We start from the raw sequence: 56,465 nt of genomic DNA on the forward strand, positions 1-56,465 counted from the left end.
TATGCGTCTGCCATCACTGTCGGGGATGTTTGTAAATGTTTGTGCAGCATAAATTGATCCCGAAGTATAATAATATTTGCCAGCCTCAGGAGTGAATCTCTTTCCGTCAAAAGAGCCTAGCATATATGTTCCCGAAGCTCCATACATCACCCATTTGGTATTGTTTTTGTTCCCGTCTATCGGTAGCTCAAATAGTTCTGGGCATTCCCAAAATCCTGTAACGTGGCTCTCATAATTCCAATCTTTCAGATTTTTAGACGTGTATATTGAGTGCCCGTCTCTTTCATTCAGTACCATTACCCAATGTTTTGACGGAGCATACCAAAAAACTTTCGGGTCACGTGTATCTTTGCTATTCCATTTGTCTTTTGAGTCTATAAGCGGGTTTTTGTCATACTTTGTCCATGTACGCCCTTTGTCGAGACTGTAAGCCATGCATTGTACTTGCTTTTCAGAGCTATCTGCTGTATAAAAGGCTATCATCGCAGGATTGTCTTTCTTGTTATATCCCGCTGTATTATCATAATCAATGATTGTTGAACCGGAGAACATTGTGCCCAAATGATCGGGATACAGCGCTTCGGGCAATTGTTGCCAATGTATCAGGTCTTTGCTTACGGCATGTCCCCAGTGCATGTTTTCCCATTCACGTTCGTAAGGATTATGTTGATAGAAAAGATGGTATTCACCATCGTAGTATATCAATCCATTGGGATCGTTTATCCATCCTCGTTGAGTAGTGAAGTGAAATTGCGGACGGTTTTTTTCTTTATATAGGTTTTCATGCCCTTCTATTCTGTCATCCTGATAGATTTTGCTTAATCCTGATGGATCACCTTCATAGCTGATGTTTATAGTCTTGCCCTTATAGTCTGTCATATCGCAAAATACCCAGTAATCGGGATTGGCAGATAGGCGTATTACAAATGATCTGTCCTCTTTTCCGTCTACACCAAAACTCATCCTTTTTCTTTCTGCTTTCTGCGAAACAGGCAGGTTCAAGTATTGCTTCGTTATCTTTATCGGAATATTTCCGGCAGATAAAGAAAAACAAAATAGAAGTGAAACATGTAGGAATAATAAATTTTTAATGGGCATTTTCATGGTATATCCGATCGTTTATGTTTTCTTCTTTTTTACCAAAATAGTTTCAGTGAGAAGTTCTTGCAGCCTTTCGGGTGATATATTCGTTTGTATTTTCCCTTCGCTTACAAAGGATATTTTACCCCTTTCTTCTGATATTACAATCGCTTTGGCGTCCGTTTCTTGGGATATGCCGAGGGCTGCCCGGTGTCTTAATCCGAGAGATTTGGGTATCTCTTGATTCTGCGAAATAGGAAGGATACATCCGGCTGCTTTAATTTTGTTTCCTGATATAATTAAAGCTCCGTCGTGTAAAGGCGTGTTTTTAAAGAATATATTTTCTATCAGACGGGTACTGATCTCGGCATCTAAGACTTCGCCTGTTTCTTCATATTGTCCTAATTTAATCTCTTGTTCGATAACAATAAGTGCCCCTGTATATGTTTTGGCCATATTCATACATGCTAAAACCAGAGAGGTAATAACAGGCTCAGAGAGGCCTCCACGTTCTTTTGAACTGAAGAACCGTGCAAAGAAACGGAAAGTGCGATTGGAGCCGAGCGTCATCAAAAAACGTCGGATTTCATCTTGGAAGATAATGATGAGTACGATGAGTCCAATATCGACAAATTTGTCGAGGATAGCACCCATAAGGCGCATTTCCAGAACTTTAGATACAAGTATCCATAAGATCATAAAAGCCAATACACCATTGAATATGGCTCCTGTGCCCGATTTGGAGACAATCCTATATAATTGGTACATTACTGTAGCTACCAATAGTATATCAATTATATCTTTTATTCCAAAGTTTTCGAGCATATATGCGATACTATATTACTAAAATTCAAAGATAAGTTATTTCTTCGATAGATAATTCAGAAAAGACATCAGTCTTCTTAAAAAATCTTTTATTCCAACATCAGATTCATAACAGGTTGATGGTCTTCAAAGAATCGTTGCTGTTTTTCGTCAAGCTCATGAACCTTGTAGCCAAACAAGAGCCTGCACAGCAATCGTACGTCTGTTTCTATAACAAAAGAGTCTTCCGATTCTAATATCAACTCTACATTTCCACAGTCTATTGAATATATTTGAGGAGTATCTTCCTGCGAACAATCCGTTACTTTTATTCTGAATTTCTTAGATAGATTGTCTTTTGCATATAGGTCTAAAAGAGTCCATGCGTCTATCACACGTGCCATGCCCGGTAGATCCCTTTTTTCGGGGTATCCGTCCAGTTTGTACTCCTTGGCTATAGCTTCAAAGTCATTTCTGTTTTTTTGCACACAAAAGTCTCTGAATCTGAATAATTGATCGAACGTTTGATAAGCCATATCGATATTGTCGGAATATGTATCTAGTATTTCTTTGATAGGAATAATATCTTCTCCCTTATCAAATACTTGTTCATATTCGTATTTCTTATAAAAGTCATACAGCCATTCTTCTGCAGGAATCAGTATTGCAAGAGGGATATTTCTTTCGGCAAGTATCCTATGCGCTTCATGAAGCAGCTGTGCCATGTAGCCTTTTTTTCTGTGTTCGGGCAATGTGCATAGTCCTGCCATGTATGCAAAAGGGATTTCCTGCCGGTAGAAGTTTATTGTATACGGCAACATTTGAAGGCTTGCAACCGCTTCTCCTTCTTCAAAATATATCAGTGTATTCTCATGCTTGTATTTGTATGTGAAAAGGATATCGAGAAACTCGTCCGTATCCTCGAAGCATATTTTCCACATACTACGTACTAATTCTGCTGTTTGCTCATTGGCGAATTGTATCATGAGAACGATAATATAATGTTACACAAATGGAATAAGAATTCCTTCTTCTAATAATATATCAGGGTAATATGACATTTTTGCTTTACGAAGATTTGCTATACCCATGTCTTCCTCTCTGTTGATATATTTGTATTCAGATGCTTCGTGCTCTATAAACTGTTGGTTGATAATTGTATATGCGCCGTTTACTCCACTGAAGGCTTTTTCTACATGCACAACGAAAGTATCAGCCGTAAGTTGCTCTCCTATTGTGAATGCCACAATCTTTCCATTAACACGGATCGCACCTCCACGAAGTTGCAGATATTCGAAGTTTTCGAGCATAATTTTGGTTGCGATATAATCGTATCGTTGAGAGAAATCCGCTTTTGAGGTGTTCACTTCTTCCCATTCGTCGAGCATATATGCACACTCTTCCAGCTCTTTTTTTGAGGTTAGAGGAAAATATTCCCAGTCGGGGTTGTCTGCCTTAAATCGGTTAATGTGATTGCGCTTGCTTTGTAGCTTTTTGCCCGGAAGGTTAATTAACTTCTCAGACAAATAGATATACTCATCATTGTTGCGATCGGGCAGGTATCTGAACTCTCCCGGAATTTCGTTGCGTATTTTTTCCCACATTTCAGACGAGATGCCTTTCATCTGGAATGGTATTTTGTTTACTCTCGCATCTTCTTCTATTAATTTGAATGCATCTATAAGTGGCATTTTTCCGATGGGCATCATATAGTATGTCTGTCCGTCGGAATCCTGGAACCGAAGAAATATTGTACGGTGTTCTATTGCGTACACCGTTTTGAATTTTGCATTCCATGCGTAAAGGTTTGTAAAACAAAAGTCGCAGGCACGGTATTCGTTTCCTGCAAAAGCGGCATCTATTACTTTTTTATCAGAAAATGTAATCTGCTTAAAGTTGATCATAAATTAGGAACGTATTAAAAATCCTATAAACAAAACTACTATAAATATTGTTTAGAAACACAAGTCCGGATTATTTATATTATATAACATTTGTTTATAAAATAAAATATCACGAAATTTGTGACTTATAAAGAATCATTCTATATAAGAAAACTATCGAAAGATGTCTAAAACGAAGAAAGTGCTGGCTGTAGCCGAAACTTCATATATTATTCGTAAAGGTCTGGTTTATGTTTTATCTCAGCTAAATAGCGTCGGTAAAGTTGTAGAATTGAGAGAAATGGAAGATATAAATTATCAGATAAATATACTCAAACCGGATGCTGTTCTTATCAACCCCATGTTGCTGGGGCATACATCAAGGCATGATATCCGGCAGCAGCTCAATTTGGATAAACATACAGCAATAATAGCTTTGGTTTATAATCTTATTGATGAGCAGTTTTATCGTTCCTATGACGCCGTTATACGTATAAATGATTCGGAATCGAAAATTGAAGAAACTTTACTTAAATGTCTTGAGAAGGAAACGGGAGGACAGTCAGACACCGAGGAGTTGAGTGATAGAGAGAAAGAAATTTTGATAAGTGTTGTAAAGGGCATGAGTAATAAAGAAATAGCCGATCATCATAGCATCTCTATTCATACGGCTATTACGCACCGCAGAAATATTACACGCAAATTGAAAGTTCATAGTATTTCTGGATTGACTATATATGCAATAATTAATAAATTAGTGGATATTTCGGAAATAAAATATCAAGACGAATAAACTTGTACACAATGCAGAATGTAACAATCATATTTAATAAGAAAATGAAAATGTCGGAGCTTATAGATGCCGACTACCACTTATTATTATTGCTCAATCGGTTAAATATTTCGCTTGGGTTCGGCGAAAAAAGTGTTGAGGCTGTTTGTAAAGAAAATGATTTTGATACAGATTGTTTCCTATTCCTTGCAAACTATCAATCAAATAAATGTATAACCAATATACAAGAGGTGTTCAGTAAATTGCCTCTTGCTCCGTTTCTTAGATACCTTAAAAATTCACACAGTTACTTTCTGGAAAGAAGGCTTCCGAATATTCGCCGTAAGCTTGAATTGGTTTTCCCCGAAACAGACAAAGCATTACAAACCGTTGTTCTTGATTTCTTCGACAATTATACCAAAGAAGTATTGGAGCATATGAGGTATGAGGATGATGTTGTTTTTCCTTATGTCTACTCTTTGATTGATAAAGATGCCAATAAACAATACTCTATCAATATATTTGAAGAACGGCATAATGATATTGAGGGAAAAATAAATGACCTGAAACAGATATTGTTAAAGTACGTTCCGGGCACGACAGATCAGATGCTGATGGTAAATGTTCTTACCGAATTGTATATGTCCGAAGAGGAGCTCGAAGCGCATACCTTTATAGAAGACAATCTGGTTATTCCACGTGTAAAAGAAATAGAGAAAGAGCGCAAAAAGAAGTAATTACTCTTTCTTAAACCAACTACCCAAATCTTTTAAGTTGAATACTTTCTTCAATTTGAAGAAGGCATACAGCATGGAGGCGCATAATGTGATCCCTCCCAAATATTTGTATTGCGGTATATACATCACAATAAGAAATGTAATGCAAATCAGCATTAGATTCATCAATATCATTGAAATGATTGTATTAGTCCATTTGAAATCTGAGAGCTTACGTCCGATAATGAATACAAGAGGCAGATACACAATATAGGCAGCCAAATATGCGATTCCTGTTGTATCTAATCCATACAGCGGGTAGAGTATATAGGCGGAGAGAAGATATATACTATAATATGCGGCTTCAGATATAAAAAACACAAATCCTCTATTCTTTACCAACATAATAAAGGCTATCGGCCAACTTAGTACTTTCAAAAATGAACCTGCTACTTGCCAGCATAAGAGTGTATTCGCCCCCGAAAACTTTCCGGAATAGAGAACTGAGAGAGCGAGGTCGGAGAATAGCATCATGCCTATAACAATAGGAGAGGCAATAATCAGTACGATATAGCTCTGTTCATTTATGAGTGCTTTCATTTTATCCTTTTCGCTCGCTATTGCCGAAAGACGAGGATAAAAGTCTGATCCCATTGATCTGAGTATGAGTGCAAGATATACATTTGTTATTGTCCATGCCGATTGAAATAGTCCGGCCGCTTCAATATCATCGGTTCGTGTGATGTATGCTCTGATGAGAAACATACTCACAGTACTTACAAGTCCTGCCGATACAATATAAATTCCAAGTTTTAGAGAGTTTAATCCTTCGTGGAAAGCTTCTTTATTTGAGATGTTAGCTTTCTCTATACTTTGTTTCTTGTAATAAAATTCAACACAGAGAAAAGATATTCCTCCCGATACGATAAAAGCAGGGATAATACCTTCCAGCCCGAAGATAAAATATATAGGAATGGTGATAATTAAGCCTATTAAGCTACCCCATACAGCGGATTTTGCCATCTCGGGAATTTTGCGCATCCCCTGTAATATGGTCGATTTGCCTGTTGTAAGTATTGCAAGAAATACGCAAATAGCCAAGCCAGCAATTGGTAGAGTATATTTGTTGCTGTCGAATGCCCAAAGACTAATCGGATAGCATAAGATGAGGCAAATGACAGAGCCTATGATTGCCGACCATTTGAACCAAATATTAAGGCGTGATATTACTCTATTGAGGGCTGTCAGGTCTTTTTGGGCTTCGGTTTCGGCTATGTCTTTTACTCCCGCAGTATCTAGTCCGAGGCTTAACCCTGATCGCATCATATCTATGATAGACTGGTAGATACCGATAATACCTATCCCCGTGGGTCCTAGCAATATGGCAATAATCTTGGTTCGGATGATACCAATGAGAATAATCAATGCCTGAGATCCGCCAAAAATGGTGGTAGACTTTATTATCTGTTGATATGAAGATTTCTTGCTCAATGTTATACTTTAAGGTTTGGTCTTTATTTCAAAGCTGTTTTTAATTGTCTCAAAGCTTTTGTTCAGACTATCTTCCGTGTCGCTTTGTATTATGATTAGATAGCTCATATTTCCTGCTTTAAGAGCGAATGTGTTTCCATAAGATTTTTTAGAATCTCTAACGATCGTAAATTCAGAAGATAATGCATCATATTTGCCAAATTTGGATGGAATAATTTTCTCTGCTGAGTATTCAAACTTTGTTCTGTCTACATTTCTTTGATGCGTTTTTATTACTTCCTTTAAGTCTGTACTTTTTTCTGTAAATGTTATGAATATAATGTTATTTCCTTCTTTTCCTTTTATGGAATATGATTCTCCGGGTAATTCGTTTGTTTCTACAGTCCAGCTATGTGGATATTCGAAAAGTACCCCTTCATAAAAAAGTTTTTTTTCAGCATTGCCGCTAATGCATGAAAGAAAACAAGTAATTAACCCTATGTTTAGCGCAAGAAAGAGAGCGGATCTGTTCATGTTACTTTTGATGAATGATTATGCAAATCTATTATTTTTTTACTGTTTTGCGCTAAATATCAATGTCAAACGAAGATAAAATGCATCGATACTGTATTGTGGTTCTTAAATAATGTTCGGATTTCTGAATATTAAATATTAGTTGCATAGACAACATGTATTTGATAATCAATAAGATAATGTTCATTTTTAACATGGTTTCTTTTGAAACTAATAGATTCCTTATATCTTTGTGCCCAATTTTAATTAATTATATCAAATGAATATGAAGAAGACATTGGCTATTGCTGTTTTAGCCCTGTGTAGTACCTCGCATGTCTTTGCAGGAGGTATTCTTACCAATACGAATCAGAGTGCGCATTTTATCAGAATGGTTGCTCGTGACGCATCTGTGCAAATAGACGCCGCTTATACAAATCCTGCGGGGCTTGTAAAACTTAACGATGGTTTCCATTTTTCTTTTTCCAATCAGAGTGCTTTTCAGACAAGAACGATAACTTCCACTTTTGCTCCATTTGCAGGGTTTGGTGGCGATGCTACAAAAAGTTTTAAGGGAACAGCTTCAGCTCCGATCATTCCTAGTATTCAGGCTGCATACAAAAAAGGTAAATGGGTGCTTTCCGGAAATATTGCAGTGACAGGCGGTGGCGGTAAAGCTACATTTAATGATGGGTTGCCTTCTTTTGAATCAACTATATCAATGTTGCCCGGTTTGCTTGCTGCGAGCGGAATTACCACAAATAACTATTCGGTAGATGCATATATGCGTGGTTCATCATTTATATATGGTGCTCAGATCGGAGGAAGTTATGCTATTAATAATATGTTTTCGGTATATGGCGGTTTTCGTCTTAATATAGTAAATAACAGGTACGAGGGACATTTGAGGAATATATCTTTTAACCCTCAACACCCCATGTTAAATCCTACAGGAGGCATGATGTCTGCTCAGACCTTTTTTAATGACGCTGCTTCGTTGGCGAAGGGAACTGCTGCAAATCTGAATCCTTTTATCGAAAGTGGAGCCGGTGCATATACTGTGGGACAACTGATTACTGCAGGAAAGCTGTCACAAGCGATGGCCGACCAACTAAGGGCAGGATTGAATATTGGCAATGCCGAGCAGTTTAATCAAATGCAGATACAGCAGGTTCAGGCCGGATATGTAGTTGCAGGCCAGGCGTATGAAAGTAATGCAAAAGCTGTAGCTGACAAAAATCTTGATTCATCACAATCCGGATGGGGTATATCTCCTATTCTTGGATTCAATTTCAGTTATAATAATCTGAATGTCGGTATGAAATACGAGTTTCGTACAGCTCTCAACGTAGAGAATAAAACCAAAGTTGATGATACAGGCTTGTTTAAAGATGGAGTAAATACTCCTCACGATATTCCTGCTCTATTCACAGTAGGGGCTTCTTATCAGATTACACCGAAGCTATTGGCAAGTGTTGGTTATCACCACTTTTTCGACTCAGATGCTAAAATGGCAGACGATAAACAAAAGCATATAAACGGAGGTACAAATGAATATTTATTTGGAGCCGAGTATAAAATAGACGACATGTTCTTGGTAAGTGCCGGAGGGCAAATCACCCGCTATGGCGTAAAAGATGAGTATCAGAGAGATTTAAGTTTCTCTATCAATTCATATTCTATAGGTTTAGGTGGTGCTGTAAATGTTGCCAAAAACGTTCTTATAAATGTAGGTTACTTCTGGACAACATATTCAGACTGGACAAAAGATAATCCAAAATATGTTGCAATACCGAATACCAACCCTCAGGCTTATCTTGCTGGGAAAGACGTATTCTCACGTACCAACAAGGTATTTGCTGCGGGAGTGGACTTTTCATTCTAACAGAAGCGTTTTATAAAAACTACGGAATTTTAGTGGCAAGATGGAATGTTCAAGTTCCATCTTGCTTTTTTTGTTCAATTTTCTTTTCAAATATTTGTGTAATTAGCTGATTATGTCTACATTTGCAACCCGAATAATGCATGAAAAGGGCTTGTTCTGATGGCAATGTGTTGATTGTCATTCGAATAGTGTTCGTTTCTTGTGTTATTTGCTAATTAAATGTATAATTAAAAACTGAATTTAAAAAGTTCTAAAGATTAAAACAACATGCCTACAATTCAACAATTAGTAAGAAAAGGACGGGCGGTTTTGGTTGAAAAGAGTAAGTCTCGTGCATTGGATGCATGTCCTCAACGTAGAGGTGTTTGTATCCGTGTATATACAACAACTCCTAAGAAACCTAACTCAGCGATGCGTAAGGTAGCACGTGTGCGTTTAACAAATTCAAAAGAGGTGAATGCTTATATACCTGGAGAAGGTCACAATTTGCAGGAGCACTCAATTGTACTTGTTAGAGGTGGTCGTGTGAAAGACCTTCCGGGTGTTCGTTACCACATTGTACGTGGAACATTGGATACTGCAGGAGTAAATGGTCGTACACAACGCCGCTCTAAATACGGAGCAAAACGTCCTAAACCGGGAGCACCAGCGGCAGCTGCAGCTAAGGGTAAGAAAAAATAATTACCTGAGGCAATCCCTTTAACCGAGATTTTTAATTAAGTATTAAAACGGTTTAAGTTTATTGGATAGGCTATATATAGGTTGAGTAAATAGTTCGGCGGAACTTTTGAAGGCATCTAAAATTGGCAACCAAAAACAAAAACAAAATTTTTCAGTAAAAAAATGAGAAAAGCAAAACCAAAGAAAAGACAGATCCTACCGGATCCTGTTTTCGGTGATGTAAAGGTTACAAAGTTTGTTAACCACTTAATGTATGATGGTAAAAAATCTACTGCATTCGATATCTTCTATACTGCATTGGAGATCGTGAAGAAGAAATTACCAAACGATGAAAAAACTGCTCTCGAGATATGGAAAGCAGCTCTAGATAATGTAACTCCTCAAGTAGAAGTGAAGTCACGCCGTGTAGGTGGTGCAACATTTCAGGTTCCTACCGAAATTCGCCCAGACCGCAAAGAATCTATCTGTATGAAAAATCTTATCCTTTATGCTCGCAAGAGAGGTGGTAAGACTATGGCAGACAAATTAGGCGCAGAAATCTCAGATGCATACAACAATCAAGGAGGCGCATTCAAAAGAAAAGAAGATATGCATAGAATGGCTGAAGCTAACCGTGCATTCGCTCATTTCAGATTCTAACAAAAAGGAAGAGTTAAAAAACAATGGCAAAGGTTAATGACAGTTTAAAGAATACAAGAAATATAGGCATCATGGCGCACATCGATGCCGGTAAAACCACTACTTCTGAACGTATCCTGTTCTATACCGGTCTTACACATAAGATTGGAGAGGTACATGATGGCGCTGCCACTATGGACTGGATGGAGCAAGAGCAAGAAAGGGGTATTACTATTACATCTGCCGCTACCACAGCAAGCTGGAAGTATGACAATGAAATGTTTAAGATCAACTTGATCGATACTCCCGGACACGTTGACTTTACAGTAGAGGTAGAGCGTTCACTCCGTATTCTTGATGGGGCAATTGCTGCTTACGATGCAGTAAGTGGTGTTGAACCTCAGTCGGAAACAGTATGGCGTCAGGCTGACAAATACGATGTTCCTCGTATGTGTTATGTAAATAAAATGGACCGTTCGGGAGCAGATTTCTTTGAAGTGGTACGCCAAATAAAAGAAATGTTGAATGGTAACCCATGTCCGGTTCAGATTCCAATTGGAGCAGAAGAACACTTCAGAGGAATCATCGACCTTATCAAAATGAAGGCGATGTACTGGCATGATGAAACAATGGGTGCAGACTATGAGTTGGACGAAATTCCTTCCGAATATCTAGCTGAAGCTCAAGAGTGGAGAGAAAAAATGCTTGAAAAAGCTGCAGAATGTGATGAAACGTTGATGGAGAAATTCTTTGATGATCCGTCTTCAATCACAGAAGAAGAAATTATCGCAGCATTACGCATCGGTACTCTTTCTATGCAGATCAATCCAATGTTGTGTGGTTCTTCTTTCAAGAACAAAGGAGTTCAACCGTTATTGGATGCTGTATGTAAATTCTTGCCTAGCCCAATAGATACTGTAGCTATCGAAGGAACAGATCCAAGAACAGGTGCTACTATCGTTCGCCACCCAAGCCCAAGTGAGCCGATGGCTGCTTTGGCATTCAAAATCGCAACAGACCCATTCGTAGGACGTTTGTGTTTCTTCCGTGTTTACTCGGGAGAATTAGCAGCCGGATCGTATGTTTATAACAGCCGCTCTGAAAAGAAAGAACGTATCTCACGTTTGTTCCAGATGCACTCTAACAAGCAAAATCCGAAAGACGTAATTGGTTGTGGAGATATAGGTGCAGGGGTAGGATTTAAAGATATTCGTACAGGTGATACACTATGTGACGAAAACAATCCGATCGTACTTGAATCTATGGACTTCCCAGAACCGGTTATTGGTATCGCTGTTGAGCCGATCACACAGAAAGATGTGGATAAATTGGCTACAGGATTAGGTAAGCTTGCTGAAGAAGATCCAACATTCCGTGTTCATACCGATCAGGATTCAGGTCAGACTATTATCGAAGGTATGGGTGAGCTTCACCTTGAAATTATCATCGACCGTCTGAAACGTGAGTTTAAGGTTGAATGTAATCAAGGTCGTCCTCAAGTATCATATAAAGAAGCAATTACTCAAACTGTTGATCTTCGTGAGGTTTACAAAAAACAAACCGGGGGTCGTGGTAAGTTTGCCGATATTATTGTTAAAGTTGGTCCAACAGATCCTGGATTTGAAGGAGAACTTCAATTTATCGATGAGGTGAAAGGTGGTAACGTTCCTAAGGAATTTATCCCTTCAGTTCAGAAAGGATTTGCTGCTGCAATGAAAAATGGTGTCCTTGCAGGATATGCGCTAGATAAACTAAAAGTTGTTCTTATTGATGGTTCTTACCATACAGTGGACTCTGACCAGTTGTCATTCGAACTTTGTGCTAAGCTTGCTTTCAGAAATGCATGTGAGAAAGCCGGACCTACATTGCAAGAACCTATCATGAAACTGGAAGTAGTAACTCCGGAAGAAAGCATGGGTGATGTGATTTCTGACCTTAACAAACGTCGTGGTCAGGTAGAAGGTATGGAGTCTAGTCGTTCAGGTGCACGTATCGTGAAAGCTAAAGTGCCTTTGGCAGAAATGTTTGGATATGTGACTTCTTTGAGAACAATCACTTCGGGTAGAGCAACGTCAGCAATGACATTCTCTCATTATGAAGAAGTTTCGCCATCTATCGCACGTCAGGTATTAACTGAGGTTAAAGGTCGCGTTGATTTGATCAAATAACAAAAGAGACTGCAATTAGTAAATGACTCTTAATTGCAGTCTTTAATATTTTTATATAGAATTTATTTTAATAATTAACTAAAAACAAACGATGAGTCAGAAAATTAGAATTAAACTGAAATCGTACGATTACACATTGGTAGACAAGTCTGCTGAGAAAATCGTGAAAACAGTGAAAGCAACTGGTGCAGTAGTAAGCGGTCCAATTCCGTTACCAACTCACAAACGTATTTTTACTGTAAACCGTTCAACTTTCGTAAACAAGAAATCTCGTGAGCAGTTCGAACTATCTTCTTATAAAAGATTGATCGATATCTACAGCTCAACAGCAAAAACTGTAGATGCACTCATGAAGCTGGAATTGCCAAGTGGTGTAGAAGTAGAAATCAAAGTTTGATGAAAATTTATATTAGTTTAAATAAATAATTTAGAGAAATGCCAGGATTATTAGGAAAGAAAATCGGAATGACATCCGTATTCAGTGCCGAGGGAAAAAATATTCCATGCACTGTTGTCGAAGTGGGTCCTTGTGTTGTTACTCAGGTTAAAACATCTGAAAAAGATGGTTACGAGGCTGTACAGGTAGGCTTTGTTGAAAAGAAAGACAAACATACCAGCAAGCCCGAAATCGGACATTTCAAGAAAGCCGGGGTTGCACCTCAAAGACACTTGGCCGAGTTCAAGTATGAAGAGAAATACAATCTAGGAGACGTTATTACAGTAGACGGAATGTTCTCAATGGACGACCCTTTTATTGACGTAACTGGAGTGTCGAAAGGTAAAGGTTTCCAAGGGGTTGTTAAACGCCATGGTTTCCGTGGGGTAGGAGAAGCTACTCTAGGACAACATAACCGTCTTCGTGCTCCGGGTTCTATCGGAGCTTGTTCGTACCCTGCAAAGGTGTTTAAAGGAACAAGAATGGGTGGTCAGATGGGTAACAAACAAGTTACTGTTCAAAACCTTGTGATTATTAAAATAATTCCGGAACATAATCTTTTGTTAATAAAAGGTTCAGTACCGGGAAGTAAAGGTTCAATCGTTAGAATAGAAAGATAATGGAACTGAGTGTATTAGATAAAAACGGTAAAGAAACCGGTAAAAAAGTAGCGTTGAACGATGCTATTTATGCAATTGAGCCTAACGATCATGTTCTTTGGTTGGACGTGAAGCTATATCTTGCGAATCAACGTCAAGGTACTCACAAGACTAAAGAAAGAAGTGAGATGTCGGGAAGTACACGTAAGTTGATCCGTCAGAAAGGTGGAGGTGGTGCTCGCCGTGGTGATATCAATTCACCTGTATTGGTTGGTGGAGCACGTGTATTTGGTCCAAAACCAAGAGACTATGGCTTCAAATTGAACAAAAAAGTAAGAGTACTTGCTCGTAAATCTGCCCTTGCTGCTAAAGCAAAAGAAAATCAAATATTGGTAGTTGAAGACTTGTCTTTCGACTCTCCAAAAACTAAGGATTTTGTAGCATTGGCTAAAAATTTGCAAGTGGCTGATAAAAAGATACTTCTAGTTTTGCCAGACCAAAATAAAAATGTATATTTGTCGGCTCGTAATTTAGAAAGAGTAAAAGTTGTAAAAGCTTCTGATTTAAATACTTACTCAATACTTAACTGTACAAGTCTAGTATTGGCTGAGTCTTCGGTTGCTATTATAGATAATCTTTTATTAAAAGCATAAGGAGAGAATACTATGGGAATTTTGATAAAACCAATTTTAACAGAAAAGCAAACCGCGATTTCAGAAAAGTTTCCGAATCGTTACGGTTTTCGTGTTGCTCCAGGTGCAAACAAAGTGGAGATTAAGAACGCAGTAGAAGAGCTTTATGGCGTAACAGTTAAGTCTGTAAATACAATTAACTACTCCGGAAAGCTAAAAAGCCGTTACACAAAAGCTGGTGTGATAAAAGGTAAAACTCCTGCATTCAAGAAAGCAATAATCACCCTGAAAGAAGGTGAAAGTATAGACTTTTTTAGTAATATCTAAATAAAAAATGGCAGTACGTAAATTAAAGCCCACAACACCGGGGCAGAGACACAAAATTATTGGTACATTCGAAGAAATCACTGCAAGTGTACCAGAAAAATCCCTTGTAGTCGGTAAAAAAGCGTCTGGTGGCCGTAACAATACCGGTAAGATGACTATGCGTTATCTCGGCGGCGGTCATAAGAGAAAATTCAGGCTCATAGACTTCAAGAGAACGAAAGACGGAATTCCAGCCACTGTAAAAACAATCGAATATGATCCGAACCGTTCGGCTCGTATCGCTTTGTTGTATTATGTAGACGGAGCTAAAACTTATATCTTAGCGCCAGAAGGTTTGGAAGTAGGTCAAACAGTGGTATCCGGAGCTGATGCTGCTCCTGAGGTTGGTAATGCATTGCCTTTGGCAAAAATTCCAATCGGTACAGTTGTTCATAATATCGAACTTCGTCCTGGTCAGGGAGCTAAAATGGTTCGTTCGGCAGGTGCTTTTGCACAGTTAACTTCTCGCGAAGGAAACTACGCAATCATAAGAATGCCTTCAGGCGAAACACGTAAGATCCTTGCAACATGCAAAGCTACTATCGGTAGCGTAGGAAACTCAGATCACGGACTAGAGAAATCAGGTAAAGCCGGTCGTTCTCGTTGGCTTGGCCGCCGTCCTCACAACCGAGGTGTAGTAATGAATCCTGTCGATCACCCAATGGGTGGTGGTGAAGGTCGTGCTTCAGGAGGTCACCCACGTTCACGTAAAGGATTGTACGCTAAGGGTCTCAAAACTAGAGCTCCTAAGAAACATTCTTCTAAGTACATAATCGAAAGAAGAAAAAAATAATAACCTGATTAATCAATAAAAAATTATGAGTCGTTCGTTAAAAAAAGGCCCGTATATTAATGTTAAGCTTGAGAAAAAAGTCTTGGCCATGAATGAGTCAGGTAAGAAAGCTGTGGTTAAGACATGGGCAAGAGCTTCAATGATATCTCCCGACTTTGTAGGTCATACTATTGCTGTTCACAACGGAAATAAATTTATTCCTGTATATGTGACAGAAAACATGGTAGGACACAAGTTAGGAGAATTCTCTCTTACACGTACATTCCGTGGACACGGAGGTAATAAGAAAAAATAATTGGAGCAGAAGCCAGTAAATTAATAAAAAGTAAACATTAAAATGGGTAAAAGAAAACATATAGTAGCTGAAGCAAGAAAAGAAGCTAAAAAGACTATTGCTTTCGCCAAGCTGAATGATGTTCCTACTTCTCCACGCAAAATGCGCCTTGTTGTCGACATGATACGTGGAATGGAAGCATTTAGGGCTCTTGGTGTATTGAAATACTCAAATAAAGAAGCTGCTGCAAGAATAGAAAAATTGTTACGCTCTGCTATCGCCAACTGGGAAGCAAAAAATGAGCGTAAAGCAGAAAGTGGAGAGTTGTATGTATCATTGGTAAACGTAGATGGTGGAGCCATGCTGAAAAGAATGCGTCCAGCTCCGCAGGGAAGAGGTTACAGAATACGTAAACGTTCAAATCATGTGACCCTTCACGTAGATACACTTAATAAAGAAAATCAAAATTAATTAGCAGATGGGACAAAAAGTTAATCCAATAGCAAATCGTTTAGGTATCATCCGTGGATGGGATTCTAATTGGTATGGAGGCAAAAGATATGGAAATACTTTGTTGGAAGACAGCAAAATCCGTAAATATCTGAATGCCCGTCTGGCTAAAGCTAGTGTATCTCGCATCGTTATCGAAAGAACTTTGAAACTTGTAACTATCACAGTTTGTACAGCTCGTCCGGGTATCATCATCGGTAAAGGCGGACAAGAAGTAGATAAGCTGAAAGAAGAGTTGAAGAAGATTACAGATAAAGATATCCAAATCAACATTTTTGAAATCAAAAAACCAGAGTTGGACGCAGTTATCGTTGCCAACAATGTAGCCCGTCAGGTAGAAGGTAAAATCGCTTACCGTCGTGCTATAAAAATGGCAATTGCTTCAACAATGAGAATGGGTGCAGAAGGTATCAAAATTCAAATATCAGGTCGTCTGAATGGTGCAGAAATGGCTCGTTCCGAAATGTACAAAGAAGGACGTACACCACTTCATACATTCCGTGCCGATATTGATTATGCACATGCCGAAGCCCTAACAAAAGTTGGTTTGATTGGTATTAAAGTATGGATTTGCCGTGGAGAAGTTTACGGTAAGAAAGACCTTGCTCCTTCATTCACAGCAGCCAAAGATGGTGGACACTCTGGTAACAGAGGTGGAGACAACCGTCGCAACGACAGAGGTGACCAAGGAAAAGGTTTCAAGAGAAATAAGAGAAAGTAATTAAAAAACGTTTGAAGTAAAATGTTACAACCGAAGAAAACAAAATTCAGAAGACAGCAAAAAGGTCGTATGAAAGGTAATGCTCAGAGAGGGCATGAACTGGCTTTCGGTTCGTTTGGCATCAAAACCCTGGAGAACAAATGGATCACAGGGCGCCAGATAGAAGCGGCCCGTATTGCAGTAACTCGTTACATGCAGCGTCAAGGACAAGTTTGGGTTAGAATTTTCCCTGACAAACCAATCACTAAGAAACCTGCCGAAGTCCGCATGGGTAAAGGTAAGGGATCTCCTGAAGGGTTCGTTGCACCGGTTACACCTGGTAGAATACTATTCGAAATCGAAGGAGTATCTTATGATGTGGCAAAAGAAGCATTGCGCCTTGCAGCACAAAAGCTTCCTGTGACTACTAAATTTATAGTTCGCAGAGATTATGACTTAACTCAAAACGCTTAAGAAGTATGAAAATTGCAGAAGTAAGAGAACTTTCGGACAAAGAATTGAAAGAAAGATTAGATGCTGAAAAAATAGCATTAAACCAATTGGTGTTAAACCACAGTGTATCTCCATTGGATGCTCCGACTAAGATTAAAGAAAAGCGTCGCGATATCGCACGTTTCTTAACAGAGATCCGCCACAGAGAACTAAAAAATAAATAAGAGCTGATGGAAACGAGAAATTTAAGAAAAGAAAGATTCGGGGTCGTTTTCAGCAACAAGATGGACAAAACCATCACAGTAGCTGTAAAATGGAAAGAAAAACACCCTATTTATGGAAAATTCGTTAACAAAACGAAGAAATATCATGCTCACGACGAAAAGAACGAGTGTAACATCGGCGACACAGTACGCATTATGGAAACTCGTCCGTTGAGTAAAACTAAAAGATGGAGATTAATCGAAATAATCGAAAGGGCTAAATAATTATGATACAACAAGAATCAAGACTAGTAGTTACTGATAACAGTGGAGCTAGAGAATGCTTATGTATCCGCGTATTAGGCGGTACAAGAAGACGTTATGCGTCTGTAGGGGATGTGATTGTGGTTGCTATCAAGAATGTAATCCCTTCGAGTGATATTAAGAAAGGTGCTGTAACAAAAGCTATCATCGTGCGTACTAAAAAAGAAATCCGCCGTGTAGACGGTTCTTATATCCGTTTCGATGACAATGCTTGTGTATTGCTAAACGCAGCAGGTGAAATCAGAGGAAGCCGTATTTTCGGACCAGTTGCCCGTGAACTTCGCGCAACTAATATGAAAATCGTTTCGTTGGCACCAGAGGTACTATAATCCATAAAACTAAAAAAGCAATGAGTAAATTACATATCAAAAAAGGCGATATAGTTTATGTGAATACTGGTGTCGATAAAGGAAAAACCGGTCGTGTGTTGAGAGTCTTTGTAGAAAAACAACGCGCTATCGTAGAAGGCCTTAACATGGTATCGAAACATACTAAGCCTAATGCTAAAAGTCCTCAAGGAGGAATTGAAAAGAAAGAAGCTGCTATCCATATCTCTAACCTGAACGTAGTAGACCCTAAAACAGGAAAACCTACACGTGTGGGCCGTAAAGAAGTAGATGGTAAGCTAGTACGTTACGCTAAAAAATCAGGGGAGGAAATTAAATAATGAGCAATACAACAACTCTTAAGACTGAATATAAAGACCGTATTGTTGCTTCTTTGATGACAGAATTCGGTTATAAGTCAACAATGCAGGTGCCTGTGTTGAAGAAAATAGTTATCAACCAAGGTCTTGGTCTTGCAGTTGCAGATAAGAAAATTATCGAAACAGCAGTTAACGAAATCTCAACCATCACAGGTCAAAAAGCTGTTGCGACATACTCTAAAAAGGATATCTCTAACTTTAAGTTGCGTCGTAAGATGCCGATTGGCGTAATGGTAACATTGCGTAACGAAAAGATGTATGAATTCCTTGAAAGACTTGTACGTGTAGCACTTCCTCGTATTCGTGACTTTAAAGGTATCGAAAGTAAGCTTGACGGACGTGGAAACTATACACTAGGTATCGAAGAGCAAATTATCTTCCCGGAAATTAATATCGACAACATTAGCCGTATTTTGGGAATGAATATTACCTTTGTAACTTCTGCAAAAACAGATGAAGAAGGTTATGCTTTACTTAGAGAGTTCGGATTACCATTTAAAAACGCAAAAAAAGAATTGATATAAGATGGCAAAAGAATCAATGAAAGCTCGCGAGGTAAAAAGAGCTAAACTGGTTGCTAAATTTGCAGCTAAAAGAGCGCAGTTGAAAGCCGATGGCGATTACGAAGCGCTACAAGCTCTACCTAAGAATGCTTCACCTGTACGTCTGCACAATCGTTGCAGCCTTACAGGTCGTCCAAAAGGGTATATTCGCCAGTTTGGAATTTCCCGTATCCAATTTAGGGAAATGGCTTCTAAGGGGTTAATACCGGGAGTTAAAAAAGCAAGTTGGTAAGAAATTATTTTAGTATAGAATTAAATATTGTTCCGGTTGCGGAATTAATTTAAATCAATTTAAACATGACAGATCCAATAGCAGATTATTTGACGCGTGTTAGAAACGCTATCATGGCTGGACACAGAGTTGTAGAAATTCCGGCGTCAAATTTGAAGAGAGAAATTACAAAAATTCTCATGGAAAAGGGCTACATCCTTAATTATAAGTTTGTAGACGAGGGTCCTCAAGGTTCAATTAAGATTGCCTTGAAGTATGATCCGGTAAATAAAGTAAACGCGATTAAGAAATTAATCCGCGTATCGTCTCCAGGTCTACGTAAATACGTAGGGTATAAAGAAATGCCTCGTGTCCTTAACGGACTCGGTATAGCTGTAGTATCTACCTCTAAAGGAGTGATGACAGACAAGGAAGCTCGCGAACTGAAAGTTGGTGGCGAAGTAATGTGTTATGTTTATTAATTAAGAGGGAGGATAGAAAGTTATGTCAAGAATAGGAAAATTACCCGTAAATCTTCCGGCCGGAGTAACAGTTACTGTTGGCAAGGATAACGTAATTACAGTAAAAGGACCTAAAGGGGAACTATCGCAAGAAATTAATTCTGATATCAAAGTCTCTGTTGAAGACGGATTGTTGTCTGTGACACGTCCTTCTGATGATAGAATTCATCGTGCGTTACATGGTCTTTACAGATCATTGATTAACAACATGGTTATTGGCGTTTCTGAAGGATATCGCAAAGAGTTGGAATTAGTAGGGGTTGGTTATCGTGCATCAAATGCAGATCAGCTTTTGGAATTATCTTTAGGATTTACACACAACATCCACATGATGTTGCCTCCTGAAGTGAAACTGGAAACTAAATCGGAGAGAAACAAAAACCCTCTAATTATACTAGAATCTTGTGATAAACAGCTGATTGGTCAGATTTGTGCAAAAATCCGCTCATTCCGTAAACCGGAACCTTACAAAGGTAAAGGTATACGCTTTGTTGGTGAGGTTATCCGTCGCAAGTCAGGTAAGGCCGCAGGTAAATAATTCATAAACTGTAGTAATCATGGTAACAAAGACAGAAAGAAGAAATAAAATAAAGATGCGTGTACGTGGCAAGATCCACGGAACAAGTGAACGTCCACGCCTGACTGTATTCAGAAGCAACAAGCAAATTTATGCGCAAGTTATCGACGATTTGACAGGTAAAACTTTGGCGGCAGCATCTTCTCTGAAAATATCAGAGAAAGCTCCTAAAAAAGAAATAGCTGCTAAAGTTGGTGAACTTATCGCTAAAAGTGCTCAGGAAGCTGGTATTACAACTGTGGTATTCGACCGTAACGGTTACCTGTATCATGGTAGAATTAAAGAATTGGCAGATGCTGCCCGTAACGGTGGACTTAAATTTTAATAGAAATGGCAGGAGTTAACAATAGAGTAAAATCGACAAACGACATCGAGCTAAAAGATAGACTAGTAGCTATCAACCGTGTTACTAAAGTAACAAAGGGAGGTCGTACATTCAGCTTTGCCGCTATCGTAGTTGTTGGTAATGAAGATGGTATCGTAGGCTGGGGCCTAGGTAAAGCGGGTGAAGTAACTACAGCCATTGCTAAAGGAGTTGAAGCTGCAAAGAAAAACCTTATCAAAGTTCCAATTCTTAAAGGAACAGTTCCTCACGAGCAAATCGCTCGTTTCGGTGGATCTGAAGTTATGCTTCGTCCTGCTGCTCCCGGTACAGGGGTTAAGGCAGGGGGTGCGATGCGTGCCGTACTTGAGAGTGTAGGAGTAACAGATGTATTGGCTAAGTCGAAAGGTTCGTCTAACCCTCACAACCTTGTGAAGGCTACTATCGAAGCTTTGGGCGAATTGAGAGATGCTTACACTGTAGCTCAGAATAGAGGTATTTCTATGGAAAAAGTGTTTAAAGGTTAATTTGCAAAGAAAAAACTATTATGGCAAAAATTAAAATTAAACAAGTAAAGAGCAGAATCAAATGTCCTAAAGACCAAAAGATGACATTAGACGCTTTGGGTCTTAGAAAGTTGAATCGTGTTGTAGAGCATGAAGACACACCGTCTATCAGAGGTATGATCAACAAGGTGAGCCATCTGGTTTCTGTTGTCGAGTAATTTAGTTTAGTAAGATAAAAAAATATAAAATATGAGTTTATCAAATATGAGACCTGCTGAAGGATCAACTAAAACCGGAAAGAGAATCGGACGTGGTACCGGATCTGGTTTAGGTGGTACTTCCACAAGAGGTCATAAAGGAGCTAAGTCCAGATCAGGTTATTCCAGAAAGTTTGGATTCGAAGGAGGTCAGATGCCGATTCAACGTCGTTTGCCTAAATTCGGTTTCAAAAACATTAACCGTGTTGAATACAAAGCTATCAACCTGGATGTTTTACAACGTTTAGCTGATGCTAAGAAACTTACTAAGATCGATGTTCAAACATTGATCGAAGCCGGTTTCCTATCAGGTAATCAATTAGTAAAGATACTTGGAAACGGAGCCCTTACAGCTAAAGTTGATGTAGAAGCACATGCCTTCTCTAAGTCAGCAGAAGCAGCTATTGAGGCTATAGGTGGAACAGTAACAAAACTGAAGTAAGATGGGATTGGTAAAAACACTGGAAAATATATGGAAGATTGAGGACCTTAGAAAAAGGCTCCTCATCACCTTCTTTTTCGTAGTGATCTATCGCTTCGGAGTTCACATCATCCTTCCCGGAGTAGATCCTCAGCAGCTTGCAAACTTGCATTCGATGACTGCCGGAGGTTTGCTCGGAATATTGGATATGTTCTCGGGAGGTGCATTTGCCAATGCGTCGATCTTTGCATTAGGTATCATGCCTTATATCTCGGCATCAATCGTTATCCAATTGTTGGGTATCGCGATACCATATTTCCAAAAGTTGCAGAGAGAAGGCGAAAGCGGACGTACCAAGATGAACCAATATACACGTTATCTGACAGTGGCAATCCTTGTATTCCAAGGACCTGCATACCTGTTGGGAGCGTTAGGACCTGCAGCCCCTTCTTCATGGGATTTTCTTATTCCTTCTACAATTATCCTTGCGGGAGGTAGTATGTTTGTTCTATGGTTAGGAGAGCGTATCACAGATAAAGGTATAGGTAATGGTGTTTCTTTCATTATCCTTGTGGGTATCATATCACGTCTTCCTCATGCGCTGATCGGTGAATTTACTTCACGATTGAGCAACCCTGCGGGAGGATTGGTTATGTTTTTGGCAGAAATAGTATTTTTGTTACTGGTTGTTTGCGGAGCAATATTACTGGTACAAGGTACTCGCCGTATACCGGTTCAATATGCTAAGAGAGTAGTGGGTAACAAACAATATGGCGGAGCTCGTCAGTATATTCCACTTAAGGTAAATGCAGCGAACGTAATGCCTATCATCTTTGCTCAGGCAATAATGATGGTGCCTGTTATGTTTGCAGGATTCTCTACCGATAAAACAGGTTTTCTAGGGTCTTTTACCGATCATACAAGTGTAGTATACAATGTTGTACTTGCCGTACTTATTATTGCTTTCACATGGTTCTATACTGCTGTTACCATCAATCCGGTGCAGATGGCAGATGAACTGAAGCGCAACAATGGTTTCATTCCGGGTATCAAACCGGGCAAAAAGACAGCAGACTATATCGACTCGATAATGTCCCGTATAACATTCCCGGGATCATTATTCTTGGCGTTGGTTGCTATCATGCCTGCATTTGCAAGTACTTTTGGAGTAAGCCGTGAGTTTTCTCAATTCTTTGGGGGAACATCGTTGCTGATTCTTGTGGGAGTTGTTTTGGATACACTGCAACAAATTGAGAGCCACCTATTGATGAGACATTACGATGGCTTATTGAAATCTGGTAGAATCAAAGGACGTTCGGGTTCGATCGCAGCTTATTAAGGAGGTTTATAAATGATATTCCTGAAAACAGACGAAGAAATTGAATTGATGCGTGAAGCTAACCGCCTGGTGGGTATGACCCTGGGCGAGGTAGCTAAACATATTAAGCCGGGGGTAACTCCTGCTCAGTTAGATAAAATTGCTAAAGAATTTATATACGATCACGGAGCAATCCCTTCTTTCTTAGGATACAAGGGTGCTCCGGGAACCGTAGATTTTCCGGGTGCTATATGTGCTTCGGTAAACGATCAGGTGGTACACGGTTTCCCTACTGATTATATTCTTAAAGATGGAGATGTGATCTCTGTTGATTGCGGTACTGAGAAGAACGGATTTTGTGGCGATTCGGCCTATACATTTTGTGTAGGAGAAGTTGCGGAAGATGTGAAAGCTTTGTTGCGGACAACAAAAGAATCTCTTTATCTGGGTATAGAAAAAGCTGTAGAAGGTAATCGTATAGGAGATATCGGTGAGGCTGTGCAGACATATTGCGAGAAACGTGGCTATTCGGTCGTTCGCGAACTGGTTGGACATGGTATAGGTCGCAAGATGCACGAAGCACCCGAGGTTCCTAACTATGGTAAACGAGGTACAGGCCCTTTGTTGAAAAAAGGTATGTGCATCGCCATAGAACCGATGATTAATATGGGAAGCAAGAATGTCGTTTTCGAAAATGATGGGTGGACTATAAGAACTCGTGACCGTAAACCTTCGGCTCACTTTGAGCACACAGTCGCTATTCGTCAGGGAAAAGCAGACATATTATCTACATTTGAATTTGTAGAAGCTGTTTTAGGAAGTAACGCAATTTAAAAAACCTTTTATTTATTTATGGCTAAACAATCGGCAATAGAACAAGACGGAGTTATAGTTGAAGCACTATCAAACGCTATGTTTCGTGTAGAACTCGAAAACGGTCACGAAATCACAGCACATATCTCAGGAAAGATGCGTATGCATTACATTAAAATACTTCCCGGAGATAAGGTACGTGTAGAGATGTCTCCTTATGATTTAACAAAAGGACGGATTTCATTCAGATACAAATAAAAAAAACATAAGATATGAAAGTAAGAGCATCAATTAAGAAGCGTACTGCTGACTGCAAGATTGTCAGAAGAAAAGGTCGCTTATACGTGATAAACAAAAAAAATCCTAAGTTCAAACAACGTCAGGGATAATTTATTAATTTTGCAAATTAATCTAAAAAATATATGGCAATAAGAATAGTTGGGGTCGATTTACCACAAAATAAGAGAGGCGAGATTGCCTTGACATACATTTATGGTATCGGACGTAGCTCTGCTAACAAAATCCTTGCTGAAGCAGGTATTGATAAAGATATCAAGGTAAAAGACTGGAACGATGATCAGGCCGGAGCTGTGCGTGAAATCATCGCTGCTCAGTTTAAAGTAGAAGGAGACTTGCGTTCGGAAGTACAACTAAACATCAAGCGATTGATGGATATAGGTTGTTACAGAGGTATCCGTCATCGTATCGGTTTACCATTGAGAGGTCAAAGTACTAAGAACAATGCCCGTACACGTAAGGGTAGAAAGAAAACTGTTGCTAACAAGAAAAAAGCTACAAAATAATTAATTTGATATGGCAAAAAAAACAGTCGCAGCGAAAAAGAGAAATGTTAAGGTGGATGCAATTGGCCAGGCTCATGTGCATTCTTCTTTCAACAATATCATTATATCGCTTACAAACAATGATGGGCAGGTTATCAGCTGGTCATCGGCAGGGAAGATGGGTTTCAGAAGCTCAAAAAAGAACACTCCTTACGCAGCTCAGATGGCAGCACAGGATTGTGCTAAAGTAGCATTTGACCTTGGACTAAGAAAGGTGAAAGTATACGTAAAAGGACCGGGCAACGGACGTGAGTCTGCTATCCGTACTATCCATGCAGCAGGAATAGAAGTAACAGAAATCGTTGACGTTACTCCACTTCCTCATAATGGATGTCGTCCTCCAAAACACAGAAGAGTTTAATCAAAATTTAAAATTTGGAACTTAAATTGTGATTTTGATTGCAAGTTTACCCTCTCTGTAATCGCGGCTGCACAATTTCAGCTTTCATCAATTATTAATTAGAAAAGAAATGGCAAGATATACTGGACCAAAATCAAAAATCGCCCGTAAATTCGGAGAGCCAATATTCGGACCTGATAAAGTTCTCTCAAAAAAGAACTATCCTCCGGGACAACATGGTAACGGAAGAAAAAAGAAATCGTCCGAGTACGGTATTCAATTACGTGAAAAGCAAAAAGCAAAATATACATACGGAGTACTCGAAAGACAGTTCCGTAATATGTTTGACAGAGCTCTTGCTTCACGTGGAATCACAGGGGAAGTATTACTTCAGATGTTAGAATCAAGATTAGATAATGTTGTATTCCGTCTAGGAATAGCTCCGACAAGAGCAGCAGCACGTCAGCTTGTTTCTCACCGTCATATTGTAGTAGACGGATCTGTGGTAAATATTCCTTCATATTCACTAAAACCAGGCCAATTGGTAGGTGTTCGCGAAAAATCAAAATCACTTGAAGTAGTAGGCGAAGCACTATCTGGTTTTAACCATAGCAAATACCCTTGGATCGAGTGGGATCAAGCTACGATGACAGGAAAATTCTTACATCTTCCTGAAAGAGCGGATATCCCTGAAAACATTAAAGAACAGTTGATCGTAGAGTTGTATTCTAAAAATTAATTAAATTCATGGCTATATTAGCATTTCAAAAACCGGATAAAGTATTGATGTTAGAAGCGGACGATTTCTTCGGGAAATTCGAATTTCGTCCCTTAGAACCCGGATATGGTATTACCGTTGGTAATGCTTTACGCCGTATTCTGCTTTCATCTCTTGAAGGTTTTGCTATCACTTCTATAAAAATCGACGGTGTCGAACATGAATTTGCAACCGTACCGGGTGTTATAGAAGATGTAACGAATATAATATTGAACTTGAAACAAGTTCGATTCAAGCAAATCGTAGAAGAGATTGAAACAGAAAAGGTAAGTATTACTGTCTCAGGTACCGAAGTATTCAAAGCTGGAGATATAGGGAAGCATCTGTCAGGATTTGAAGTATTAAACCCTGATCTTGTAATTTGTCACCTAGACAAAAGTGCAAGCTTCCAAATAGAATTGAATATTAACAAAGGCCGTGGGTATGTACCTGCTGATGAAAATCGTAGTCTGTCCGACGATGTTAATGTTATAGCTATCGATTCTATTTATACTCCCATCCGTAATGTAAAATATGCGATAGAAAACTATCGTGTAGAGCAGAAAACGGACTATGAGAAATTAGTAATAGAAATAGCAACCGACGGGTCTATTCATCCAAAAGATGCTTTGAAAGAAGCAGCTAAAATCCTTATCCATCACTTTATGTTGTTCTCTGACGAAAAGATTCTTCTTGAACAAAACGAAGTAGATGGTAACGAAGAGTTTGATGAAGAAATCCTTCATATGCGCCAGTTGCTTAAGACTAAGTTATCTGATATGAACCTTTCGGTTCGTGCACTTAACTGTCTGAAGTCAGCAGAAGTGGAAACACTTGGCGAATTGGTTCAGTTCAATAAGAATGACCTTCTTAAATTCAGAAACTTCGGTAAAAAATCGCTTACCGAGCTTGATGAGTTATTGGATAGCCTGAGCCTTTCATTCGGTATGGATATTTCTAAATATAAATTAGATAAAGATTAATAAGCGACATGAGACATAATAAAAAAATTAATCATTTAGGACGTAAAAGTGCACACAGAAATGCGATGTTATCCAATATGTGTACTTCTTTGTTACTTAGTCCTAATAAGCGCATCTTTACGACTGTAGCAAAGGCGAAAGCTTTGAGAAAAGTGGTTGAGCCTATTATTACTAAGTCAAAAGAAGATACAACTCAATCGAGACGTTTGGTTTTTCAGGAACTTCAGAGCAAAGCTGCTGTGACAGAACTGTTCCAAAATATCTCGCAGAAGATAGCCGACCGTCCGGGAGGTTATACACGTATCATCAAGACAGGTAATCGTTTAGGTGACAATGCTTCAATGTGTTTTATCGAATTAGTAGACTATAACGAAAACATGTTGAAAGAGAAGAAAGCTGCATCTAAAGGTAGAACTCGTCGTTCGAAGAAAAAAGAGGATGATGCTCCTGCTGTAGAAGCTAAAGAAACTGCAAAAAAAGCGAAAGCTGAAAAAGCAGAAAAGGTAGAAAAAGCTGAAGAAGCTTTGGAAGTTGCACCAGAAACTTTGCCGGTAGTTGAAGAAGCTACTGCGCCTGAAGCTCCGGTTGCAGAAGAACCTAAAAAAGAAGAAGAGTAAGAAATTACTCTTTTATATAAAATAAAAAAAAGTATCTGGAACCCCAGATACTTTTTTTTATTTTTTAAATCGCAGATTTTAATATGGGCATATTCTAAACTGCGACCTCTTTTTAATATAGTTTTTGTACACTGTGTTTTGTATGAAGGCTGAGAAGTCTCTAAAAAAATATATTATAAAGATGCATTTCTTTTAAAAACGTTGCATATAAATGTTGCGAAAAATAAAATATTTTTCATTCAATTTTATAACTGATTGTTGTATAGTATTTTATTGTGTGTTTGTTTTTTATTTTATTGTAAATTTTGTGGAAAGACTAGCTCCGGTATCGTCTACTACGGTCAAAGTATGCTCTCCTTTTTCCGGAATATATTCTTTTTTGTGAAAGATTTCAGTCTCTCCTATATATTGCCCATCAAGATGCCAGAACACACGGCTCTGAGGATTTCTGTGAGCCAGCTCAAATACAAGTTGTCCGGGAGAGCCATCCAACTGTTTAGGTAGCGAAATAAGGGCATTAGGGAAAGGATAAATAAATTCCATTGGTTTCACATCCGAATCTTTAATGCATTCGGGTGAATAAGGAGGTAGAGAACGATAAGAAGGGTGCTGCTCTTTGTAGTACCATTCCCACGATGGCGGCAGAATGAACCACGATGTATGTATAATACCTCTACTGCCTGCGCAGTTTTCGTAAACCTGATAACGCATATCCTCCGATAGGTGGACAAGTTTATGATATGGGCATGGCTTTGCTTCCAGTCCTTTTTTACAAATCCACATCGTATCTATTTCTGTTTCGGGGCAATTCATGCTTTTCAAGAATCCACTTTCGTGGCATATCTCTGCCCTTACAAGATCTCGATCAGGTCTTTCGAACCAACGGCTTTGCGGTAATGAGCTGAATATGTCGAACATCACCATGCCTGCAGTACGAGCACCTGTTAGCCCGGGACGTCCTTCTCCATCCGAATTTCCAACCCAGACGCCAACTACATATTTGGGATTTACGCCCACAGCCCATCCGTCGCGAAACCCAAAGCTGGTTCCCGTTTTCCATGCTATTTTTTGTATAGATGGTATCGACCGCCAGTCTATTTCTTCGGGGCGGTTCAGGTTTGTCAGTGCGTCGAATGTTTGCCAGATTGCTCCTGCCGAAAATAACGGATTTCTGATACGATCGCCTTTCTCTCCATTATTTTTATTCAGTATATAAGAGGGTTGACCCATTTCATAATATCTGCCGTCTTCGTTATAAAAGTTTAATTGCTGCGCCATACTCAGATACATAGAGCTTATATCCCACAGTTTCCCTTCAGCACCGCCTAATATAAGAGACAGACCATAGTTGTCAGCAGAACGGTTGAGTGTAGTCATCCCCGCTTTTTTTAGCAGGTTATAGAATTTGGGGATGCTATAGTTGCGAAGGGATACTACAAACGGGACATTTAGGGAGCGTGCAAGAGCCTCGGAGGCATAAACGGCTCCATCGTATTGCAAGCTGAAATTCTTGGGCGCAAACCCTCCTATATTGATCGGTATGTCGGGTAGGAGTTGATTGGGGAGTAATTCTCCCTCTTGCAACATAGCACAATAAAGAAAAGGCTTGAGTATACTGCCTGTACTGCGAGGCGCTTGTATAATGTCTACCTGATTGGCGGAGATATCCTTCTCGAAATCAACGTTCCCGCAATAGGCGACAACCTCATTCTTTTCTACATCGAAAACTATTGCTGCTATATTTTTAATTCCATTTTGGGCAAATTCTGCATTCCAGCGGTTAAGGATAGATTCTGTCTGTTCCTGTTGGTATTTATCTATGGTCGTTGTTATATGTTTACCTCCATCCTCTTTGTATATGCGGGTAACCAAGTGCGGTGTTATCTGGGGTAGTGCATAAGGCTGAAAGGGTAAGGGTTCGCCCACTGCCAGTTCGTAGTCTATTTTCTCTATAATACCTCGCTGATGAAGTGTTTCAAGTAACTTGTTTCTTTTGTTCAGAAGCTTATCTCTGTTTTTACCGAAGTGCATCAGGCTCGGAGAATTGGGGAGCACGGCGAGGGTTGCTGCTTCTGCCCATGATAGTGTTGCCGCCTGATGTCCGAAGTATCGCCACGATGCAGCGTCAATTCCTACCACATTTCCTCCCATCGGAGCATGCGATGCATACAGATTGAGTATCTCGTCTTTGGAGTATGAAAATTCGAGTCGTGTAGCCAATATCATCTCTATAAACTTCTCTCCGAATGTACGATTCTCTTTCCGAGACAGACGGATGGTTTGCATGGTGATGGTACTTGCTCCGCTCCTGATTTTTCCGCTGCTGATATTCTGTTTTATAGCACGTGCTATTGCTAAAGGGTTTACTCCCCAATGTGCACGAAAGTGTTGATCTTCGAACTCTATCAAACAGATCTTATATTTTTCAGGGATAGAATCGCTTGTGGGAAAACGCCATTGCTGATCGTCTGCAATACGTGCGCCAAGTAGCTCTTCGTGCCTGTCGGATACAACTGTACTATATGGTACATGGAATAGTGGAGAAGGTAAACAAAATATATACCACACAAGAAGAATGAGACAAATGGGAATCCCTATTTGGTATTTCTTTTTTGCTCCTTTATACTTCTCCCATAAGCGGAAAATAAAAGCTTTGCTCTTTTGTATATATTGTTCAATCATGTATTCTTATAGCATATTTGTGTTCGATGCAATCTTCGCCTTTGCAAACTAGCCGGGTTTCGAAGTCCGGAACTTTAACCATGCCCAACGATTTCATCAACCTGACAGAAGCGATATTTCTTGAATCAGTGATCCCTATTATTTCTTTTACATCTTTATTTTTAAGGAAATAACGAATAAGAATGCTCAATGATTCTCTTGCGAGCCCCATACCCTGATACTCGGGCGAAATATTGCAACCGACTTCTGCTATATTTTCGCTAATCTTGAAAGCGCAATCACCTATCACTTTTCCCTGATACACGATAGCCAAGCCTATCCATTGATCTTCTTCGTCCAAATCAGGATTACAGCATCGGCTGACAAAATCGTGTGCTTGTTCCATGGTAAAAGGTTCCCAATATTGATATTTGGCAACTTCGGGTAACGAGCGATAATTGTATATGGCCTCAGTATCGGTTTTTAAGATTGCTCTTAGTTTTATCCTTTCCGAGTGTAGAGCAAAATTCATTTCTTTCTGATTAAATGTTCTTCGATAAGTTCGGCGGATAACTTAATGAATTTAGAACATCGTTTTTTACCATCGGCAGGTTCGGGTTCTTTCTCCAATTCGAGTAAGAGATTCTGACAGATGACTGATTTGTTTTCTTTCTTAAATTCATTCATTAGGTATTGTGCCTTATCAAATGAATATTGTTTCCCTTCCTGATCGTTGGCTTTTGCCGTTCCTGTCTCCAGCCCGGCTATCATTGTCATGGCGGATACAGCTCCGCACATTTCGCGAGTACCGGCCATTCCGCCTCCGAATGTACAGGATAGTTTCAGAGCTGTTTCAGAATCGATACCATATATATCCGCATAAGCTGTAAAGACAGCTTGAGCGCAATTATAACCGCTGTTGAATAAAGCGATTGCTTTTTCTACTCTGTTTTGCATATCGTTCATTTGTTATTAAGAGTTCGGCTATGTAAATGTACGAAAGAAAAGAAAAAGACGAAATGTTTTCTTATTTTTGTACGTTTTCAGATTTTAAATATGGAAAAAGAATCTCAAGGATTTAGTATATGGAAGATATTGCTCCCTACCTTCATCGGTATAGGAGTTATCATATACATGCTTAGCCGCGAGTTTGATATGTCTGATCTCAAACAGATATCCATTACAGAACATACTGTATTCTGGATATGTATTGCCTTTTGTTTTATGTTGGGGCGTGATATCGGCTTTACAATCCGTTATCGTTATCTTACCGAAAAGCAATTGTCGTGGATGCAATGTATCAAAGTCACTCTTTTGGCTGAATTCGGTTCGGCAATAACACCTTCGGTAGTAGGAGGTTCTACAATGGCTGTTGTTTTCTTGACAAAAGAGAAAATCCCTGTCGGGCGAAGTACGGCAATGGTATTTGTTACGTTGTTGCTCGACGAAATGTACTTTGTTGTTACATTTCCTATTCTACTTCTTTTTATCCCTTTCGATACTTTATTCTCCGATCATTCGGCCCTAGGTAACGGAGTATTAGCTTTGTTTGCAGTGGCTTATCTTATAAAAATGATTCTGTGTACACTGCTGATAATTGGGCTGTTTTTTAGACCTCAGGCAATACGCTGGCTTATTATTAAGTTCTTTCGATTGCCTTTTTTGAGGCGATGGCACAAAAGTGCAGTGAAAGCGGGCGATGATCTCGTTATTAGTTCGAGGGAAATACGAGGAAAAGGCATCTCTTTTTGGTGGCCTCTGATACTCGCTACCATTTTGTCTTGGGGTTCACGATACCTGGTAGTCAATGCTATCTTTATGGCATTCTTTACTGTGCATGACAACCTGCTTATCTTTGCCCGCCAGTTTGTAATGTGGATTATGATGGTAGTAAGTCCTACACCCGGAGGAAGCGGTTTCAGTGAGTTTATCTTTAAAGAATACCTGAGCGAATTTATACCATTAGTAGGGGTTGTGCCGTTGATGATCCTCTTGTGGCGATTGCTTACCTATTATAATTACCTGTTGGTGGGGGCATTGATTGTTCCTCGGTGGGTGAAGAAATCTTTTGGAAAACAACAAGAAAAGGAAGAGAACTAAATCTCTTTACAATATTTATTATTTCAGACTTCACTTTTAGAAAGTTTCAAAATAAACTATTCTTTATTTTTGACTATTTTCGTAAACGAATAACCAATTAAAAAATTATTGTATGAAATTAAAACTAATATTGCTGTCGGCGTTCTTTATTTCTATACTTACTGCAAATGCACAATCTGTGGTTGGTAAATGGAAAACATTTGATGATGAAACCAAAGAAGCTAAATCGATTGTAGAAATCACCGAACGTGGCGGTAAAATCTATGGAAAAGTGATCGAGATACTCAATCCTGCCAAGAAAGATATAAAGTGTAAAGATTGTTCGGGGGCTGATAAAGACAAGCCGGTTCTTGGTCTTGAGATTCTAAAAGGCTTATCTAAAGATGGTAAAGAATATAGTGATGGAAAGATACTAGACCCATCGAATGGCAAACTGTACAAATGTACCGTATCGCTTGACGGAAACGATAAACTGAAAGTAAGAGGCTATGTAGGTATTTCAGCTTTTGGAAGAACACAGGTCTGGACAAGAGTGAAGTAAATCTACGAAGTTGCTAATCTGTGAAAAACCCAATTTTTGTATTAGCTCCCGATTCGTTTAAAGGTTCCATGACAGCCAAGCAAGTGTGTGATGCGATGGAAATAGGTATAAAAAGAATCTACCCTGAAGCAATATGCATCAAAATACCAATGGCAGATGGAGGAGAGGGAACTGTGCAATCTTTGGTAGATGCTACCGACGGTAAGATATATGAAGAGCCTGTAACGGGTCCGTTGGGATCGGCAGTCTCTGCTAAATATGGAATTCTGGGTGATGGATCTACTGCCGTTATTGAGATGGCTTCGGCAAGTGGGCTTTACCTGATAGATAAGGGTAGGCGCAATCCACTTTTGACCACTACATACGGCACAGGTGAGTTGGTTAAGGCATGTCTCAACAGAGGTGTAACTAAAATAATATTGGGAATAGGAGGTAGCGCTACTAACGATGGTGGCGCAGGCTTCGCCCAAGCGTTAGGAGTCAGATTTCTTGATAAGGAAAATAGAGATCTGCCGTTTGGCGGATTAGCTCTCCGAGAATTGGATAAGATAGACGTCTCATCTATAGATATGCGATTACAAGATATCAATATTGAGGTAGCCTGTGATGTATCCAATCCTTTGTGTGGAGAAAACGGAGCCTCTTTTGTTTTCGCACCGCAGAAAGGAGCTACTGCGGAAATGGTAAGTGTGCTGGACGATGCCTTGCTACAGTATGCAGAAGTGATTAAAAATCAACTGGGCAGAGAAGTGAAAGATGTACCGGGAGCCGGTGCTGCCGGAGGTCTCGGAGCCGGATTGCTAACGTTTACAAATGCACGTTTGCAGAAAGGCATCGATATTGTAATAGACTATACTAATCTTAAAGCTGCGATAAAAAAGGCTGATGTGGTATTTACCGGTGAAGGTAAAATAGATTCTCAGACCCAATATGGGAAAACACCTTATGGTGTCGCTCAACTAGCACGAGCGGAAGGGAAAAAAGTAATAGCTATTGCAGGAGATCTGGAAAAAGGAGCACAGGAGTTATATACTTCTGTCTTTGACTTTATAATTCCCATTAAACCTGAAAGTGTTTCCCTGGAGGAATCGATGAAAAGAGGAGAGGAGTATGTAGAGCAGGCTATTGCAAACTTCTTGACGAAGCATGAACTATAATTATTGACTAAAATATTATGAAAAAACAAGCTGTTTTATTTTTACTTGCAATCTTTGCTTTGTGTTCTGTACAGGCTCAGACTGTGGATACAATTGAGGTATTCAGTCCTAAAATGAACCGAAGTATAAAAAATGTAATAATTCTTCCTGATGGATATAAGAAGGATGGTACGGTTAAATATCCTGTGCTGTATCTTCTGCATGGCTACTCGGGACGTTATGATTCGTGGGTGTCGCTCAAACCAACACTACCACAAGATGCTACCCGATTGGGGATGATCGTTGTTTGCCCCGATGGACAGAATAGTTGGTATTGGGATAGCCCTATCGATCCTAAATTTCAGTTTGAGACCTATGTGAGCAAAGAATTGGTGCAGTATATCGACCAAAATTATAAAACAATTACTTCTCCCAAAGGCCGTGCGATAACAGGGCTTAGCATGGGTGGTCATGGAGGTTTGTGGCTAGGTATAAACCATCCCGATGTTTTTGGTGCATGCGGGTCGATGAGCGGAGGTGTGGATATACGTCCTTTTCCAAACAACTGGGATATGAAACTGCGTATAGGTTCGTATAAAGAGAACTCCGAGTTGTGGGATAGCCATACGGTGATCAATCAACTGGATAAGATAGAACCGGGTTCGTTATCTATTATTTTCGATTGCGGAACAGACGACTTCTTCTATCAGGTAAACGAGCAATTGCACAAAGAAATGGTATACCGAAATATCAATCATGATTATATCGTTCGTCCGGGAGGACATACCGGTGAATACTGGAATAACGCAATTGATTATCAAATGCTATTTTTTTATAAGTTTTTTAAGCAGAAATAACTAACTTTACTGTTCTTTGCATCAAATGACTAAATGGAACAGAAAGATGTTATAATCGTAGACCGGCAAGGTATAACCCGTATCGGGATGGAGACGCTGGTAGGTGAGACAAAAAAAGCCTCTTCGGTACTTTTCACGGAAAGTAAATCCGAATTGGTAAGATTGTTGAGCTCTCACCCCGAAGCCGTTGTGATACTGGATTATACCCTGTCTGATTTTATAAGTGTAGATGACTTGCTGAATGTAGGTTATCGTTTTTCGCATGTGAATTGGTTGTTATTCTCCGAAGAACTGAGCTATGAGTTTCTGCGCAGATTGACATCTACAAGTGAAGCCTACAGTATTGTACTCAAGTCGTCGGGGCTCGACGAGATAAATATTGCGCTGGCTCATGTATTAAGGGGTGAACGTTTTATTTGTGCAAGGGTTGCCAACCAATTACTGCAAGCACAGAAAGCACCTACCGATACTGTGGATCATATACTGACCTCTACAGAAAAAGAAATACTGAAAGAAATAGCCATAGGGCGCACCACAAAAGAAATTGCGGCGAATCGCAATCTTAGCTTTCATACCATCATTACCCACCGTAAGAATATCTTCCGCAAGCTGGAAGTAAACAATGTGCACGAAGCAACGAAATATGCGATGCGTGCGGGATTGATTGATATGGCAGAGTATTATATCTGATTGATATTATCCCAATGTTAAATATGCCTATTCTATTCGCAATACTGCTAAGTTAATAGGCTTTGTGACTGCTACTGTTCAGAGAGTAAAAACTGAGTTCAATATTTAGTCAATCAAATATTCATCAAAAAAATCATTAACTCCTGCTGTTTGTGCCATAATAGCTATATATAAATCATCAAGAGCATTGGTATATGGAAATACCCATTCTGTATTATAATCAAAAGTCTCATAAAACTCTAATCTTATATAATCTATCAATTCTGTTCTTTCTTCATCAACAAAATATTTAGTTTTATATCTATATAAGCGTAAATGCTTATTGGATATATTAGTAGTATAAACGTGCCCAATGATTTCTTCATTAGCTCCCAACCCTTTTATTTGAGATATCCGAAAATTTGCGACATGCCATTTTATTCTAGCATCTTTTGTATCTCGTAGTATTTTCTGTATAGTTGCTATTGCTTTATCTTCATTACTATTCATGAGGTAATTTATTTTAATATGTTTTTATCGGTCTCTATATCTTTTAGCAAATCTATGAGATGATTAACATCATTATATACTTCCCAAATATAATCTATGTTAATATATTTCTTATACCACTTTTTCTTTATATCATTAGATTTTATAAATGTTGAGTTATAACCTTTCTGACATTTAGTTATTGCTGTTTGGCATTTTGCTGTATGTACAGAAGGAACTATGGGTAATAACAGGGTTAATACCGATCTTAAATCACTTAACATGTTCTTCACTCTTCTTTCATCTATATTCTCATAACTAGAAATAAACTCTTTGTTAAATGCCTGTAATTTCTTTACAATGTTATCAACCTTATAATTAAATAGTACTTCTGAATTTGCTTTTTTGACAGCCTTTTTGATTGTGCCTGCAAGATATAAAGTTATTATTGATATTACTAAGCCAATAAAAGAAACAATTAAGCCCAATATAGAAATAGTAGTGTCTGTCATATATAGATTGTTTAGAGAAATTCACTTACTTTTTCAATTAATACGGGGACTTGTAATTCTATCCCTTTTTCAACTGCCTTAGTAGTCATTTTTCCTACCCATGTCATTAATTTCTTACCCCAATTCTCTTTCTTTTCATTTATTATAATTTCTCGAACTTCATTCGTGTCACTTTCATCTATTCCCAATTTTTTAAGTTCTTGAATTAGGTTATCTAATTTAGCGTTGTTCTCTGTTGATTGTGTAATATTTTCACCTATAGCAATATTTGAGTTTGTATTATCTCCATAAATTGTTTGATTTATGATAGTTTGGGCTTTTGCCTCATTTTGGATATTATCCTTGTATTCATTCTCTAAATTAGGGAATACCTCATTAAACTCTAATAATGTGTCTAATAACCTTTGCTTTGTAGTGTCGATAACATGTTTAATTTCACTCACTTGAATTCTTCTTTTAGCATTTCTTATTAAAAGCCCCTGTGGAGAGCTTTCTCTCAATTTTTGAACATCAGATTCAGAAAAATAGAAGTACCCAAACTTATGAATATCTTCTTTGCTATAACTTTCTTCTAAAAGAGAAATGCTTTGCATTAAAAACTCTGAATAAAAGTTTTTTAGAGCATCCTCATCTTGCGTAGTATTCTCAAAAGGAACATCATATTTGCCTCTAAATGGGTCTACAATCTCAACAAAAATATCGCAAGAAACAATCCTATATGTTGGGAGTTTACTCTTTTCAGGATATCCATTTAATTCAAAAGATATCCATTCTTTAAATTGCGTATTATTGATTTTATATGCAATAATCTTAGCTCTTGTTAAAGCTTGTGATAATGATATTCTATCAAAAGTTAGATCTCCTATAAGTTGTTTTATCATAGGTGCATTTATGATGGTTATATATGTAAAGATATTAAATGTTTTTATCCAACATAACAATAAGAATTACATTCTTTTTGCCATATCATAAAATAACTATATACTTGTAAAGCATTACTATATAATAACTGTAAACCACTTAGTAAACCAAAACGAAAGAATAAATGCAAAATATTGACAATCAAAAGGAATATAAAGTACTCTTCGTCTGTTTAGGAAATATTTGCCGTTCTCCTGCTGCGGAAGGAATTTTCAAGACGATGGTAAAAGAGCAGGGGTTAAGTGATAAGATTACCGTCGATTCGGCGGGAACGTCAGGATATCATATCGATGAATTGCCCGACTTGCGAATGAGAAAGCATGCAACAAGGAGAGGGTATACGCTGGATTCTTTGTCTCGTAAGTTCACGGTTAATGATTTCGATCGCTTTGATCTTATCTTGGTGATGGACGACAACAATCATCGTGATGTAATGCGACTCGCACCCGACTTGGAATCGGAAAAGAAAGTATACCGTATAATGGATTTTTCGCAAGACTTTGTACACGATCATGTACCCGATCCTTACTATTCGGGCGCTGACGGCTTTGAGCTGGTTCTCGATCTGCTGGAAGACTCTTGCGATGGGCTGCTGAATAAAATGAAGAAAGGTGAATTGTAACTAATTCACCTTATCTATTTGCCCTCCTTCAAAGAAGTTGATTATATTTTTTACCACTTCGTGAGCCATATCCCGCCGTGCGCTATAAGTGCCTGTTCCGGCGTGAGGGGACAGAATGGCATTATCCAATTCCAATAGTTCCGGGAAAATCTTAGGCTCTTTTTCGAACACATCAAGACCGGCCGCATATATTTCTCCTGTTTTCAAGGCTGTGGCAAGAGCTTTCTCGTCTACCAGTTGCCCACGGGCAGTATTGATAAGTATAGCACTGTTTTTCATTTTCTTGAATTCGGCTTCTCCCATCAGGTGATAAGTTTCGGGTGTAGCAGGTGCATTAAGCGATACCACGTCCGACTCTTTGAGGAGTGTGTCGAAATCTACATAAGTAGCATTATACTTATCTTCAATGTCTTTTGGCAGCCTGTTTCTATTATGATAAATGATGTTCATGCCCGATGCTAAGGCTCTGCGTGCAACCGCCTGCCCGATACGCCCCATGCCATATATACCAAGCGTTTGCCCATAAAGCGAAACACCCAAATCTCCATATATACTCCAATCGAGCCTGACGCCTGAGTGCAGCTTGTGATTGTAATAAGCTACTTTACGAGCTGTTGCCATCATCAGGGCAAAGCACAACTCGGCTGTGGGCTCTAGTACCGATTGGGGAGTATTGGTTACGGCAATGCCTTTCGAGGCTGCGTATTCCACATCTATATTGTTATACCCTACACCATAGTTGGCTATCAGTTTTAGGTTTTTTGCCTTATCTATAATCTCTGCATCTGTCTGAAACGAAAAATTAGGGACGAATACGTCTATGTCGGATATCCGTTCCAAAATTTCATCTTTTGTGAACAGCTTGTTTTCGGGGTATATAATGATAAACTTTCCTTCAAGTCCGACAAAATCTTCCCGTTTGAAATTATGCCCCATCAATATCTTTTTCATCTTAATGTTTTTAATCTTTTTTCAAACCAAAATTTCCGTTTGTAATAACTACTGAGTACCCTTTGTTTAGCTCTAACGTCCAACCATTCCCCGATAATTTATATCCATCCATATTAGTCGGGTTTGTTATTGTGATTGTTTTCCAATCCGAACTCACTAATGCTCCATCGGTAACTGTTAATGTGCCCCATTCATCTATAACTCTAACGTTAGGGTATACAGTACCTTTATTTTCAAGAGGCATAATGTTACGAGGGTCGAAGTTTATCCTCATCTTTTCCAATCTTATTTCGAAATGAGGCTGTTCGATAAATTTGGATTTGTATTCTACTATAAGTTTCTGAATTTTTTCTTCGCGGATTATCTCTTCATTTGTAATCTCAGTGCCATTATATGAGTTCGCAATTTGGCTCACTATATCTTTCAAGTTTGAAGGAATTTTCACTTGAAAAGCATCAATAAGAAAATTACTGAGATTGGTATTATCATTTATACTTCTGTTCCACCCTTGCTTCCTCTTATCCAATAAATAACCATAGGCAGGGATCGTCTGATAGGCGAAAGAGCGTACAAAAGTGGGATTTTTCATAGATCTATCAATGTTCTTCACAAAGTGTTCTCCCTTTTGTTTTTCGGGTCTTCCACAACTTGCTTCGCCTGTATATTCGGCAAGACCTTCATTGAGTTCTAGTTTATTTTCCTCGGTATCCGCCCCGGAGAAAAGAGATTGCCTGTATTTTCTGAATATAAATGCATTCGTCACATGCTCATTAATCTGGGATGTTGTCGATGCCGAAACTGCTTTTTTAAGAGCCTCTAATTCTAATCGCAAGTATATACGGCCATCTTTACTGTCAAGATGAGCACAGTCGCCATTACTTTGGCTAAACCCCAGTTTCGGTTGCACAACATGGAACCGTTCATGAAGCAATAAACTTATTCGATCATATTTATTTTCGGGCAAAGGCAGCATCACTGTAGCCCAATCTGTTCCGTTCCATCGGATAGAAGTATTAGCGATATTTTCCTTTTTGGAGAAAATTCCGGTATAGATATGATTGTCTTGTTTTAGTTCGCCTAACGAGTCTTGTACATTCGCATAGATTTCTTTCGTTGCCGGATTAATTAACATTATAGGACCAAAGATATTTTTACCCCAAAGGTTCTTACTTTTCTTTGCAGCAACTTCTGCTTCCTTAAAGTATACATTCACCTCATCGGTGCGTAAAGCCATTTTCTCTTGACCGAAAGAGCCTAGAGAAACAAACATTAAGATGATAAATAATATTCTTCTGCCCATTTTATACAGTAATTAAGTCGTTGGTAAAAATAATGATGTATTTCTTGTATTGAAAGATCTCTGTGTGACACTTTTTACTCTGTAGTGAAAAAAGGAAAATGAGAATGCGAGAGCAATTCCTTTTTATAATTTGCTTTATTTATAAAACACCCGAATCCACCAGTATTTCTCTTATTCGAACCCAATCTATATAGGGTCTATCAGATGTGGGATCATCTAAAACAAGTGGGCAACCCAGAGCCGCATCGTCTATGTAGAGATGCCCATAGGCCTTGGGCGATGATGTCCAAAACCGTTGGGTCGGATTTTTTTGGATGCCATACAAAGGTATGCCATTATCTTCAAACCATTTTACGGCTTCTGTCAGTACGTTTTCTTCAACGATGACCTCCTCGCCATTTATTTTTTTCTTCTTTTTGCGATCGCTGCGCATCGTAAAGAGTATCAGCCGATGCCCCTTATCCGTTAGTTCTTTCAAAACAGGGATTGCGCCAATATCTTTTCCTATATTCGGGAACTCATGTGTTACACATGTCCCGTCAAAATCTATACATATATCCATATTACTTAAAACAGAAATAAAACGCTTTTGTTTACAAATCGAAAAACCCGGATTATAACTAATCCGGGCCTATATCAAAAGAATAATTTTCTGAGAAATTATTACTTGTTTTCAGAAGTTCCGTTTATATCGTCTTCAAGGCCATTTACACCATCTTTGAAGCTTTTTACTCCTTTACCCAATCCTTTCATGAGTTCAGGAATTTTCTTTCCTCCAAACAATAGTAAAACAACAATGGCAATGATGATGATTTCTCCGGTTCCTAAGTTTCCTAAAAATAAAAGAGTGTTCATCTGGCTATTAATTTATATCGTTATACATTTAGATTGCTAAAGTAGTCAGAATAAAATTATTCTTGATAACTTTTTACATCTTTTAAATAAAGGTTTTATTATACTGGGGTAACGAAGTTCGTCGGCTTCTTTTACCGTATACATCATAAAAAACTTACTGCTAATGAAGCTTTCTTTAGATCCGATTTTTTGTCAAATAGAATTATTTGTCTAATTTAGGGTGCTTAAGAACCAGAACTAATTTATTAATATTATGAGAATTATTAAAATTTCTTTTGCTTTGCTCGTTGCTTTGGTAACAAGCGTTAGTATGTTTGCACAATTGCCTGTATCTCTAGGAGTAAAGGCCGGAATGAATTTGTCCGAGTTGCAAAATGTAGATGATGATAATAAGGTTGGTTTCAATATTGGGCTAACTGCTGAGCTTGCATTGCCAAGTAGTTTTTATTTGATGTCGGGACTTGAGTTTACAACGAAAGGGACCAAGGGTAAAAATGTACCAGTTAATGTTTCCGGCACGAAGGATAAAGTTACCTATAATTCGATGTATATTCAATTGCCTATACATGCCGGATATAAACTTGATTTAACACCCGGTACTAAACTCGTATTCCGTGCAGGGCCGTATTTGGCTTATGGAGTAGGGGGAAAAATAAAATCGGATGCAAAACAATTTGAAGATCAGGACTTCTTTGGGGATGATACCAATCGTTTCGATTTTGGAATTGGCGGAGCTGTAGGTGTTGAATTTTTAAATAAAATAAATGTTAGCCTTGGTGCTGATCATGGATTAACCAAAGTATTTAAAGATACTAAAATCAAAAATCGGGCTGCATATATCAGTGTAGGATATAAATTCTGATCCGTTCTATTGTAAGCTTATATAAGAACTATCTGTCTTGATTTACTTTTTGCATTTTCAGCTATAAAGTTTATCTAATAAGAGAGAGTTCTTTGATATAACAGGGTGACAAAAGGTGACACTTTAAAACATGATTAAAAGTGTCACTTTTGTCACTTTTTGATTTTAAGTACTGATATATAGTGAATGTATTTTTTGCTGAATTGTCACTTTTTAGACTTTTATCGACACTTTTTGTGATTTATAGTTGATTCCGGCTTTGCGTGCCTGAGCATGTTGCAGTCTTCTGGGAATATTATAGAGCCTGCCATCTTTTATCAGTCGCGAACCGGTTTGCTTAAACCAGAATGATATGTTATTCGCTATACATAGTTCGTGCAGTTCCATGATCCAGTCGAAATTGCATGGTCGTGCATCTTGACCCGATTCGCCTCCGGCTGTAATATGCTCTACCCATGACCCGATGTAAGGGTTCAGGTCTATCCTTTCCAAGAGAGGTTCGCATATAATCATTTTGTGTTTGATGGGAGCAGCTTTGTAAATAGGCAGCCTGTAGTCGGCTTTGTCCTGATTTTCTACCGTGCAGCAAATGGTGACATTGTCGTAGCCATCGCCCCAGTCGTCGGGAAGCCCTACTGTCAGTCGATCGATGCGTTTGGTTATCATCAGAAAGGTTAGGTCGCTTCGCTCCCGTATCATTCGCCATGCTTCGGGACGCCATTGGTCTGCGTCTTTGTTGAAGAAGTCGGATGTGAAACAGGTGTATACTTCTGTGCCGGATGGTATTTTGTATGCTCCGTTTCTCTTTTTCCGGATGGGCACATCGAAGTTTTTTGTTTGGGTTACAATCGTGCTGTCTATGCCTCGTCTTGCATCACCACGATACACATAGCAGTGTTTGCAACCTTCGCTTATCTTGTGGCAGCCGTGCCACGGATTCCATAGTGCTGACATAATCATTCTTTGTGACTTCAAATATAAGAAAAGCATAGTGAGTTTTTCACTTTATACCAAAAGTTTATATCTTTGTGCACCCATGTAAATTGATTATAAATAACAACCATATAATATGTTCGAAAGTTTAAGTAATAGATTAGAGCGCTCGTTTAAGATACTGAAGGGTGAAGGTAAAATCACCGAGATAAATGTTGCGGAAACCCTAAAGGATGTTCGCCGTGCTTTATTAGATGCCGACGTAAACTATAAGACAGCAAAACAGTTTACCGAGACTGTGAAGGAAAAGGCAATGGGGCAGAATGTGCTTACTGCCGTTAAGCCTGAGCAATTGATGGTGAAAATAGTTCATGACGAACTTGCTGCTTTGATGGGTGGAACTGCTACAGATGTTCATCTGAAAGGCAATCCGGCTGTAATCCTTATGTCGGGTCTTCAGGGTTCGGGTAAGACTACTTTCTCTGGAAAGCTTGCCAAGATGCTGAAGTCTAAGAAGGGTAAGAATCCGTTACTTGTAGCCGGAGACGTTTACCGTCCTGCTGCGATCGAACAGTTGAAGATATTAGGAGAGCAAATCGAAGTTCCTGTATATTGGGAAGAGGGAAGCAAAAATCCGGTACAGATAGCTCAAAATGCAATTAAGCATGCAAAGCAAAATGGCAATGACCTTGTCATCGTCGATACCGCCGGTCGTTTGGCTATCGATGAAGAGATGATGAAAGAGATCACAGCGATTAAAGATGCTGTGAAACCTGACGAGATTCTCTTTGTAGTAGACTCTATGACAGGGCAGGATGCTGTGAACACAGCAAAAGAATTTAATGACAGGCTCAACTTCGACGGGGTAGTGCTTACCAAGCTCGATGGTGATACGCGTGGTGGTGCTGCGCTTTCTATCCGCTCGGTTGTAGACAAGCCGATCAAGTTTGTGGGTACAGGCGAAAAAATGGATGCATTCGATGTATTCCACCCTGAGCGTATGGCAGACCGTATCTTGGGTATGGGTGACATCGTTTCACTCGTAGAAAGAGCACAGGAGCAATACGATGAAGAAGAAGCACGTCGCCTGCAAAAGAAAATAGCGAAGAACCAGTTTGACTTCAACGACTTTATCGGACAGATACAGCAAATCAAAAAGATGGGTAATCTGAAGGATTTGGCGTCTATGATTCCCGGTGTTGGTAAGGCTATTAAAGATATGGATATTGACGATGATGCTTTCAAGAGTATCGAAGCTATTATTTATTCGATGACACCGAAAGAGCGTTCAACACCTGAAATCCTGAACGGAAGCCGTCGTGAGCGTATCGCTAAAGGTAGCGGAACATCTATCCAAGAGGTGAATAAGCTTATCAAGCAGTTTGACCAAACTCGTAAGATGATGAAGATGATGACTCAGATGAAAGGTGGCAAAATGCCGAATATGAGAAGGTAATTCTTTATAGAACGATATATAAAAAGAAAATCCGGATCGTATGATCCGGATTTTCTTTTTTAGTATATAGATGCCTTACAGGCCTTTTTCGCTTAAGTATCTTTCTGCTTCTATCGCAGCTTGACAACCACTTCCGGCGGCTGTAATAGCTTGACGATATATCGGGTCGGCTACGTCTCCTGCGGCAAAAACGCCTTCTACTCCTGTTTTCGGAGTACCTGGTGTTGTGATAATATATCCTACAGGGTCGAGGTTAAGTTGCGCCTTGAATATGTCCGTATTAGGCTTGTGTCCGATAGCAAGGAAGAATCCGTCGATCTTGATATCGAACTTTTCTTCGTTAGGTTCACCTAGGTGTCTTACTACATGTACTCCTTCTACGCCATTTTCGCCAAATAGTCCTGTAGCGTTGCATTCGAATAAGATCTCTATTTTAGGATTTTGCATAGCTCTGTCTTGCATCACCTTCGATGCACGCAGATGTGCTTTACGTACAATAAGATACACTTTCTCGGCTAGTCCTGCCAGATAAATAGCTTCTTCACAAGCAGTGTCACCACCACCAACAACGGCTACAACCTTCTTGCGATAGAAGAATCCGTCGCATGTAGCACACGCAGAAACTCCCATGCCTGCATATTTAGTTTCGTCTGATAGACCTAAGTATTTGGCACTGGCACCTGTTGCTATAATAACAGTATCTGCTTCAATCACCTTTTCGCCGTCGATAGTTACTTTGTGCGGATGAGAAGAGAAGTCTGCCGCTGTAGCTATGCCAAAGCGTATATCAGCGCCAAAGCGTGTAGCTTGTTTTTTTAGGTCTTCCATTAGTTCGGGGCCGGTAATACCTTCAGGGTATCCCGGGAAGTTTTCAACCTCGGTAGTTGTTGTTAATTGTCCTCCGGGTTGTATTCCTTCATATAGTACCGGAGAAAGATTTGCTCTCGACGCATAAATAGCTGCAGTATATCCCGCAGGTCCTGAGCCAATAATGAGGCAACGTACTTTTTCGTTCATGTCTTATATTTTTATATATTTTGTTTATATTTTATACAAAGATATAGAATTTTCTTATATCCTCAAAGGTTATTCGGTTCGTATTTTCTATGTAATGATAAACACAATCTATGTTATCTAAGGTCTACTATTTCTGCACTAGGATAATCTTTCTTATTGAAAGAAAAAGTAGCATCGGAAATATTAGTTCCTGTTTGATAGCTTTTTATAGATAAGATATTTTGTATGCCGGCTTTATCTGTCAGTGTGATCTTTGAGAATACATTGCTGGCTTTATCTATTTGTACCAATATTTTGGTGATGTCTGCATTCTTCTTTTGGGGAATCAGTTCTATTTCCAAAACGGTTTTTCCTCCTGTTCTTTTTTCTCCTTTGTAGGATAGATTATAGCCTTTCTTATAAATGCTGAAAAGCATAGAAGGGCTTATTCCTTGTAGCTCTGCACCTGTAGGATTGCTGATGTTTACCTCTTCAGTATCTTTTACATACACCCATTGTGTTTTACCGTCGAACCAAGTAATAGCATCGGGTATTTCTATCTTGAATTTGTCTCCCTTCATATAAGCCTTACCATCGTAACTATAAACCAGTTTAGCCTTTGTGTCTTTAGAGTCTAAAGTAAAGCTTGCTACGACTCCTCCGGCCTTATTGTATGTTTCGGCGGCTTTATCTAAGATCGAGCGTGCATCTTGTGCAGAAATACTCAACGTGAATACTAACAGTGATATAAGGGAAAGTAACTTTGTTTTCATCTTTTGTTATATTGTTTAGCCTTTTTGACTTTGTTATTCATTAAAGGTTTAAATATTAAACTAGCCTATTCTTTTTTCGGCAGAATGATATTGACCATTAAGGAGGCTTAGCCAAATGAATTTAACTTCTGTTCTAAACTGTATTCGTCAGCAATAAGAACATCACGAGCCTTGCTTCCTTGCGTTGGTCCTACTATCCCTGCTGCTTCCAGTTGATCCATCAGACGACCAGCACGGTTGTATCCGATAGAGAATTTACGCTGTATTAGCGATGTAGATCCTTGCTGGTGAACTACGAGAAGACGTGCAGCCTCTTCAAATAGTGGATCTCGATCGTTGAGGTCGATATTTCCAACTTTGTCTTCGCCCATTTCTCCTATATATTCGGGTAGTTCGAATGCGCTCGAATAACCCTGTTGGTTTCCTATATATTGAGCTATACCTTCTACCTCAGGAGTGTCGACGAAGGCGCACTGGATACGTACAAGGTCGCTGCCCTGTGAGAAGAGCATATCTCCACGTCCGATCAATTGATTGGCACCCGACATATCAAGGATAGTGCGGGAGTCGATCTGCGAAGTGACACGGAAAGCCATACGGGCGGGGAAGTTCGCTTTTATAGTTCCTGTAATGATATTTGTTGTCGGACGCTGTGTTGCGATCACCATGTGCATACCTACGGCACGAGCTTTTTGGGCAATACGGGCGATAGGCATTTCTATCTCTTTTCCGGCAGTCATTATCAGGTCGCCAAACTCGTCGATGATAATAACCAGATAGGGGAGAAAGCGGTGTCCTTTCAATGGGTTTAGTCGGCGTTTGCGGAACTTCTCATTGTATTCTTTTATATTACGTACTCCGGCATTCATAAGCAGCTCATAACGATCATCCATCTCTTTAGTCAGAGAGTTTAGCGTCTGAGTTACTTTGGTAACATCGGTGATAATTGCTTTTTCTGCGTCAGGGAGTTTTGCCAGATAGTGTTTCTCTATTCTTGAATAAATATTGAACTCCACCATCTTTGGGTCAACCAACACCATCTTCATTTCGGCCGGATGCTTTTTGTATAGTAACGAAGTTATTATGGCATTCAAACCTACCGATTTTCCTTGTCCTGTTGCTCCTGCTACCAGTAAGTGAGGCATCTTGCATAGGTCGAACATGAAAATCTCATTCGTGATTGTCTTCCCTAAAGCAACGGGGAGATCGAAAGCACATTCCTGAAACTTGCGAGACGCAATTACAGACTGCATCGATACTATTTGAGGATCTTTGTTCGGAACCTCAATTCCTATTGTGCCTTTGCCCGGCATAGGGGCAATAATACGTATACCCAGAGCCGAGAGGCTAAGAGCTATGTCATCTTCAAGGTTACGGATCTTTGAGATCCGTACACCTGCTTTTGGTACTATTTCGTATAAGGTGATTGTAGGCCCTACTGTTGCTTTGATGGATGTGATCTCGATGCCATAATTTTGTAGGGTCGTGATGATTTTACTCTTGTTGGCATTCTGTTCTTCCATATCCACTCCTTTGCCTGTCATGTCATATATTTTCAGCAATTCTGTAGATGGGAAATGGAAATTGGATAGATCTTTGGTCGGATCGTATTCTTCCATCTCTTCGCCTTCGGGTAAAAAGTCCGGAACATTTTCCGTATTTGTAAGCGGCTGAGGATTTACCGGAGGAGTAAATGTATTTTGTGTAGGAGTAAATTCTTCATCCTCAGGGATAACGATCTCGAAGTCGTTGTCGATCTTCATCGATGTTGCCGGCTTGTCCTTTGTTTTCTTATCCTTTGTTGTAGTTGTAGGCAATATGAAGTCTTCTCCGAAGTCCTCCGTTTCGGGCGATTGATCATCCTCTTTTTTCTTTCTCCTTAGAAAGCTAAACCAGCTTTTCTTTTCTTCAGCCGGAAGCTCTTCTTCATATACCTCATCTTCCTCTTCAATTATATCATCTTCCTCCTGATTAGAGTTTTTTAGTGGGTTCTTAAATAGACCACGGAAGAATTCCATAGAAGCTTTCTTCGTAATGATAAGGAATATAATGAGTAGAAGAATGATAATCATAATAACGCCCGGTATGCCCAATGCGGCTTCCAGTATTCTTTCTACCTCCATTCCGTGAGCACCACCCCAAAGGATGTTGCTTCCGTCGTTTATCAGTCTGGAAATAAAGGCACATGTAATAGAGCCCCACACAAGAGCATAAGCCATAAGTAGGAATGAACGGATAGCCGAAATGTTGACGACACGCATCAGCTTCAAGCCCATCAGGATGAGATATACAGGTATAAGCAAGGAGAATACTCCAAACCAATTGTTTATAAGCTTTTCTGCTACGAATGCACCTACAACGCCTGTCCAGTTGCTTATTTCCTGTTTGTGAGAAATAAGATCAAGAAAAAATTTATTTGTTACCTTGCTTTGGTCGGCAGCACCTGTAAAGAAAAATGATATTTCTCCCAGTAGTATATATGCCCCAAAAAATGAGAGACAGACTCCCAATAAGAATTTTGTACGCTCTTTTTTTATGAATTCGATGAAAGAGGTTCTTTTATCTTGAGTTTTCTTTTTCCTGACTGTTTTTTTTGCCATATAGTGAAGCGGTAAAGCTTTTTATTTTTCTTTTAAGTAGGTTATCTTCGATACAAAGATAACTCTTTTTCAGAAAGATTATCCTTGCTGTTTCTTCTTTTATAAAGATATAAAAAGATAGTAAAATAAAAAGATTTATAAAAAATAGAAATATAATTAAACCTTTTAATGTTTTGCCAGTCACAGAAATCAGTCAAAAATAATTAAAAGGAAAATGAAAAGGAATATCCCCATACTTTTATTTCTATGTGCATTTTTAGGATTGAGTGCACAATCGCAGACCACAGCGATAACAGGAACAGTATTCGACAATGAAATGAAAGAGCCGATAGAGATGGCCAGTATAAGAATCCTAAATGCTAGAGATAGTGCGTATGTAACTGGTACAGTGACGGACGAGAAAGGAAAATTTAGCGTAGGAGTCAGACAAGGACGCTATATTGCTCAAATATCATTTATCGGATATACTGATCAGTACTTCAAAGCAAATGCCCAAAAGTCTGTGTACCTTGGAGATATATACATGAAGGAAGATGCTATTATGCTTGGGGAGGCTGTAGTGGAAGCTAAGGCTATAGAGGTACAAGTGAAAGGCGATACCATAGAATACAATGCCGACTCGTATAAGGCGCAGCAAAGCGACGTGGTAGAAGATATGATAAAACGAATGCCCGGCGCTGAAATAGATGAGAATGGAAAAATAACGATCAACGGAAGAGAAGTAAAGAAATTCCTTGTGGACGGAAAAGAATTTTTCAGCGATGACCCCAAAGTTGCATCTAAAAGTTTGCCCGCTAATATTATAGATAAGCTTCAGGTGCTTGATCGTAAATCTGACATGTCTCAGATGACCGGTTTTGATGATGGTGATGATGAAACCGTTATCAATCTAACGATAAAGAAAGGTATGAAGCAGGGTTTTATGGGCGATACTTATGTCGGCTACGGAAGTAAAAAGCGTTATGAGGCAAATGGGGTATTTAACTACATGCGTGATAATACTCAGGTTACATTGTTAGGAGGATTAAATAATACAAATAATGCCAGTTTCTCAGATTTTGCCTCGAGTGCATTTAGTGGACGAGGCGGAGGACGATTGAGATTCGGAGCGAACAATGGAGTCGCAAAAACACTGAATGGAGGGTTGAACTTTGCTACTGAGTATTCGGACAAGCTAAAATATGGCGGAAATGTTCGGTATGGCTCTGTTGATAATGATGTGTCTAGTATTACAAGCCGAAGATTTACAGGAACGAGCCAAACACAAAACGGGAATTCTCTTGGGAATAATAAAAGTGATAACTTCGGTGCAAATTTTCGCTTCGAATGGACTCCCGATTCATTGACAAAGATCGTTTTCAGACCCAATATTCAATACAATAAGAACATAAATGATCAGACAGCAGAGAGTGAAACTTCATTTGCCGATAGTCCTGAGAGAGACTACAAGGAATCGTCTTGGAATACGGTTGATGGGAAAGGACTTTCTTTGAGTGGTAACCTTGATATCAGTCGTAAGTTGAATAGTCAGGGACGAGTATTGAGTTTCAGCTTTTCGGGAGGTCTGAATAATTCGGATAGCGAAGGTTATGATTACTCTCATTCTATCTATGCAGACCCTCTTAAGAATGATTCGATCAGGGATCAAAAGTCATTGCAAGATGACAAAGGTTATAATTGGCGTGCATTTGTTTCGTATGTAGAGCCTTTGGGTAGAAACAATTTTTTGCAATTAACTTATAATGTACGTAACAATCATTCTGAAACTGACCGCAAGGCATACAATAAAGATGCTGAAGGAAATTATAATGTGATAGCGGAAGAATATACACGCAATGTGAAGAATGATTTCCTTAATCAAAATGTCTCTCTGAATTTTAAATCGATTAGAGAGAAATTTGACTATACATTGGGTGTTGGACTAGAACCATCAAGATCTAAGACCAGTATTTTTCAGCCCGGGCAACCGGAAAAAGATATAAAGCCACGTAATTCGCTGAGTTTTGCTCCTAATGCTCAGTTTAATTATAAATGGGATAGAAGAAACACACTCCGGGTAGATTATAGCGGAAGAACATCGCAGCCTACCACAACCCAGCTGTATGATGGTATTATTTCTCAAAGCGGATTTGATGTTACTTATGGTAATCCCGATTTGAAGCCAAGCTTTCAACATAGTTTGAGAGGACGATATCAGAATTTCAATACAAACAGAAACTCGAACCTATCAGTCTTTACAAATTTCAATTATACGATGGATGCTATCGTAAACGTTTCTACATATAAAGATCAGGGACGTGAAATGACTTATAAGAATGTAGATGGTAATATGGATGGATTTATGGGAGTGACATATAATACTCCTCTGCGAAATAAGAAGTTTTCGATTAATACATTCACAATGGGTAGATATGCTCGCAGCACTACATTTATAAATGCAAAAGAAAATAAGGCGGATACATATAACTTTAGAGAAAATATGACATTGCAGTTTCGCACCGGTTCTCTTGATGATCAGATAAGGACGTTGAGTGATGCTCGCTTTTTGTTGAATATAGGCGGTAACTTCGGATATAACAATATAAAAAATACCATTTCAACCGATCAGGATAGAGAGACATTTAATTATGGAGCGAAGGGTGACTTCACAACTTATTTACCTTTGGGGCTTACTTTGCAATCCGATATTCAATATTCGACGAACTCGGGTTATACCAGCGGATATAAGTTGAACGAGTGGTTGTGGAATGCTTCGTTAACTTATAATATGGACTCGATGCTAAAAGGTATATTTAAAAATAAGTATACAGGAAATGCTCTGTTGCGCTTCAAAATATATGACATCTTACAGCAGAGGAGTAATATAAATATCGATCAAAATGCATTATATATACAGGAGTCCATATCTAATACGATCAACAGCTACTTCATGGTCAATTTTGTATATAAGTTCCAGATATTTGGAAAAGGTACAAAAAGAGAAGATATGGATGGAGGAGATAGAGGCTGGGGAGGTAGAGGCCCCGGAGGTCATCCGGGAGGAGGCCCTATAGTGTTTTAAATACATAAAAAAGAAAATCCGTAATTTAAATATTGCGGATTTTTTGCTTTTATAAATATGGAGCTGTAATCAGTGAAAAATATTGTAATGTGGATTTGGAATAGTTAAAATACCTAGAAATGGTGATTGTAGGATTTTCTTGATTTTTATACCTTCGCGTCGCATCCAGAAACAACAATTTATCTATTCTTATTTTAAACACACTATGAATTTTCTAAAACGTCTTTCTAAACACTTTCTATTGTTTATTCTTCTTCTATTTTTCTCTTCGTTTATACATGCTAACCTGATCAGAACAGATGCCAATATATTTGGCCATGTAGTGAATGCAAAAACAGGTGAGCATATCCAATTTATAAATGTTGTACTGAAAAATACAACAATAGGTGTATCTACCGATGCTACCGGACATTATGCATTAACGAACTTACCCGAAGGAAAGTTTATAGTTGTAACACAGGGAATCGGGTACAAACCGCAGGAAAAAGAAGTTGAACTCAGAAGAGGCAAGTCTATAGAAATTAACTTTGAGGTAGAAGAAGATGCTCTTAATCTTAATGAAGTAGTGGTAACCGCAGGACGTACATCGCAGAAACGTACCGAAGCACCTGTAATTGTGAACACGATAAGTACAAAAATGCTTGAGACCACGCAATCGGTTGTATTAGGTGAAGGACTTAACTTTTGTACAGGTCTGCGTTATGAAAATGATTGTCAGAACTGTGGCTTTTCGCAGGTGAGAATGAATGGGATGGAAGGTCCTTATTCGCAGATATTGATAAACAGCCGTCCTATATTTAGTGGTTTGGCCGGAGTCTATGGGCTTGAACTTATTCCCTCTAATATGCTTGAACGTATCGAGGTAGTCAGAGGTGGCGGATCTGTTTTGTATGGCTCGAATGCAATTGCAGGAACAATAAATCTTATACTTAAAGACCCGAAAACAAATAGCTTCGAAGCGGGGTTAAATACATCTCTTATAGGAATGGGGGTAAGCGGGTCGAATGGCTCTGTAGCAGATTATAACGCTACGTTTAATGCTACATTGGTAACCGAAGATCATAAAACGGGTATCTCTGTTTTCGGAAATATGCGAGATCGTAATATGTTTGACGCAAATGGCGATAGCTTTTCTGAAATAGCACCGATGAAGAATACGGTTATAGGAACTCGTATTTTTTATCGTCCTGCATACAGAAGTAAATTGAGCCTCGACTTTTTTAATATCCGAGAAGAGCGTAAAGGAGGGAATAAACAAGACTATCCCGACCACGAAAGAGATATCTCCGAGTCGGTAAAGCATGATATGATAACCGGGGCATTGACATACGAACAATATTTCAGAGAGAGTGATTTGCTTACGGTATTCGGTTCGGGACAATATCTTGATCGCGATTCTTATTATGGGGCCAAGCAGTCGTTGAGCGACTATGGAAATACAAAGGATAAAACCTATAATATAGGTGCTCAATATAAGCTGTCCGTCAACGATATCTCTACATTAATAGGTGGAGTGGAGCATACCGGCTCGCACCTTACCGACATGAAACTGGGATACCCCGAATATAAACTGAATGACGCAGGTACAGATATCATTGTCACGCATGTGCCGAATCGTATAGTGTCGGATCAAGCTTTGAATATTACAGGAGTTTTTGCACAATATGAGATAAAAGTAGGAAAAGCAAAATTCCTGGCCGGAGCACGTGTAGAGCATTATTCTATCGATGATAAGCAGGCCGATAGTGATAAATCAGGAACGGTAGTTGTGCCCCGGGCAAGTATAATGTATGATATTTCATCATATTTACAAACCCGTATTGGTTTCTCAAGGGGGTATCGTGCTCCGCAAATTTTTGATGAGGATCTTCATATAGAAACATCCGGTTCTCGTCAGGTGATCAACAAAAACGACCCTCATTTAAAACAAGAAAATAGCTCTAGCTTTACATTGTCGTTCGATTTTAATAAAAAAATAGGAGGAATCAATACAAATATTCTGGTAGAAGGGTTTTATAATAAACTGCATAATCCATTCAGAAACGAAATTGGTGAGCCTGATGAAAATGGAACAGTGATTTATACTCGTATCAATTCTAAAGATGGAGCTGCTGTTCAGGGTGTAAACCTAGAGGTGAAGCTTATGCCGTCAGATAAATTAAGTCTCAATGCGGGATTTACTGTTCAGTCGAGCCGATACAAAGTGAGTGATGAAACTTTCGGTGAAAAGAAGTTTTTCCGAACACCTGACGCTTATGGATTTTTAGCGTTGGATTGGGAGTTTGCTCGTAATTTCGGAGTATCTGCAACGGGTAATTATACAGGCAAAATGTTAGTTCCGTATTTTGGCCCTGAAATCGCTAACCCCGAAGCCGGAGAATTGCGCAAGTCAAAAACCTTTTTTGATACAGGAGTTAAATTTCATTATGATATGAGGCTTGCGGGTAATATTACTATAGAGTGGTTTGCAGGAGTGAAAAATATTTTCAATTCATATCAGAATGACTTTGACAAAGGCATCGATCGTGACCCTTCATACATTTATGGGCCTAGCTTGCCACGAACAGCTTTCTTAGGTTTCAAGATAGGGAATTTGCTGTAACGAAATTCCTTCTCTTTATTCTATATAATTAGAGGTAATTAATTATTCTTTTCGAATAAGATATTACCTCTTTTTCAATTTTATAACTTAGGGTGTTTAAGCTTTTTAAATTTTTCATAACATAAGCTTTCTTCAAATCATTAATATAATTTGTTTTACCTTCTATATTTTACAAATAACGATACATCTTATACCAACTAAAAGCTATTATCCTTATTTTTGTATAAAACATACGAATAAAGATATGAAAAGAACTACATTTTTTGTTTGCTTCTTGCTAGCAGCTTCACTTTCTGTATTCTCTCAGGAATATAACTATAAATTCCGCCTTACACTCAAGGATAAAAAAAGCGATTATTCTATTGATAAGCCGGAAGACTTTCTGTCCGCTAAGTCGCTTGAAAGAAGGCAGAAATATAATATAAAGATCGATGAAACCGATCTTCCGATATCTAAAGAGTATATAAAAGCGATTGAAAGTATTGGAGGAAAAGTTGTAGCACAGAGCAAGTGGCAACGAACAGTTGCTGTTCATTGTTCGGATAGTACAATGGTTGATAAGTATAAGGCGTTGCCTTTTGTGTCGGATGCATTGTTTGTATGGAGAGGTAAGCCGGTAGAAAAAATAAAGAAGGATAGTATAATCGCATATCCGGCTGTGGAAACTGTTGTGTTTGGCGATTATTACGCAAGAGGAAAAAACAATATCAAAATTAATAACGGGCAGTTCCTCCATGATGCGGGGTATAAAGGTAAAGGGATGACAATTGCTGTAATCGATGCCGGCTTTAATCATTTACCTCAAATCGCAATGTTAGACAATTTGGATATCAAAGGATACAAAGGATTTGTTTACGAAAATGAAGATATGTTTAATAGAGCCAATCAGCATGGATTAAATGTATTGTCTTGTATTGGAACGAATAAGCCTATGCAGTTTGTGGGAACAGCTCCTGAAGCTAGTTTTTGGTTATTAGGTTCTGAAGATGCTCGCAGTGAGTATCCTATAGAAGAGGATTACTGGGCAGCGGCTATCGAGTTTGCCGATAGTGTTGGCGTTAATGTAGTGAATACATCTCTCGGTTATAATAGTTTCGACTATCCGGCGAAAAGCTATACACATGAAGACCTGACAGGAAGAACGGCTCTTATCTCCCGTGCGGCTGACGCTGCAGCAAAGAAAGGAATATTGGTCGTTATCAGTGCGGGTAATTCTGGAGATTCGGAATGGGAGAAAATAACTCCACCTTCTGATGCCTTCAATATATTGACGGTAGGTGCTGTTCAGAAAGATTCTGTTATAGCTCCGTTTAGCTCAAGAGGCTTGACCGAAGATCTTAGGATAAAACCCGATGTAATGGCTCTTGGGCAAGGAGCAACAGTAGTGGGAGATAATGGGTTGGTTACATATAAAAGTGGAACTTCTTTCTCTTCACCTATCATGTGCGGTATGGTCGCTTGCTTGTGGCAGGCTTTTCCTGCATTGACCAACAAGGAGATAATAGAAGTCGTAAGGCAATCTTCTGATATTTATGATCATCCGAACAAGGACTATGGTTATGGTATTCCCGATATGAAAAAGGCGATGGAAATAGCACAACAGTTGGTTGATAAAAAAACAGCAGTGCAACAGCCAATAAAGAAAGGAAAAAAATGAACCGTCCGGCAATCTCTCTTTATGAATTGAATAATCTCATCAAGGGTGTCTTAAAAGATACACTTCCCGAAGTCTTTTGGATTCGGGCTGAGACAAGTGATGTCCGTGTTAATCAGAATGGACATTGCTACCTCGAGTTCATAGAGAAGGATATAAACGGGCGAGCCCTGATCGCTAAAGCCCGAGGAATGATATGGGCAAATACATTTTATATACTCAAGGCGTATTTCGAGAACACGACAAAACAGACCTTTTCATCGGGACTGAAAGTTCTGGT

Annotated in this window: 67 protein-coding genes and 1 pseudogene (2 of these 68 cut by a window edge); 48 read left to right on the forward strand and 20 right to left on the reverse strand. The window is 39.0% G+C overall.

Annotated elements, in window-relative coordinates; translation table 11 throughout:
* The 4 genes from PKC55_RS12355 to PKC55_RS12370 all read right to left on the reverse strand — a co-directional run.
* Positions 1-1,098: the 5' portion of a glycoside hydrolase family 32 protein gene (locus tag PKC55_RS12355; RefSeq protein ID WP_291130836.1), read on the reverse strand. It extends 540 nt beyond the left edge of the window; the window shows 1,098 of its 1,638 coding nt (coding positions 1-1,098); it begins with the start codon at positions 1,096-1,098; its stop codon lies off the left edge, out of view.
* 21 nt (positions 1,099-1,119) lie between these two features.
* Positions 1,120-1,905 carry a diadenylate cyclase CdaA gene (gene cdaA / locus PKC55_RS12360; RefSeq protein WP_006841774.1) on the reverse strand — a complete coding sequence of 262 codons (786 nt, stop codon included), beginning with the start codon at positions 1,903-1,905 and terminating at the stop codon, positions 1,120-1,122.
* A gap of 89 nt (positions 1,906-1,994) precedes the next feature.
* Positions 1,995-2,870: a GNAT family N-acetyltransferase gene (locus tag PKC55_RS12365; protein WP_291130794.1), complete on the reverse strand. Its 876-nt coding sequence runs from the start codon at positions 2,868-2,870 to the stop codon at positions 1,995-1,997.
* A gap of 18 nt (positions 2,871-2,888) precedes the next feature.
* Complete coding sequence (locus PKC55_RS12370) at positions 2,889-3,788, reverse strand: DUF2156 domain-containing protein (protein ID WP_291130791.1); 900 nt, start codon at positions 3,786-3,788, stop codon at positions 2,889-2,891.
* A gap of 163 nt (positions 3,789-3,951) precedes the next feature.
* Between PKC55_RS12370 and PKC55_RS12375 the strand changes: the two genes are divergently transcribed.
* Together PKC55_RS12375 and PKC55_RS12380 are read left to right on the forward strand one after the other, a co-directional pair.
* Positions 3,952-4,560, forward strand: coding sequence for a response regulator transcription factor (locus PKC55_RS12375; protein ID WP_283685425.1), 609 nt, complete (start codon positions 3,952-3,954; stop codon positions 4,558-4,560).
* Between the two features lie 11 nt (positions 4,561-4,571).
* On the forward strand, positions 4,572-5,276 hold the full coding sequence (locus tag PKC55_RS12380) for a hemerythrin domain-containing protein (RefSeq protein ID WP_006841778.1): 705 nt from the start codon (positions 4,572-4,574) through the stop codon (positions 5,274-5,276).
* Here PKC55_RS12380 and PKC55_RS12385 read toward each other — a convergent pair whose 3' ends face one another.
* Both PKC55_RS12385 and PKC55_RS12390 read right to left on the reverse strand, forming a co-directional pair.
* Complete coding sequence (locus tag PKC55_RS12385) at positions 5,277-6,746, reverse strand: oligosaccharide flippase family protein (RefSeq protein WP_291130788.1); 1,470 nt, start codon at positions 6,744-6,746, stop codon at positions 5,277-5,279.
* 9 nt (positions 6,747-6,755) lie between these two features.
* A complete protein-coding gene (locus PKC55_RS12390) occupies positions 6,756-7,259 on the reverse strand; it encodes a hypothetical protein (RefSeq protein WP_291130785.1) in 504 nt (167 codons plus the stop codon).
* A gap of 265 nt (positions 7,260-7,524) precedes the next feature.
* On the opposite strand from PKC55_RS12390, the gene PKC55_RS12395 reads away from it, so the two are divergent.
* The 34 genes and pseudogenes from PKC55_RS12395 to rplQ form a co-directional block, all read left to right on the forward strand.
* Positions 7,525-9,123 carry an aromatic hydrocarbon degradation protein gene (locus tag PKC55_RS12395; protein ID WP_414647324.1) on the forward strand — a complete coding sequence of 533 codons (1,599 nt, stop codon included), beginning with the start codon at positions 7,525-7,527 and terminating at the stop codon, positions 9,121-9,123.
* 267 nt (positions 9,124-9,390) lie between these two features.
* Complete coding sequence (rpsL, locus tag PKC55_RS12400) at positions 9,391-9,804, forward strand: 30S ribosomal protein S12 (protein ID WP_006841782.1); 414 nt, start codon at positions 9,391-9,393, stop codon at positions 9,802-9,804.
* Between the two features lie 162 nt (positions 9,805-9,966).
* Entirely contained in the window at positions 9,967-10,443 is a 477-nt protein-coding gene (gene rpsG / locus PKC55_RS12405; RefSeq protein ID WP_006841783.1) for a 30S ribosomal protein S7, read from the forward strand.
* A gap of 23 nt (positions 10,444-10,466) precedes the next feature.
* Entirely contained in the window at positions 10,467-12,590 is a 2,124-nt protein-coding gene (fusA, locus tag PKC55_RS12410; protein ID WP_135105507.1) for an elongation factor G, read from the forward strand.
* A gap of 91 nt (positions 12,591-12,681) precedes the next feature.
* A complete protein-coding gene (gene rpsJ / locus PKC55_RS12415) occupies positions 12,682-12,987 on the forward strand; it encodes a 30S ribosomal protein S10 (protein WP_006841785.1) in 306 nt (101 codons plus the stop codon).
* Between the two features lie 38 nt (positions 12,988-13,025).
* Positions 13,026-13,646 (forward strand): 50S ribosomal protein L3, encoded by a 621-nt coding sequence (rplC, locus tag PKC55_RS12420; RefSeq protein ID WP_135105508.1) that lies wholly within the window; start codon positions 13,026-13,028, stop codon positions 13,644-13,646.
* Positions 13,646-14,278: a 50S ribosomal protein L4 gene (gene rplD, locus PKC55_RS12425; RefSeq protein WP_135105509.1), complete on the forward strand. Its 633-nt coding sequence runs from the start codon at positions 13,646-13,648 to the stop codon at positions 14,276-14,278. The genes rplC and rplD overlap by 1 nt, the downstream gene beginning before the upstream one ends.
* A gap of 12 nt (positions 14,279-14,290) precedes the next feature.
* Positions 14,291-14,584, forward strand: coding sequence for a 50S ribosomal protein L23 (gene rplW, locus PKC55_RS12430; RefSeq protein ID WP_135105510.1), 294 nt, complete (start codon positions 14,291-14,293; stop codon positions 14,582-14,584).
* A gap of 7 nt (positions 14,585-14,591) precedes the next feature.
* Entirely contained in the window at positions 14,592-15,416 is an 825-nt protein-coding gene (gene rplB, locus PKC55_RS12435) for a 50S ribosomal protein L2 (RefSeq protein ID WP_324373230.1), read from the forward strand.
* Between the two features lie 25 nt (positions 15,417-15,441).
* Positions 15,442-15,711 carry a 30S ribosomal protein S19 gene (gene rpsS / locus PKC55_RS12440; protein WP_006800257.1) on the forward strand — a complete coding sequence of 90 codons (270 nt, stop codon included), beginning with the start codon at positions 15,442-15,444 and terminating at the stop codon, positions 15,709-15,711.
* 42 nt (positions 15,712-15,753) lie between these two features.
* The gene (rplV, locus tag PKC55_RS12445) at positions 15,754-16,161 is read left to right on the forward strand and encodes a 50S ribosomal protein L22 (protein ID WP_006841790.1); all 408 of its coding nucleotides are present in this window, start codon (positions 15,754-15,756) and stop codon (positions 16,159-16,161) included.
* Positions 16,162-16,168: 7 nt separating this feature from the next.
* The gene (gene rpsC, locus PKC55_RS12450; RefSeq protein ID WP_006841791.1) at positions 16,169-16,921 is read left to right on the forward strand and encodes a 30S ribosomal protein S3; all 753 of its coding nucleotides are present in this window, start codon (positions 16,169-16,171) and stop codon (positions 16,919-16,921) included.
* A gap of 21 nt (positions 16,922-16,942) precedes the next feature.
* The gene (gene rplP, locus PKC55_RS12455; protein ID WP_006800254.1) at positions 16,943-17,374 is read left to right on the forward strand and encodes a 50S ribosomal protein L16; all 432 of its coding nucleotides are present in this window, start codon (positions 16,943-16,945) and stop codon (positions 17,372-17,374) included.
* 5 nt (positions 17,375-17,379) lie between these two features.
* Complete coding sequence (gene rpmC / locus PKC55_RS12460) at positions 17,380-17,577, forward strand: 50S ribosomal protein L29 (RefSeq protein WP_006800253.1); 198 nt, start codon at positions 17,380-17,382, stop codon at positions 17,575-17,577.
* 6 nt (positions 17,578-17,583) lie between these two features.
* Positions 17,584-17,841 carry a 30S ribosomal protein S17 gene (gene rpsQ, locus PKC55_RS12465; protein ID WP_006800252.1) on the forward strand — a complete coding sequence of 86 codons (258 nt, stop codon included), beginning with the start codon at positions 17,584-17,586 and terminating at the stop codon, positions 17,839-17,841.
* Between the two features lie 2 nt (positions 17,842-17,843).
* A complete protein-coding gene (gene rplN, locus PKC55_RS12470) occupies positions 17,844-18,209 on the forward strand; it encodes a 50S ribosomal protein L14 (RefSeq protein WP_006800251.1) in 366 nt (121 codons plus the stop codon).
* A gap of 20 nt (positions 18,210-18,229) precedes the next feature.
* Complete coding sequence (rplX, locus tag PKC55_RS12475; RefSeq protein WP_006841795.1) at positions 18,230-18,547, forward strand: 50S ribosomal protein L24; 318 nt, start codon at positions 18,230-18,232, stop codon at positions 18,545-18,547.
* Positions 18,547-19,110 (forward strand): 50S ribosomal protein L5, encoded by a 564-nt coding sequence (gene rplE / locus PKC55_RS12480; RefSeq protein WP_006841796.1) that lies wholly within the window; start codon positions 18,547-18,549, stop codon positions 19,108-19,110. The genes rplX and rplE overlap by 1 nt, the downstream gene beginning before the upstream one ends.
* Position 19,111: 1 nt before the next feature.
* On the forward strand, positions 19,112-19,381 hold the full coding sequence (gene rpsN / locus PKC55_RS12485; protein WP_135105514.1) for a 30S ribosomal protein S14: 270 nt from the start codon (positions 19,112-19,114) through the stop codon (positions 19,379-19,381).
* A 65-nt stretch (positions 19,382-19,446) separates the two neighbouring features.
* Positions 19,447-19,842 (forward strand): 30S ribosomal protein S8, encoded by a 396-nt coding sequence (gene rpsH / locus PKC55_RS12490; RefSeq protein WP_135105515.1) that lies wholly within the window; start codon positions 19,447-19,449, stop codon positions 19,840-19,842.
* 22 nt (positions 19,843-19,864) lie between these two features.
* The gene (gene rplF / locus PKC55_RS12495; protein WP_135105516.1) at positions 19,865-20,419 is read left to right on the forward strand and encodes a 50S ribosomal protein L6; all 555 of its coding nucleotides are present in this window, start codon (positions 19,865-19,867) and stop codon (positions 20,417-20,419) included.
* Positions 20,420-20,438: 19 nt separating this feature from the next.
* Positions 20,439-20,783 carry a 50S ribosomal protein L18 gene (rplR, locus tag PKC55_RS12500; protein ID WP_135105517.1) on the forward strand — a complete coding sequence of 115 codons (345 nt, stop codon included), beginning with the start codon at positions 20,439-20,441 and terminating at the stop codon, positions 20,781-20,783.
* Positions 20,784-20,788: 5 nt separating this feature from the next.
* Positions 20,789-21,307 (forward strand): 30S ribosomal protein S5, encoded by a 519-nt coding sequence (rpsE, locus tag PKC55_RS12505; RefSeq protein WP_006841801.1) that lies wholly within the window; start codon positions 20,789-20,791, stop codon positions 21,305-21,307.
* A 20-nt stretch (positions 21,308-21,327) separates the two neighbouring features.
* Positions 21,328-21,504, forward strand: coding sequence for a 50S ribosomal protein L30 (gene rpmD, locus PKC55_RS12510; RefSeq protein WP_135105518.1), 177 nt, complete (start codon positions 21,328-21,330; stop codon positions 21,502-21,504).
* 31 nt (positions 21,505-21,535) lie between these two features.
* Positions 21,536-21,985 carry a 50S ribosomal protein L15 gene (gene rplO, locus PKC55_RS12515; protein WP_135105519.1) on the forward strand — a complete coding sequence of 150 codons (450 nt, stop codon included), beginning with the start codon at positions 21,536-21,538 and terminating at the stop codon, positions 21,983-21,985.
* 1 nt (position 21,986) lies between these two features.
* A complete protein-coding gene (gene secY / locus PKC55_RS12520) occupies positions 21,987-23,303 on the forward strand; it encodes a preprotein translocase subunit SecY (RefSeq protein ID WP_135105520.1) in 1,317 nt (438 codons plus the stop codon).
* Positions 23,304-23,315: 12 nt separating this feature from the next.
* A complete protein-coding gene (gene map / locus PKC55_RS12525; protein ID WP_283685422.1) occupies positions 23,316-24,116 on the forward strand; it encodes a type I methionyl aminopeptidase in 801 nt (266 codons plus the stop codon).
* A gap of 18 nt (positions 24,117-24,134) precedes the next feature.
* Positions 24,135-24,353 carry a translation initiation factor IF-1 gene (gene infA, locus PKC55_RS12530; protein WP_006841806.1) on the forward strand — a complete coding sequence of 73 codons (219 nt, stop codon included), beginning with the start codon at positions 24,135-24,137 and terminating at the stop codon, positions 24,351-24,353.
* 14 nt (positions 24,354-24,367) lie between these two features.
* The gene (gene ykgO / locus PKC55_RS12535) at positions 24,368-24,484 is read left to right on the forward strand and encodes a type B 50S ribosomal protein L36 (protein ID WP_006841807.1); all 117 of its coding nucleotides are present in this window, start codon (positions 24,368-24,370) and stop codon (positions 24,482-24,484) included.
* A 33-nt stretch (positions 24,485-24,517) separates the two neighbouring features.
* A complete protein-coding gene (rpsM, locus tag PKC55_RS12540) occupies positions 24,518-24,898 on the forward strand; it encodes a 30S ribosomal protein S13 (RefSeq protein WP_135105522.1) in 381 nt (126 codons plus the stop codon).
* A gap of 10 nt (positions 24,899-24,908) precedes the next feature.
* Complete coding sequence (gene rpsK, locus PKC55_RS12545) at positions 24,909-25,298, forward strand: 30S ribosomal protein S11 (RefSeq protein ID WP_006841809.1); 390 nt, start codon at positions 24,909-24,911, stop codon at positions 25,296-25,298.
* 109 nt (positions 25,299-25,407) lie between these two features.
* A complete protein-coding gene (rpsD, locus tag PKC55_RS12550) occupies positions 25,408-26,016 on the forward strand; it encodes a 30S ribosomal protein S4 (protein ID WP_006841810.1) in 609 nt (202 codons plus the stop codon).
* Between the two features lie 8 nt (positions 26,017-26,024).
* On the forward strand, positions 26,025-27,017 hold the full coding sequence (locus tag PKC55_RS12555; protein WP_006841811.1) for a DNA-directed RNA polymerase subunit alpha: 993 nt from the start codon (positions 26,025-26,027) through the stop codon (positions 27,015-27,017).
* 8 nt (positions 27,018-27,025) lie between these two features.
* Positions 27,026-27,517: pseudogene (rplQ, locus tag PKC55_RS12560) on the forward strand (50S ribosomal protein L17); the annotation flags it as partial.
* A 405-nt stretch (positions 27,518-27,922) separates the two neighbouring features.
* Here the strand turns inward: rplQ and pbpC are convergent.
* The 3 genes from pbpC to PKC55_RS12575 are packed head-to-tail and all read right to left on the reverse strand — an operon-like array spanning position 27,923 to position 31,252.
* Positions 27,923-30,316: a penicillin-binding protein 1C gene (gene pbpC, locus PKC55_RS12565; RefSeq protein ID WP_291125055.1), complete on the reverse strand. Its 2,394-nt coding sequence runs from the start codon at positions 30,314-30,316 to the stop codon at positions 27,923-27,925.
* Complete coding sequence (locus tag PKC55_RS12570; protein WP_291125058.1) at positions 30,309-30,827, reverse strand: GNAT family N-acetyltransferase; 519 nt, start codon at positions 30,825-30,827, stop codon at positions 30,309-30,311. Before PKC55_RS12570 ends, pbpC begins: the two co-directional genes overlap by 8 nt.
* Positions 30,824-31,252 carry a C-GCAxxG-C-C family protein gene (locus PKC55_RS12575; protein ID WP_291125061.1) on the reverse strand — a complete coding sequence of 143 codons (429 nt, stop codon included), beginning with the start codon at positions 31,250-31,252 and terminating at the stop codon, positions 30,824-30,826. Before PKC55_RS12575 ends, PKC55_RS12570 begins: the two co-directional genes overlap by 4 nt.
* Positions 31,253-31,351: 99 nt before the next feature.
* On the opposite strand from PKC55_RS12575, the gene PKC55_RS12580 reads away from it, so the two are divergent.
* From PKC55_RS12580 to PKC55_RS12600, 5 genes are all read left to right on the forward strand, one after another.
* Positions 31,352-32,395 carry a lysylphosphatidylglycerol synthase transmembrane domain-containing protein gene (locus PKC55_RS12580; protein WP_291027879.1) on the forward strand — a complete coding sequence of 348 codons (1,044 nt, stop codon included), beginning with the start codon at positions 31,352-31,354 and terminating at the stop codon, positions 32,393-32,395.
* A gap of 112 nt (positions 32,396-32,507) precedes the next feature.
* Positions 32,508-32,936 carry a DUF2147 domain-containing protein gene (locus PKC55_RS12585; protein WP_006841817.1) on the forward strand — a complete coding sequence of 143 codons (429 nt, stop codon included), beginning with the start codon at positions 32,508-32,510 and terminating at the stop codon, positions 32,934-32,936.
* Between the two features lie 20 nt (positions 32,937-32,956).
* On the forward strand, positions 32,957-34,093 hold the full coding sequence (locus PKC55_RS12590) for a glycerate kinase (RefSeq protein ID WP_324373250.1): 1,137 nt from the start codon (positions 32,957-32,959) through the stop codon (positions 34,091-34,093).
* A 17-nt stretch (positions 34,094-34,110) separates the two neighbouring features.
* On the forward strand, positions 34,111-34,929 hold the full coding sequence (locus PKC55_RS12595; protein ID WP_291125073.1) for an alpha/beta hydrolase: 819 nt from the start codon (positions 34,111-34,113) through the stop codon (positions 34,927-34,929).
* A gap of 33 nt (positions 34,930-34,962) precedes the next feature.
* Positions 34,963-35,619, forward strand: coding sequence for a helix-turn-helix transcriptional regulator (locus tag PKC55_RS12600; RefSeq protein WP_135105531.1), 657 nt, complete (start codon positions 34,963-34,965; stop codon positions 35,617-35,619).
* Positions 35,620-35,724: 105 nt separating this feature from the next.
* Here the strand turns inward: PKC55_RS12600 and PKC55_RS12605 are convergent, their stop codons facing one another.
* From PKC55_RS12605 to PKC55_RS12615, 3 genes are read right to left on the reverse strand one after another with little or no spacing between them, the layout of a single operon-like run.
* Positions 35,725-36,108 carry a hypothetical protein gene (locus tag PKC55_RS12605; RefSeq protein WP_291125077.1) on the reverse strand — a complete coding sequence of 128 codons (384 nt, stop codon included), beginning with the start codon at positions 36,106-36,108 and terminating at the stop codon, positions 35,725-35,727.
* Positions 36,109-36,116: 8 nt separating this feature from the next.
* A complete protein-coding gene (locus tag PKC55_RS12610; protein ID WP_291125079.1) occupies positions 36,117-36,599 on the reverse strand; it encodes a hypothetical protein in 483 nt (160 codons plus the stop codon).
* A gap of 11 nt (positions 36,600-36,610) precedes the next feature.
* Complete coding sequence (locus tag PKC55_RS12615; RefSeq protein ID WP_291125082.1) at positions 36,611-37,480, reverse strand: AbiTii domain-containing protein; 870 nt, start codon at positions 37,478-37,480, stop codon at positions 36,611-36,613.
* Positions 37,481-37,644: 164 nt separating this feature from the next.
* Between PKC55_RS12615 and PKC55_RS12620 the strand changes: the two genes are divergently transcribed.
* Positions 37,645-38,142, forward strand: a complete 498-nt coding sequence (locus PKC55_RS12620) for a low molecular weight protein-tyrosine-phosphatase (RefSeq protein WP_291125086.1) — start codon at positions 37,645-37,647, stop codon at positions 38,140-38,142.
* Here PKC55_RS12620 and PKC55_RS12625 read toward each other — a convergent pair whose 3' ends face one another.
* The 4 genes from PKC55_RS12625 to tatA form a co-directional block, all read right to left on the reverse strand.
* A complete protein-coding gene (locus PKC55_RS12625; RefSeq protein ID WP_291125089.1) occupies positions 38,143-39,093 on the reverse strand; it encodes an NAD(P)-dependent oxidoreductase in 951 nt (316 codons plus the stop codon).
* 10 nt (positions 39,094-39,103) lie between these two features.
* Positions 39,104-40,393: a hypothetical protein gene (locus tag PKC55_RS12630; RefSeq protein ID WP_291125092.1), complete on the reverse strand. Its 1,290-nt coding sequence runs from the start codon at positions 40,391-40,393 to the stop codon at positions 39,104-39,106.
* Between the two features lie 139 nt (positions 40,394-40,532).
* Positions 40,533-40,955 (reverse strand): hypothetical protein, encoded by a 423-nt coding sequence (locus PKC55_RS12635; RefSeq protein ID WP_135105535.1) that lies wholly within the window; start codon positions 40,953-40,955, stop codon positions 40,533-40,535.
* Between the two features lie 101 nt (positions 40,956-41,056).
* Positions 41,057-41,248, reverse strand: coding sequence for a twin-arginine translocase TatA/TatE family subunit (gene tatA, locus PKC55_RS12640; protein WP_006841825.1), 192 nt, complete (start codon positions 41,246-41,248; stop codon positions 41,057-41,059).
* Between the two features lie 253 nt (positions 41,249-41,501).
* Between tatA and PKC55_RS12645 the strand changes: the two genes are divergently transcribed.
* Positions 41,502-42,110, forward strand: a complete 609-nt coding sequence (locus PKC55_RS12645; protein WP_291125096.1) for a porin family protein — start codon at positions 41,502-41,504, stop codon at positions 42,108-42,110.
* Positions 42,111-42,323: 213 nt separating this feature from the next.
* Here the strand turns inward: PKC55_RS12645 and PKC55_RS12650 are convergent, their stop codons facing one another.
* Positions 42,324-43,064: a DUF5131 family protein gene (locus PKC55_RS12650; protein ID WP_291125099.1), complete on the reverse strand. Its 741-nt coding sequence runs from the start codon at positions 43,062-43,064 to the stop codon at positions 42,324-42,326.
* Positions 43,065-43,179: 115 nt separating this feature from the next.
* Here PKC55_RS12650 and ffh point away from each other — a divergent pair, with 115 nt between their 5' ends.
* Entirely contained in the window at positions 43,180-44,499 is a 1,320-nt protein-coding gene (gene ffh, locus PKC55_RS12655) for a signal recognition particle protein (protein WP_291125101.1), read from the forward strand.
* Between the two features lie 75 nt (positions 44,500-44,574).
* On the opposite strand, the gene trxB is transcribed toward ffh, so the two are convergent.
* From trxB to PKC55_RS12670, 3 genes are all read right to left on the reverse strand, one after another.
* Positions 44,575-45,516 carry a thioredoxin-disulfide reductase gene (gene trxB, locus PKC55_RS12660; protein ID WP_135105539.1) on the reverse strand — a complete coding sequence of 314 codons (942 nt, stop codon included), beginning with the start codon at positions 45,514-45,516 and terminating at the stop codon, positions 44,575-44,577.
* Between the two features lie 113 nt (positions 45,517-45,629).
* On the reverse strand, positions 45,630-46,268 hold the full coding sequence (gene lolA1, locus PKC55_RS12665; RefSeq protein ID WP_291125104.1) for an outer membrane lipoprotein periplasmic chaperone LolA1: 639 nt from the start codon (positions 46,266-46,268) through the stop codon (positions 45,630-45,632).
* Positions 46,269-46,375: 107 nt separating this feature from the next.
* Complete coding sequence (locus PKC55_RS12670; protein ID WP_291125107.1) at positions 46,376-48,868, reverse strand: FtsK/SpoIIIE family DNA translocase; 2,493 nt, start codon at positions 48,866-48,868, stop codon at positions 46,376-46,378.
* Positions 48,869-49,082: 214 nt separating this feature from the next.
* On the opposite strand from PKC55_RS12670, the gene PKC55_RS12675 reads away from it, so the two are divergent.
* The 4 genes from PKC55_RS12675 to xseA all read left to right on the forward strand — a co-directional run.
* On the forward strand, positions 49,083-51,929 hold the full coding sequence (locus tag PKC55_RS12675) for a TonB-dependent receptor (RefSeq protein WP_291125110.1): 2,847 nt from the start codon (positions 49,083-49,085) through the stop codon (positions 51,927-51,929).
* Between the two features lie 205 nt (positions 51,930-52,134).
* On the forward strand, positions 52,135-54,531 hold the full coding sequence (locus tag PKC55_RS12680; RefSeq protein ID WP_324373261.1) for a TonB-dependent receptor: 2,397 nt from the start codon (positions 52,135-52,137) through the stop codon (positions 54,529-54,531).
* Between the two features lie 244 nt (positions 54,532-54,775).
* A complete protein-coding gene (locus tag PKC55_RS12685; protein ID WP_291125116.1) occupies positions 54,776-56,188 on the forward strand; it encodes a S8 family peptidase in 1,413 nt (470 codons plus the stop codon).
* On the forward strand, positions 56,185-56,465 hold the beginning of the coding sequence (gene xseA, locus PKC55_RS12690) for an exodeoxyribonuclease VII large subunit (protein WP_291125119.1). It continues 1,087 nt past the right edge of the window; only the first 281 of its 1,368 coding nucleotides appear in the window; the start codon lies at positions 56,185-56,187; the stop codon falls past the right edge of the window. Before PKC55_RS12685 ends, xseA begins: the two co-directional genes overlap by 4 nt.

It is taken from the genome of Dysgonomonas sp., assembly GCF_035323175.1.
Lineage (GTDB): Bacteria > Bacteroidota > Bacteroidia > Bacteroidales > Dysgonomonadaceae > Dysgonomonas.

Coding starts and splice junctions, on each gene's coding strand:
- cdaA (WP_006841774.1), bottom strand. CDS start 1,905: ATGCTCGAAAACTTTGGAATAAAAGATATAATTGATATACTATTGGTA.
- PKC55_RS12365 (WP_291130794.1), bottom strand. CDS start 2,870: ATGATACAATTCGCCAATGAGCAAACAGCAGAATTAGTACGTAGTATG.
- PKC55_RS12370 (WP_291130791.1), bottom strand. CDS start 3,788: ATGATCAACTTTAAGCAGATTACATTTTCTGATAAAAAAGTAATAGAT.
- PKC55_RS12375 (WP_283685425.1), top strand. CDS start 3,952: ATGTCTAAAACGAAGAAAGTGCTGGCTGTAGCCGAAACTTCATATATT.
- PKC55_RS12380 (WP_006841778.1), top strand. CDS start 4,572: ATGCAGAATGTAACAATCATATTTAATAAGAAAATGAAAATGTCGGAG.
- PKC55_RS12390 (WP_291130785.1), bottom strand. CDS start 7,259: ATGAACAGATCCGCTCTCTTTCTTGCGCTAAACATAGGGTTAATTACT.
- PKC55_RS12395 (WP_414647324.1), top strand. CDS start 7,525: ATGAAGAAGACATTGGCTATTGCTGTTTTAGCCCTGTGTAGTACCTCG.
- rpsL (WP_006841782.1), top strand. CDS start 9,391: ATGCCTACAATTCAACAATTAGTAAGAAAAGGACGGGCGGTTTTGGTT.
- rpsG (WP_006841783.1), top strand. CDS start 9,967: ATGAGAAAAGCAAAACCAAAGAAAAGACAGATCCTACCGGATCCTGTT.
- fusA (WP_135105507.1), top strand. CDS start 10,467: ATGGCAAAGGTTAATGACAGTTTAAAGAATACAAGAAATATAGGCATC.
- rpsJ (WP_006841785.1), top strand. CDS start 12,682: ATGAGTCAGAAAATTAGAATTAAACTGAAATCGTACGATTACACATTG.
- rplC (WP_135105508.1), top strand. CDS start 13,026: ATGCCAGGATTATTAGGAAAGAAAATCGGAATGACATCCGTATTCAGT.
- rplD (WP_135105509.1), top strand. CDS start 13,646: ATGGAACTGAGTGTATTAGATAAAAACGGTAAAGAAACCGGTAAAAAA.
- rplW (WP_135105510.1), top strand. CDS start 14,291: ATGGGAATTTTGATAAAACCAATTTTAACAGAAAAGCAAACCGCGATT.
- rplB (WP_324373230.1), top strand. CDS start 14,592: ATGGCAGTACGTAAATTAAAGCCCACAACACCGGGGCAGAGACACAAA.
- rpsS (WP_006800257.1), top strand. CDS start 15,442: ATGAGTCGTTCGTTAAAAAAAGGCCCGTATATTAATGTTAAGCTTGAG.
- rplV (WP_006841790.1), top strand. CDS start 15,754: ATGGGTAAAAGAAAACATATAGTAGCTGAAGCAAGAAAAGAAGCTAAA.
- rpsC (WP_006841791.1), top strand. CDS start 16,169: ATGGGACAAAAAGTTAATCCAATAGCAAATCGTTTAGGTATCATCCGT.
- rplP (WP_006800254.1), top strand. CDS start 16,943: ATGTTACAACCGAAGAAAACAAAATTCAGAAGACAGCAAAAAGGTCGT.
- rpmC (WP_006800253.1), top strand. CDS start 17,380: ATGAAAATTGCAGAAGTAAGAGAACTTTCGGACAAAGAATTGAAAGAA.
- rpsQ (WP_006800252.1), top strand. CDS start 17,584: ATGGAAACGAGAAATTTAAGAAAAGAAAGATTCGGGGTCGTTTTCAGC.
- rplN (WP_006800251.1), top strand. CDS start 17,844: ATGATACAACAAGAATCAAGACTAGTAGTTACTGATAACAGTGGAGCT.
- rplX (WP_006841795.1), top strand. CDS start 18,230: ATGAGTAAATTACATATCAAAAAAGGCGATATAGTTTATGTGAATACT.
- rplE (WP_006841796.1), top strand. CDS start 18,547: ATGAGCAATACAACAACTCTTAAGACTGAATATAAAGACCGTATTGTT.
- rpsN (WP_135105514.1), top strand. CDS start 19,112: ATGGCAAAAGAATCAATGAAAGCTCGCGAGGTAAAAAGAGCTAAACTG.
- rpsH (WP_135105515.1), top strand. CDS start 19,447: ATGACAGATCCAATAGCAGATTATTTGACGCGTGTTAGAAACGCTATC.
- rplF (WP_135105516.1), top strand. CDS start 19,865: ATGTCAAGAATAGGAAAATTACCCGTAAATCTTCCGGCCGGAGTAACA.
- rplR (WP_135105517.1), top strand. CDS start 20,439: ATGGTAACAAAGACAGAAAGAAGAAATAAAATAAAGATGCGTGTACGT.
- rpsE (WP_006841801.1), top strand. CDS start 20,789: ATGGCAGGAGTTAACAATAGAGTAAAATCGACAAACGACATCGAGCTA.
- rpmD (WP_135105518.1), top strand. CDS start 21,328: ATGGCAAAAATTAAAATTAAACAAGTAAAGAGCAGAATCAAATGTCCT.
- rplO (WP_135105519.1), top strand. CDS start 21,536: ATGAGTTTATCAAATATGAGACCTGCTGAAGGATCAACTAAAACCGGA.
- secY (WP_135105520.1), top strand. CDS start 21,987: ATGGGATTGGTAAAAACACTGGAAAATATATGGAAGATTGAGGACCTT.
- map (WP_283685422.1), top strand. CDS start 23,316: ATGATATTCCTGAAAACAGACGAAGAAATTGAATTGATGCGTGAAGCT.
- infA (WP_006841806.1), top strand. CDS start 24,135: ATGGCTAAACAATCGGCAATAGAACAAGACGGAGTTATAGTTGAAGCA.
- ykgO (WP_006841807.1), top strand. CDS start 24,368: ATGAAAGTAAGAGCATCAATTAAGAAGCGTACTGCTGACTGCAAGATT.
- rpsM (WP_135105522.1), top strand. CDS start 24,518: ATGGCAATAAGAATAGTTGGGGTCGATTTACCACAAAATAAGAGAGGC.
- rpsK (WP_006841809.1), top strand. CDS start 24,909: ATGGCAAAAAAAACAGTCGCAGCGAAAAAGAGAAATGTTAAGGTGGAT.
- rpsD (WP_006841810.1), top strand. CDS start 25,408: ATGGCAAGATATACTGGACCAAAATCAAAAATCGCCCGTAAATTCGGA.
- PKC55_RS12555 (WP_006841811.1), top strand. CDS start 26,025: ATGGCTATATTAGCATTTCAAAAACCGGATAAAGTATTGATGTTAGAA.
- pbpC (WP_291125055.1), bottom strand. CDS start 30,316: ATGATTGAACAATATATACAAAAGAGCAAAGCTTTTATTTTCCGCTTA.
- PKC55_RS12570 (WP_291125058.1), bottom strand. CDS start 30,827: ATGAATTTTGCTCTACACTCGGAAAGGATAAAACTAAGAGCAATCTTA.
- PKC55_RS12575 (WP_291125061.1), bottom strand. CDS start 31,252: ATGCAAAACAGAGTAGAAAAAGCAATCGCTTTATTCAACAGCGGTTAT.
- PKC55_RS12580 (WP_291027879.1), top strand. CDS start 31,352: ATGGAAAAAGAATCTCAAGGATTTAGTATATGGAAGATATTGCTCCCT.
- PKC55_RS12585 (WP_006841817.1), top strand. CDS start 32,508: ATGAAATTAAAACTAATATTGCTGTCGGCGTTCTTTATTTCTATACTT.
- PKC55_RS12595 (WP_291125073.1), top strand. CDS start 34,111: ATGAAAAAACAAGCTGTTTTATTTTTACTTGCAATCTTTGCTTTGTGT.
- PKC55_RS12600 (WP_135105531.1), top strand. CDS start 34,963: ATGGAACAGAAAGATGTTATAATCGTAGACCGGCAAGGTATAACCCGT.
- PKC55_RS12605 (WP_291125077.1), bottom strand. CDS start 36,108: ATGAATAGTAATGAAGATAAAGCAATAGCAACTATACAGAAAATACTA.
- PKC55_RS12610 (WP_291125079.1), bottom strand. CDS start 36,599: ATGACAGACACTACTATTTCTATATTGGGCTTAATTGTTTCTTTTATT.
- PKC55_RS12615 (WP_291125082.1), bottom strand. CDS start 37,480: ATGATAAAACAACTTATAGGAGATCTAACTTTTGATAGAATATCATTA.
- PKC55_RS12620 (WP_291125086.1), top strand. CDS start 37,645: ATGCAAAATATTGACAATCAAAAGGAATATAAAGTACTCTTCGTCTGT.
- PKC55_RS12625 (WP_291125089.1), bottom strand. CDS start 39,093: ATGAAAAAGATATTGATGGGGCATAATTTCAAACGGGAAGATTTTGTC.
- PKC55_RS12630 (WP_291125092.1), bottom strand. CDS start 40,393: ATGGGCAGAAGAATATTATTTATCATCTTAATGTTTGTTTCTCTAGGC.
- PKC55_RS12635 (WP_135105535.1), bottom strand. CDS start 40,955: ATGGATATATGTATAGATTTTGACGGGACATGTGTAACACATGAGTTC.
- tatA (WP_006841825.1), bottom strand. CDS start 41,248: ATGAACACTCTTTTATTTTTAGGAAACTTAGGAACCGGAGAAATCATC.
- PKC55_RS12645 (WP_291125096.1), top strand. CDS start 41,502: ATGAGAATTATTAAAATTTCTTTTGCTTTGCTCGTTGCTTTGGTAACA.
- PKC55_RS12650 (WP_291125099.1), bottom strand. CDS start 43,064: ATGTCAGCACTATGGAATCCGTGGCACGGCTGCCACAAGATAAGCGAA.
- ffh (WP_291125101.1), top strand. CDS start 43,180: ATGTTCGAAAGTTTAAGTAATAGATTAGAGCGCTCGTTTAAGATACTG.
- trxB (WP_135105539.1), bottom strand. CDS start 45,516: ATGAACGAAAAAGTACGTTGCCTCATTATTGGCTCAGGACCTGCGGGA.
- lolA1 (WP_291125104.1), bottom strand. CDS start 46,268: ATGAAAACAAAGTTACTTTCCCTTATATCACTGTTAGTATTCACGTTG.
- PKC55_RS12670 (WP_291125107.1), bottom strand. CDS start 48,868: ATGGCAAAAAAAACAGTCAGGAAAAAGAAAACTCAAGATAAAAGAACC.
- PKC55_RS12675 (WP_291125110.1), top strand. CDS start 49,083: ATGAAAAGGAATATCCCCATACTTTTATTTCTATGTGCATTTTTAGGA.
- PKC55_RS12680 (WP_324373261.1), top strand. CDS start 52,135: ATGAATTTTCTAAAACGTCTTTCTAAACACTTTCTATTGTTTATTCTT.
- PKC55_RS12685 (WP_291125116.1), top strand. CDS start 54,776: ATGAAAAGAACTACATTTTTTGTTTGCTTCTTGCTAGCAGCTTCACTT.